A 56,680-nucleotide genomic window follows, 5' to 3' on the forward strand; every position below is an offset into this window, starting at 1 on the left:
AGCGGGCTTGCTCGCGAAGGCGGTGTGTCATTCAGCGATGATGTTGACTGTCACACCGCCTTCGCGAGCAAGCCCGCTCCCACATTTGATCAGTTTCATGGACTGAAAATGGGAGACAAAAAAAGGCCTCGCACATGCGAGGCCTTTTATTTTGGCTTCAATCTGGTCAACTTTGCGGCCTCATTCCCTGGGCAAGCCCGAACATGAGCAACAACAAATCATGGTCGGGTTGCGCAGCTACGGAGGCTTTGATTGCCCGTGGTAATGGACAGTGAGCATCGCTGCTCACTGAACTGAGGACCTGCGTGCGTGGCTGCTCCCAGGCAGCCACCGCCAATGAAGCAACTGCCAAGGCTCCTGCTAAAAACAAACCTCGAGCAATTTCTAGTTTCATCGCTATAAACCTTTGATAGCGCTGCCAAACGCCGTCTCATAAAAGTAGACGAGTTTTTTCCAGTCCGCATCGCTGAATGACGAATGGCGACGCAGTTGCTTCATGTCATGAGCGGCCGCTTGGGATGCAGTCATACGCTGTCGGCACTTCTCCAGGTCGATCAAGGCGATTTCGACCTTGGCCGATTCGCCTTCGCCCGTCACCCGCAGGAACACGTGCTTGATGTAGATGCAGCTGTGCTGCCAGCGGCCCTTGTGCATGCGGGCGAGGTTCTCGGCCAGATCCTTCAACACGCGATCATTCACCGCCTCGCCATGGCGCTCACGACCACCACCGGCGTACCAGTGTTCGATTTCCTCGAAGCCATCCAGCGACTTGGTCACCAGCAATGCGCGCCATTTGTGCACAGGGTCGCGCTGTGCGCCGCAGAAAACGATTTCAGGTACACGCACGCCAAGCTTGCGCAGGCCGATCAGCGCATCTTGCTCGCGCAATACGGTCGGGCGGCCAAACGGGTGCAACCAGCTGCGATAGATATGGCCGGTCTGACGCTTGGCATAGAGCAGTTGTCCATCGCTGCCCATGACACGCTGCACGCCACTTTCCCCGCCACGGCGAACGTTGGGTTCTTCTACCCATTCACCGCGCTGATTCCAGAAATAGTCGAAGCGGTCCGTTGGAGCGACGTCCGTTTCTGCTGCACTTTGCACTGCCATCCTGTTACCTCTTGCGTAATACGTAAACGCGCCACATGGCGTAGAGCGGTATGAAGTCCAGTTTTTCCTGGATGCGGAAACCCGCTTGCTCGAATTCTTTTTCTACCGTTGCAGCCGGTAACACAAAGCGGTTTTGGTAACCTTCCTGCCCACGCCGTGCTTCTGAACGCTTGCGTTTCCAGGCCTTGAAGTTGCCGTCCACCCACAACGAAAGGATCACGCTGTCACGGGTGACACGCTCGAATTCGCGCAGAATTGCCAGTCGATGCTCGGCTTCACCGATGTGGTGCAGCAAACGCATGCAGAAAATGCTGTCGACGGCGTTATCCGGCAAGGCGATGTCGAAGGCAGAAGTGTGCAAGGGTTGTACCCGTTTTACCACGTCAGCGGGTTGCGCCTGGCAAGCAATCTTGACCATCGATTCAGAGTTGTCGGCGCCGATGATTGCACGATTGGCTTTTTCCGCCAGCATTGGCCAGAAACGCCCTGCACCGCATGGCAGATCGAGTACCAATCCAGGGTCACCGGCCAGCGTCAGCGCCTTGCGCCCCAGCTGCACGTCGCGCCAGTGGGACAGTTTGCGGCCTAGGCCATCCTGATGCTTTTGCAGGTAGCGTTTAGCATGTTGATCGTCGTATTTTTCGGAAAAATCGAGTTTGATCGGGCCGTCCATCGTCAGGTCTCCTGAAATGCTGATGTCACCAACCTTAGGTAGTTTAGTGTCAGAGTCAGGTCATGCATTTGTGAAAATTTCGTTGAGGGAAACCTCGAACTATTTCAAGGTTTTACAGGATAACAACGATAGCTCAGGGCCATCGAACTGCAACCGTTCCCTCATCCAGCATCCGATGCATTTAACTCGACCTGAAAACGACAGCCATTGGGCTCCATGGTCGTCAGGCTGACGGTCCAGCCCTGGTTCTCACAAATCCGCTGCACCAGCGACAGCCCCAGGCCAAGGCCCTCGCCGCGTTTTTCAGAACCCCGCACGAAAGGTTCGAACATCGCCTCGCGTTTTTCTTCGGGAATGCCCACACCACTGTCCTCGACCATAAACCCCGTGGCGGTGAGGGTCAGGCGGATGAAACCGCGTTCGGTGTAGTGCAACGCATTACGTAGCAGGTTGCCCATCACCGCATGCAGAAGTGTTGCGTTGTAACTGGCGGTTGGAGGAGGACCCGGTTCGAATGTCAGCTTCAGTCCCTTGGTTTCGATGGGCTCTCGCCATAGCGTGAGCAACCCGTCGGCAACCTGTTTCAGGTTCTGCTGCGGCGACATGCTGGCGTCTTCACGTTGTGCGCGGGCCAGCATCAGGAAGGTTTGTACCAACTCACGCATTTCTTCGCAGGCCCGGGCAATGCGTTCGACCTGGGCGCGGCCGCGCTGATCGATTCCGGGGTTTTCCAGCAGCAACTCACAAGAACTCGCCAATACCATCAAGGGTGTACGCAGTTCGTGGCTGACATCGCTGGTAAACAAGCGCTCACGGGTCAATGCCTGGCGCAAGCGGCCAAGGGTGGCGTCGAAGGCAACAGCCAGCTCGCCCACTTCGTCAGCGGCATAATCCGGCGCCAGGGGCGGCGCCAGCCCCAACAGTTGATCGCGATGACGCACCTGGCGAGCCAGCCGCACCACCGGCGCCATGACTTTACGCGCCAGGACCCAGCCGAGAAAAACCGCCAGCGCCAGGCTCAGGACGAAGCCGACCAGCACCACGGCGAACAGCACCCGCTCACGCTCTTCGAAATCGCTCTGATCCTGAAGCAGCACGTAGCGCCGGCCGTCGACGATTTCGACCATGGCGTGATACGACAGCTGATCGCGGAAAACCTCATGAAAACCCGAGTCGAGGTTGCGCAGGTCCTTGGGCAATTCAAAATCCCCTGCCCCGCCGCTGAAGTAGAACAGTTGGTCCGGCTCGGGGCGGTGGCTCCAGTCGGACATGCTGTCCATCAGCAACAAACGCTGCAGATCGCCGCCCAGCCCGGACGAAATCAGCTTTTCTTCCACCACGTGCACGGTCGCCACAATGCCCATGGCAAAGGCACCGGCCACCAATGCGCTCATCAGCGCAAAGGCGATGATGATCCGTTGAGCAAGGCTCTGCTTAAACTCCATCACGGCCCTCGGCCAGGCGATAACCCACACCGTGAACGGTTTGCAGCAATGGCTTGGCGAACGGCTTGTCGATCACTTGACGCAGTTGATGGACGTGGCTGCGCAGGCTGTCACTGTCCGGGCAGTCATCGCCCCACAGCGCTTCTTCGAGAATTTCCCGGCGCAGCACGTGCGGGCTTTTCTGCATCAGCACGGCCAGCAACTTCAGGCCCACCGGGTTGAGTTTCAGCAGTCGCCCTTCGCGGGTCACTTCAAGGGTGTCGAGGTCATAGGCCAGATCGCCGACCTGCAACGTGCGACGACCGCCACCTTGGCTGCGACGCATCACCGCCTCGATCCGTGCGGCCAGTTCAGACAGGGCAAACGGTTTGATCAGGTAGTCGTCGGCACCGGACTTGAAGCCCTGCAGCCGGTCGTCGAGTTGATCGCGGGCGGTGAGCATGATCACCGGTGTGTCGCGGCGGGCGTCTTCGCGCAGGCGTTTGCACAGGGTATAGCCGTCGATGCCGGGAAGCATGATGTCGAGCACGATCAAGTCGTAATGCTCGGTGGCCGCCAGGTGCAGGCCGGACAGACCGTCTTGTGCGCAATCCACGGTGTAGCCTTTGAGGCCCAGGTAATCAGCCAGATTGGCGAGGATATCGCGGTTGTCTTCAACCAATAGAATTCGCATGGGCACTCCTCCGTACACAGTAACGGCCGTCTTGGCCCGCGCAGCTTAAGGCCAAGCGTGGCTGAGGACTAGGGTTTCGCTGCGCAGAATCAATTTGCGCCACCAAATGGTAGGGTTGACACCTTTTTCACTGTCGGTTCACACCCTGACGACAGCATTCAAGTGAAAATGCCGCGCAATTGATAATAAGGAATGTACACACAATGGACTTCTTCAAGACGGCGCCAATGCGCTTTCTCCTGCTGGTCACCGGCGCCTGGCTGGCGATTTTCTTCCTGACCCGAACGGTTCTGCTCCTCACTCACCTGGACGAGGCCGGCAGCGGTTTCCTGTCCGTGTTCGGCATCGGCTTGCTGTATGACCTGGGCTTTATTGCCTATGCGGCATTGCCCATGGGCCTCTACTTGTTGCTTTGCCCGCCGGCTGTGTGGCGTCGCCGCGGTCATCGCTGGTTGCTTCAGGGCCTGCTGACGGTCAGCCTGTTCGCCATGTTGTTCACCGCCGTGGCGGAATGGCTGTTCTGGGATGAATTTGGCGTGCGCTTCAATTTCATCGCCGTCGACTACCTGGTGTATTCCGATGAAGTACTGAACAACCTGCTCGAGTCCTATCCGATCGGCAAACTGCTGAGCCTGCTCGCGGTCCTGGCGCTGGTCTTGAGCGTCGTATTACGCAACCCCTTCAATGCCGCGATGAACGCCCCTTTGCCGCCATTGCGCGGGCGTCTGCTGAATGCGTTGGGCTTGTTGATCGTCGCCGGCTTGAGCCTGCAACTGCTCAGCCAGGATTCACCTCGCGCCCAGGGCGGTAACGCCTACCAGAACGAGCTGGCGAGCAATGGCCCGTACCAGTTTTTCGCCGCGTTTCGTAACAACGAACTGGATTACCCGCAGTTCTACAGCACCCTGCCGGCCGACGTTGTCGCGCAGCAGATTCGGGCCGAGCTTAGCGAACCGAATGCACGTTTTGTCGGCAACGACCCGCAAGACATCCGCCGGGACATCGATAACCCCGGCACCCTGCGCAAACCCAACATCGTGCTGGTGACCATCGAAAGCTTCAGTGCCAAGTACATGGGCAGCAATGGCGACCAGCGCAACCTGACGCCCAACCTTGATGCCCTGCGCCAACAGAGCCTGTATTTCAACAACTTCTACGCCACCGGCACCCGTACCGATCGCGGTTTGGAAGCCATCACGCTGGCCATTCCGCCAACGCCGGGGCGTTCAATCGTCAAGCGCGTGGGCCGTGAGAGTGGTTTTGCCAGCCTCGGCCAGCAGCTCAAGGCCGTGGGTTACGACAGCGTGTTCGTTTACGGTGGCCGCGGTTACTTCGACAACATGAACGCGTTCTTCAGCGGCAACGGTTACCGCGTGGTCGACCAGAGCAGCGTCGATGAAGCCGAGATTCACTTCAAGAATGCCTGGGGCATGGCTGACGAAGACCTGTACACGCAGACGCTGAAACTGGCGGACGCCGATTATGCGAAGCAACAGCCGTTCCTGCTGCAACTGATGACCACGTCCAACCATCGCCCTTATACCTACCCGGACAACCGGATCGACATCAAATCCGGCAATGGCCGTGACGGCGCAGTGAAATATACCGACTATGCCATTGGTCAGTTCCTCGATCAGGCGCGCAAAAAGCCGTGGTTTGACAATACAATCTTCGTCTTCGTCGCCGACCACACCGCGGGCAGCGCCGGTAAGGAAGATTTGCCGATCAGCAACTATCAGATTCCGCTGTTCATTTATGCACCGACGTTGATCCCGGCCCGTGAGACCGCACAACTGGCCAGCCAGATCGACCTCGCGCCCACCTTGCTGGGCTTGCTGAATCTGGATTACGAATCGACATTCTTTGGTCGCAACCTGTTGCAGGACAATCCGCTGCCGCCGCGAGTGGTGGTTGGCAATTATCAACACCTGGGCTTGTTTGACGGCAAGGATCTGGCGATCCTTAGCCCGCGCCAAGGGTTGCGCCGGCATGATGAAGCGCTGACAGAAAGTCGCGAGTCCCGTGCCACCGCCAATGATCCATTGATCACCCGGGCGATTACTTATTACCAAACGGCCAGTTATGGCTTCAAGCAACAGCTGCTTGGCTGGAAGGCGCCCAAGGAGGGTGCCGGCCAAGTCAGCGAACGTTAACCGAATAGCCCCGGGCTGATGCCCCGGGGGTTTTTCCTTTGTTCAGGATCCACCATGTCATCAACCGTTGTCCGTCCCGTCTCGCGCCCGCTCAATCTCTGGGTGTGCGTGGGCGTCCCCGCCGTCGCGGCAATCATTTTGGTGCTGCTCGAACTGACGTCCCTTGACATGGACCTTGCCAAGCTGTTCTACGATCCAGTGGCAGGGGATTTCATCGGACGCCACAGCTATTTCCTTGAAGACATCCTGCATGACCGCGCCAAGCAGGTAGTCATCGCCTTTTCCGTGTTTGCGATCATCGGCTTTATCGCCTCTTTCTTCGTGGACAAGCTCAAGCCGTTCAAGCGGGAACTGGGTTGCCTGGTGCTGTCGCTGGGTCTGGCAACTTCCTTTGTCACCCCCATGAAAGCAGTGACGGCGGTGCAATGCCCATGGAGCCTTGAGCAATTTGGCGGCCACGAGACCTACAGCGAACTGCTGAGCCCTCGCCCGCACACGAATAAACCTGGCCGCTGCTGGCCTGGTGGTCATGCCGCCACCGGTTTCACCCTGTTTGCCCTGTTCTTTGTGTTGCGTGACCGTCGTCCACGCATGGCGCGCGCGGCGTTTATCTTCGCCTTCGCCTTGGGCTCGGTGTTCTCGATTGGGCGGATGATGCAGGGGGCGCACTTCTTTTCGCACAACGTGTGGACCGCGATTTTCTGCTGGCTGATTTGCCTGGGGTCGTATTACTACGTGCTTTATCGACCGGCTTCCAAGGTTGAATCGATGGCCAAAGCGAAAACAGTCAACGCCTGAAACACAGATCAAAAACTGTAGGAGTGAGCCTGCTCGCGATGGCGGTGACGCGGTCTCCCGACTGGCCCGATATGAGGGCAATAAAAAACCCCGCCTGCTTTCGCAGGCGGGGTTTTTCAATACAGGGGTAAGGCTGGCTTACATCATGCCGCCCATGCCGCCCATACCGCCCATGTCTGGCATGCCGCCAGCTGGAGCGTCTTCCTTGATCTCGGCGATCATGGCTTCGGTGGTGATCATCAGGCTGGCAATCGACGAAGCCGCTTGCAGAGCCGAACGAGTCACTTTGGCCGGGTCCAGGATACCCATTTCGATCATGTCGCCGTATTCGCCGGTGGCAGCGTTGTAACCGTAGTTACCCGAACCCTGCTTGACCTTGTCGACGACTACGCTTGGCTCGTCGCCGGAGTTGGCAACGATCTGGCGCAGTGGCGCTTCAACAGCGCGACGCAGCAACTGGATGCCAACGTTCTGGTCATCGTTGTCGCCTTTCAGCTCGGAGATAGCCTGCAGAGCGCGAACCAGTGCCACGCCGCCGCCAGGTACCACGCCTTCTTCAACGGCTGCACGGGTAGCGTGCAGGGCGTCTTCAACGCGGGCTTTCTTCTCTTTCATTTCAACTTCGGAACCAGCGCCAACCTTGATCACTGCAACGCCGCCGGACAGCTTGGCCAGACGCTCTTGCAGTTTTTCACGGTCGTAGTCGGACGAAGTGTCAGCCACTTGCTGACGGATCTGCAGAACGCGAGCCTGGATGTCAGCCTCAACGCCGGCGCCGTCGATCACGGTGGTGTTTTCTTTGGACAGGATCACGCGCTTGGCATTACCCAGGTGTTCCAGGGTAGTGCTTTCCAGGCTCAGACCGATCTCTTCGGAGATAACGGTACCGCCAGTCAGGACAGCGATGTCCTGCAGCATGGCCTTGCGACGGTCGCCGAAGCCTGGAGCCTTGACGGCTGCGACTTTAACGATGCCACGCATGTTGTTCACAACCAGAGTCGCCAGGGCTTCGCCTTCAACGTCTTCGGCCACGATCAGCAGTGGACGGCCGGCTTTGGCAACGGCTTCCAGTACTGGCAGCATTTCGCGGATGTTCGAGATCTTTTTGTCGACCAGCAGGATCAGCGGACCGTCGAGCTCGGCAGTCATGGTCTCTGGCTTGTTGACGAAGTACGGGGACAGGTAGCCACGGTCGAACTGCATGCCTTCAACAACCGACAGTTCGTTTTCCAGGCCCGAGCCTTCTTCAACGGTGATCACGCCTTCTTTACCGACTTTTTCCATGGCTTCGGCAATGATGTCGCCGATGGAGCTGTCGGAGTTGGCCGAGATGGTGCCGACCTGAGCGATTGCCTTGGTGTCAGCGCAAGGCTTGGACAGGGCTTTGAGCTCTTTGACAATAGCGATGGTCGCTTTGTCGATGCCGCGCTTCAGGTCCATCGGGTTCATGCCGGCAGCGACGGCTTTCAGGCCTTCGTTGACGATCGATTGAGCCAGAACGGTAGCGGTGGTGGTGCCGTCGCCTGCGTCATCGTTGGCACGGGAGGCAACGTCTTTGACCAGCTGCGCGCCCATGTTTTCGAAGCGATCTTTCAGCTCGATTTCTTTGGCAACGGAAACGCCGTCCTTGGTGATGGTCGGAGCGCCGAAGCTCTTCTCGATGATCACGTTACGGCCTTTAGGGCCCAGGGTCGCTTTTACTGCGTCAGCCAGGACGTTCACACCGGCGAGCATTTTCTTGCGGGCGGAATCGCCGAATTTAACTTCTTTAGCAGCCATGATCGATATTCCTTAAATACTTTGTAGTAGCGGGAAAATGAGCGGGGTATCAGCCTTCGATAACAGCGAGAATCTCGTTCTCAGCCATTACCAGCAGGTCTTCGCCGTCAACTTTCACGGTGTTGCTGCCGGAGTACGGGCCGAACACAACCTTGTCACCCACTTTAACGGCCAGTGCACGCACTTCACCGTTGTCCAGCACGCGGCCGGTACCGACAGCGAGGATCTCGCCGCTGTTGGCTTTCTCGGCAGCCGAACCTGGCAGGACGATACCGCCAGCGGTTTTCTTTTCTTCTTCGCTGCGACGGATGACGACGCGGTCATGCAGAGGACGAAGCTTCATTGTCGATCTCTCCTAATTGTGGTTTTCATCGGCCGGTGTATTCCCGGCGGGTTTAACAAATCCGGCGGTGCCGGGTGCGGCTCGACAAGCGAGACGCGGAAGTCTGTCTGGCGTGATCGCCAGAAACCTTGCGGTGACCGTTACATAAGGGCGCATAAGCTTATTACAAGGGCGGGGATCGAAATTTTTTACATCGATGACCCGAAACAGACACGGCACCCGAAGGTGCCGCGCAGGTGAAACGTTTTACTTGGTGTCGCGGTGTTCGAACTCGCCTTCGATCACGTTGGGCTCACGGCCCAGCGGTTCGCGTGGAGCAGGACCGCCACGTGGCTGCAGGTCATCGGCGAATGCGCGCTGACGGATAGCGGCCTCTTCGGCGCGCTGGCGCATTTTGTTGGCCAGCAGTCGACGGGAGATCGGCAGCAGCATGATCAGGCCCAGCACGTCAGAGACGAAGCCCGGCAGGATCAACAGACCGCCCGCCAGGGCCAGCATCAAGCCTTCGAGCATGGTCTGGGCCGGCAGCTCGCCGCGATTCAGGCTTTCACGGGCACGCAACGCAGTGGCCAGACCGGCGATGCGCAACACGAACACGCCGAGCATCGAGCCGAGAATGATCAGCAGCAGGGCCGGGAAAAACCCGATTGCCCCACTGACTTTGACGAATACGAAGAGCTCCAACACCGGGAACAGTACAAAGAGCAATAAAAAAGGGCGCATCAAATGGTTCCTCAACGCAAGAATGCCTTGCCAGTAAGCCTTAGATGACGTCGCCCTTTCGTGAATTCAAGCGTCGGCGACTTCTTTTTTGGGCCAATGCTCGGCGTGAGCCAGGAAAACCAAGGCTTCCCGGACTTGTGTCGGCGTATTACAAGGTGCTTGAAACGGCAACCAGTACAGCGCCTGACCGATGCGCAAATGCATGCCTTCGGTGTCGATGCCGGCCAGTTGCGCCGGTTCGGTTTTCGGCAGGCCCGCCAGTTCGACGTAGTGCGCGATGGCTTTGGCGTGATCGGCATTCATGTGCTCGACCATGCTCACTTCGGCTTTGCCGGCAAACGGGTTGGCCAGGGTCAGGTGATCGACCCAGTGAATCGCGCCAAAGCCGCCGATGTAGCGGTGACGCACGGGTTTGAGCACCCAGAAATCGAAATCGTGGGCCTTGTGGTAGCTCTGCGAATCCGGGAAATAGCGGTAGTAACGCTCGGCGGCCGCTTCAATGGCCGCCTCGTCCTCGAGCTTTTCTGCTTCGGCAAGGTACGTCAGCCGACCAACGGCTTGCACGTCATCGGCCTCACGCTCGCCTACGAACAGTGAGCATTTCGGGTCTTTCTGCAGGTTGTGCGTGTGCTGGGCGATGCGGCTGATAAGGATCAGCGGCCGGCCCTGCTCGTCCAGGCAGTAAGGAACCACCGAGCCGAACGGGTACCCCGGCATCGACTTGGAGTGCGTCGAAAGCACTCCCCGGTATTCCTTGAGAAGCAATTCTCGGGCATTCTTGGCCGCTTCAACGCTCAATTTATGACTCCTTATATAGAATCCGTCGAAAAAACGGACAGGCGCCTGGGGATAAGTATCCAGAACGCCATCGGGGCAGTTCTCATGTGCAGCCAGGCCATATCAGGCGCAGATCGAGAGGCCCTCTACTAGGAAACCACTCTGACCTGCTATTGGGGCATGCGAATGCAACTCACTGACAAAGTAATCATTATCACTGGCGGTTGCCAGGGTTTAGGCCGTTCGATGGCCGAGTATTTCGCGGGTAAAGGCGCGAAGCTGGCGCTGGTGGACCTGAACCAGGAAAAACTCGACGACACCGTCGCCGCGTGCAAGGCCAAGGGCGTCGAGGCGCGCAGCTACCTGTGCAACGTCGCCAGTGAAGAGCAGGTGACCCACATGGTCGCCCAGGTCGCCGAAGATTTCGGCGCGATCCACGGCCTGATCAACAACGCCGGCATCCTGCGAGATGGCCTGCTGCTGAAGGTCAAGGACGGCGAGATGACCAAGATGAGCCTGGCCCAATGGCAGGCGGTCATCGACGTCAACCTGACCGGCGTGTTCCTGTGCACCCGTGAAGTCGCGGCAAAAATGGTCGAGCTGAACAACAGCGGCGCGATCATCAATATCTCCTCGATTTCCCGTGCCGGCAACGTTGGCCAGACCAACTACTCCGCAGCCAAGGCTGGCGTAGCGGCAGCGACCGTGACCTGGGCCAAGGAACTGGCGCGCTACGGCATTCGCGTGGCGGGCATTGCCCCGGGCTTCATCGAAACCGAGATGACGCTGGGCATGAAGCCGGAAGCGCTGGAGAAGATGACGGCCGGTATTCCGCTCAAACGCATGGGCAAACCGGAAGAGATCGCCCATTCGGCGGCGTACATTTTCGAGAACGACTACTACACCGGCCGGATCCTCGAAATGGATGGCGGGTTGCGCATCTAAGCAACACCGCAAAACAATGTGGGAGCGGGCTTGCTCGCGAATGCGGTATCTCATTCAACAGATTAGTTGGCTGATCTACCGCATTCGCGAGCAAGCCCGCTCCCACAGGGGACCGCATTTATTCAGCGAATCAATCGTCGCTGATGGTGATGTTCGGCATCGCCGGCGATGCCGCTTCCTGCAACACGATCCGCGCGCCGACGTGGCGAGCGAGTTCCTGATACACCAGCGCAATCGGGCTGTCCGGCTCGGCGATCACAGTCGGCTTGCCGCCATCGGCCTGTTCGCGAATGGCCATTGCCAGCGGCAACGAGGCCAGCAGTTCGACGCCATATTGGTTGGCCAGCTTCACACCCCCGCCTTCACCGAACAGATGCTCGGCATGCCCGCAGTTGGAGCAGATGTGCACGGCCATGTTTTCCACCACGCCCAGCACCGGGATGTTGACCTTGCGGAACATCTCCACGCCCTTGCGCGCGTCCAGCAAGGCCAGGTCTTGCGGGGTCGTGACGATCACGGCACCGGCCACCGGGACTTTCTGTGCCAGGGTCAGTTGAATGTCACCGGTGCCAGGTGGCATGTCGATGACCAGGTAATCGAGGTCGCCCCACGCGGTTTGGGTCACCAGTTGCAGCAGCGCACCGGAGACCATCGGCCCGCGCCAGACCATCGGCGTGTTGTCGTCGGTCAGGAACGCCATCGACATCACTTCAACGCCATGGGACTCGATCGGCACGAACCACTTCTGATCCTTGACCTTTGGTCGGGTGCCTTCGGGTATACCAAACATGATGCCCTGGCTCGGACCGTAGATGTCCGCGTCGAGAATCCCGACCTTGGCGCCTTCACGGGCCAGCGCCAGTGCCAGGTTCGCGGCGGTGGTGGACTTGCCCACGCCACCCTTGCCGGACGCCACGGCCACCACGTTTTTCACGTTGGCCAGCCCCGGGATCTGCGCCTGGGCCTTGTGCGCGGCAATCACGCTGGTGATGTCGACACGGGCCGTCGTCACGCCGTCCAGGCCTTCGATAGCCATTTGCAGCATCTGCGACCAGCCGCTCTTGAACAGGCCGGCGGCGTAGCCCAACTCCAGCTGGACGCTGACGCGATCGCCCTGGATGTCGATGTTGCGCACGCATCCGGCGCTGACCGGGTCCTGGTTCAGGTAAGGGTCGGTGTATTGGCGAAGGACGGCTTCCACCGCTGCGCGATTGACGGCGCTCATGGGCAACTCCGATAGCAAGACTGGAAAATCAGGCGGGTATCCTAACCGTTCTAGATCATGGACGGCATGCCCGCTGGTGATTTGTGGCAAACACATCCCTGTGGCCACAGGGGTGAAAAATATGCGCCGGCGCTTTATAGTGGCCGACCTCCGTTTCATCAAGTAGCCGAGCCCCATGTCCGAGCCACGCAAGATCCTCGTCACCAGCGCCCTGCCCTATGCCAATGGTTCGATCCATCTTGGCCACATGCTGGAATACATCCAGACCGATATGTGGGTGCGCTTCCAGAAGCACCGCGGCAATCAATGCATTTATGTCTGCGCCGACGACGCCCACGGTTCGGCGATCATGCTGCGCGCGGAAAAGGAAGGCATCACCCCGGAACAACTGATCGCCAACGTCCAGGCTGAACACAGCGCCGACTTTGCCGAGTTCCTGGTGGACTTCGACAACTTCCACTCCACTCACGCCGAAGAAAACCGTGAGCTGTCGAGCCAGATCTACCTGAAGCTGCGCGACGCCGGGCACATTGCCCAGCGCTCGATCACGCAATACTTCGACCCGGAAAAGAAAATGTTCCTGGCCGACCGCTTCATCAAGGGCACCTGCCCGAAATGCGGCACCGAAGACCAGTACGGCGACAACTGCGAAAAGTGCGGTGCGACCTACGCGCCGACTGACCTGAAGGATCCGAAGTCGGCAATCTCTGGCGCCACCCCGGTGCTCAAGGATTCCCAGCACTTCTTCTTCAAGCTGCCGGATTTCCAGGAGATGCTGCAAACCTGGACCCGCAGCGGCACCCTGCAAGACGCCGTGGCCAACAAGATCGCCGAATGGCTGGATGCCGGCCTGCAACAGTGGGACATCTCCCGCGATGCGCCGTACTTCGGTTTCGAGATTCCTGATGAGCCGGGCAAGTACTTCTACGTCTGGCTGGACGCGCCAATCGGCTACATGGCCAGCTTCAAGAACCTGTGCAGCCGCACGCCAGGGCTGGACTTCGACGCGTTCTGGGGCAAGGACTCCACCGCCGAGCTGTACCATTTCATCGGCAAGGACATCGTCAACTTCCACGCCCTGTTCTGGCCAGCCATGCTCGAAGGCGCCGGTTTCCGTAAACCGACCGGCATCAACGTGCACGGCTACCTGACCGTCAACGGTCAGAAAATGTCCAAGTCCCGGGGCACCTTCATCAAGGCCCGGACGTACCTGGATCACCTGTCGCCGGAATACCTGCGCTACTACTACGCGGCCAAGCTGAGCCGTGGCGTCGACGACCTCGACCTGAACCTCGAAGACTTCGTGCAGAAGGTCAACTCGGACCTGGTCGGCAAAGTCGTCAACATCGCCAGCCGTTGCGCCGGTTTCATCCATAAAGGCAACGCCGGTGTGCTGGTGGCCGGTAATGCCGCGCCTGAGCTGACCGACGCGTTCCTGGCCGCGGCGCCAAGCATCGCCGAGGCTTACGAGGCTCGCGACTTCGCCCGTGCCATGCGCGAAATCATGGGCCTGGCCGACCGCGCCAACGCCTGGATCGCCGACAAGGCCCCGTGGTCGCTGAACAAACAGGAAGGCAAGCAGGACGAAGTCCAGGCCATCTGCGCCTTGGGCGTCAACCTGTTCCGCCAGTTGGTGATCTTCCTCAAGCCGGTCCTGCCGTTGCTCGCCGCCGACGCAGAGGCGTTCCTGAACGTCGCGCCGCTGACCTGGAACGACCACGCGACCCTGCTCAGCAACCATCAGCTGAACGAGTTCAAGCCGTTGATGACCCGCATCGACCCGGTGAAAGTGCAAGCCATGAGCGATGCTTCGAAAGAAGACCTGACCGCCAGCGCAACCGATACCGGCGAAGCCGCACCGGCCGGCAACGGTGAACTGGCCAAGGATCCGCTGTCACCAGAGATCGAGTTCGACGCGTTCGCTGCGATCGACCTGCGCGTCGCGCTGATCGTCAAGGCTGAACACGTGGAAGGCGCCGACAAGCTGCTGCGCCTGACCCTGGATATCGGTGACGAGCAACGCAACGTGTTCTCCGGGATCAAGAGCGCTTACCCGGACCCGTCCAAGCTCGATGGTCGCCTGACCATGATGATCGCCAACCTCAAGCCGCGGAAAATGAAGTTCGGCATCTCCGAAGGCATGGTGATGGCGGCCGGTCCTGGCGGCGAAGAAATCTACCTGCTCAGCCCTGACAGCGGCGCCAAGCCGGGTCAGCGCATCAAGTAAGGTCTTGCTGTAAACCGATCCCACAGTCGTGCCTGACGCGACTGTGGGATTTTCATATCTGGCCCACCCTCCGTCCTTGCCGGATAATGCCTAAGCTTTTTAGACCGCTCCTTAAAAAGCCCCCGTTCTTGCCGGCACGATCATGACCGAGATACTTCTTACGCTTATCAGCGCTGCCCTGATCAACAATGTCGTGTTGCACTGGCCGCTGGGCGCCGATCCGCTGCTGGGTAACGAGCATCGGCAAGTCCATGCGCTGGGCATTGCGACCACCTGTTTAATGTTGCTGGTTGGCACATTGGGCTATAGCGCTGACCGTTGGCTGCTGGTGCCGCTGGAGCTGACGTCGCTGCGCCTGTTTGTGTTCTTGCCCTTAAGCGTGTTGTTGATCGCACCGTTGTTGAAAGCGCTGTCGCGGCTGTTGCCAAAATTGGCGTTCGACGGGCTCTGGCCGCTTCTTTTGGGCAACGCTGGCGTGCTCGGGTTGACGTTGCTCAACGCTCAGGACGACAAGGGTTTTTTTCACGCCGCCTTCCTGTGCCTCGGCGCCGGGTTGGGGTTTTGGCTGGTGCTGAGCCTGTTCAGCGATTTGCGCCAGCGCACACTCGATAACGATGTTCCCCTGCCCTTTCGTGGCCTGCCGATCGAGTTGATCGGCGCCGGACTGATCGCAGTGGCATTTCTCGGATTTAGCGGACTGATCAAAACATGAGTCTGATTCAACGCATCGACGCCCTCCTGCCGCAGACTCAATGCGGCAAGTGTGGCCACCCCGGATGCAAGCCCTACGCCGAAGGCATCGCCAGCGGCGAGCCGATCAACAAGTGCCCGCCCGGCGGCAGCGAAACTATCGCGGCGCTGGCCGAACTGCTGAAAGTACCGGTACTGGAACTGGACACCAGTCGCGGTTCTGCCCCGGCGCAGATTGCCTATATTCGCGAAGCCGAATGCATCGGTTGCACCAAATGCATCCAGGCCTGCCCGGTGGATGCCATTGTCGGCGCGGCGAAGTTGATGCACACGGTGATCGTGGACGAATGCACCGGTTGCGACCTCTGCGTGGCGCCCTGCCCGGTGGACTGCATCGAGATGCGCCCGTTGCCCCTGGCCACCGTGCTGCCGATTGTCGGGGGCCTGGCCTTCAGCCTTGAAGAGCAACGGGCTCGCGCCGCCAAGCGCAACCATGCACGGCGCCGCTTTGAACAACGCAATGCCCGCTTGCAACGCGAGGAACAGCAGAAAATCGCAGAACGTCAGGCCCGCGCCCAACGCGCCGTTGCGCACAGTGAAGTGACGACGACTGACCCGGTGCAAGCGGCGCTTGAACGCGTGCGCGCACAAAAAGCGGCGAACGCTGATGCGGCGCTGAAAAAGGCCAAGATCGATGTGGCGATGAGTCGGGCGCAACTGAACAAGTCGCTCAAGGCCTTCGGGCATCCACCGACCTTCGAACAGCAATCGCAATTGATCGTGCTGCAACAACAGTTCGAGGTCGCCGAACAGGCTTTGGCGCAACTGGAAAGCACTTCAGCACCGCCCTCGACACCGGCTGCCCCGGCGAAAGACACCGAGTTGAAACGGGCGAAGATCCAATTGGCCATGCGCCGCGCCGAACTCAAGAAAGCCCAGACCAACGAAGCACCGGCCGAACAGATCGAAGCCCTGCAACGTGCGCTCAACGAGGCGGAACAAGCCTTGCACGCCGCTGAAGCGGCGAGTGAGCAACCGTTGCCAGACCTGACACGCGTCGAAAAGCGCCCCATCGACAGCCAGCTTCGACAGTTGAAAACCGAATTGGCCTACGCCCGTGCCGACGTCAGCAAACTCGAACGAGGTGCGGACACCCCGAGCGAGTTGATCGACAAGGCCCGCGCGCGGCTGCTGGAAGCCCAGCGCCAGGTGGATGCCTATGTCGCCCCTTGAATCGGTGGACGAACGCCTCCAGCAGGCCATGAAGCTGGTGTTGCTGGCCACCGTGCCGGGGATGCTGATGCTGTTTTGGCTGTATGGCTGGGGGGTCTTGATCAATCTGATGCTGGCGGCCGCCACCGCGCTGGCGGTTGAAGGCGCGGTGTTGCAACTGCGCCAGCGTCCGCTGAAAGCAACGTTGAGCGACGGCAGCGCGCTGGTCAGTGCGACGCTGCTGGCGCTGGCATTGCCTGCGTATTGCCCGTGGTGGTTGACGGTCTGTGCGGCGGCGTTCGCGATACTGGGCAAACAGTTGTATGGCGGCGTGGGCAAGAATCCGTTCAACCCGGCGATGCTCGGTTTCGCCCTGGTGCTGGTGGCCTTTCCTCAGCAAATGACGCACTGGCCGTTCTCCCACGGCATGGACTTGCTCGGCGGCCTGCAACAGATATTCGGCTTCAACCTCAGCGCCACACCAGACGCCTGGGCTCAGGCCACCGCGCTGGACAGCCTGCGCATCAACAAAAGCCTGACCATGGACGAGCTCTTCGCCGGCAACCCGGCGTTCGGCCATTTCGGCGGACGCGGCGTGGAATGGGTCAACCTGGCCTTTCTGGCCGGTGGTGCGTTTCTTCTGCAACGGCGGGTGTTCAGTTGGCATGCGCCGGTCGGCATGCTCACCAGCCTGTTTGTCATCAGCCTGCTGTGTTGGAACGGTTCGGGCTCCGACTCCCATGGCTCAGCGCTGTTTCATCTGCTCACCGGCGCGACCATGCTGGGGGCTTTTTTCATTGTCACAGAACCGGTGTCCGGGGCAAAAAGCGCGGGTGCCCGGTTGCTCTTTGGTATCGGTGTGGGCTTGCTGACTTACCTGATAAGGACCTGGGGCGGTTATCCGGACGGTGTGGCATTTGCCGTGCTGCTGATGAATCTGTGTGTACCGGCGCTGGAGCGTTTTATCGCGTCCAGGCAGGAGCCAGTGAGCCCATGAGCCGAGCGTCCAGTGCAGTGATTGTGGTGCTGCTGGCCGGGCTGGGAATCGGCGCGACCTACCTCGCGCATTACACCAGCGCCCCGCGCATTGCCGCAGAACAACGGCTGATCGACAGTCGCAACCTGCTGGACCTGCTACCGACGCAAAGCTACGACAATCAGCCGCTGGAACAACCGCTCGATCTCGCCAACATCCAATTGGCCAATAGCACACTGCTGAGTGGCTACCTGGCGACCAAGGCCGGTCAGCCCAGCGCGGTGTTGCTGCGCAGCCAGACACTGGGCTATGAAGGAAAAATCGAGTTGATGATTGCCATCGACGCCAACGGCAAGTTGTTGGGGGTCAAAACCCTCAAGCAATCGGAAACCCCGGGGTTGGGTGGCAAGATCGCCGATTGGCCGAACGCATGGCTTCAGGCGTTTACCGGCAAGTCCCGCAACGAACCTGGCGACACAGGCTGGGCCTTGAAAAAGGACCAGGGACAATTCGATCAGGTGGCGGGGGCGACCATCACGTCAAGAGCGGTGATCAGCGCCATTCATGACGCCTTGCGTTACTTCGATGAACACCGGCAACCCTTGATCGGGAGTAGCGCCCATGACTAAGTCGTCGACCCTGCAAAACTCACTGATGCTGGCGCTCCTGATCGGCGCCACGACTTCATGGGCGGCGGCACTGGGACTGTGGCTGATGTTCATGGTGGTCATCTGTGCTTATGGCGTTGGCATGTGGGCCTTGCGATCGCGGCTGGTTCCGTCCGCCCGCTTGCTTGCCAGTGTCCTGCTGGCCGCCACGCTCACCAGTTGCGCGCAAATGGCCGCACAAGTCTTGTCACTTCAATGGCATCAACCGATAGCGCTTTACGCTGGATTGATCGCCCTGCAATGCGTTGTGCTGGAATACAACGGTTTCTTCCAGAACCCACGCCTTGATCGCATGCGTCTGTGCGCCGTGTTTGGCGCATTGATGCTGGGCCTGGGCCTGCTGCGCGAACTCCTTGGCAACGGGGGCCTGCACCTCGCCACGCTCGTCCCCGGCGGGTTCATCCTGCTGGGAGTGTTGATCGCCGCACGTCAGGCCTGGGCTCGCTCGACGCCCTCACATTGATTGACTGTTTTTAGGGAAACGCATCGTCCATGAATGCCGCAAAACGTTTGGAAATTTTCCGCCGGTTTCACGAAGACAACCCGGAACCCAAGACTGAACTGGCCTATTCGTCGCCCTTCGAATTGCTGATTGCCGTCATTCTTTCCGCTCAGTCGACCGATGTCGGCGTCAACAAGGCCACCGCCAAACTCTATCCCGTGGCCAACACCCCGGCGGCGATCCACGCACTGGGCGTCGAAGGGCTGTCGGAATACATCAAGACGATCGGCCTGTTTAACAGCAAAGCGAAAAACGTGATCGAAACCTGTCGCTTGCTGGTGGAGCGCCACGGCGGCGAAGTCCCGCAAACCCGCGAGGAACTGGAAGCGCTCCCTGGCGTCGGCCGCAAGACGGCGAACGTAGTGCTCAACACCGCTTTTCGCCAACTGACCATGGCCGTGGACACCCATATCTTCCGGGTCAGCAACCGCACCGGCATTGCTCCCGGCAAGAATGTCGTCGAGGTTGAACAGAAACTGATGAAGTTTGTACCCAAGCAATACCTGCTCGACTCCCATCACTGGCTGATCCTTCACGGGCGCTACGTTTGCCTGGCCCGCAAGCCCCGCTGCGGCAGCTGCCGGATCGAGGACTTATGCGAATACAAGCAAAAGACCTCGGACGATTGAGGCGCTATTAAAATTATTGATGCATCGATTGAAAAAATCTTTTTTACCCGCCGGACGATTGTCGATATAAGGGGCGCCAAAGGCAGTCTTAGCCTGGAGTTGACCTATGAGCACTGGCAAAGAGCAATTGGACGTAGAAGACGACTTCACACCCGTTGAGGCCGATGACGCGGAACCGGTGGTAGAAGTGGCAAAGACCAACCTGAGCAAACGTCGCACCATCGACAATCTGCTGGAGGAGCGCCGACTGCAAAAGCAATTGGCCGATTACGATTTTGACCTGTAACACCTAAAAGCCTCCCGAAACGGAGGCTTTTTACTAAGCGCCAATCGCTGATGAGGATGGCTTCATCAGACGTGGGTGGTACTTATACCAGGCCATTGCGTTGAGCCAGTTCGATCAGATCGACCAGGGAGCGCGCATTGAGCTTCAACAACAGGCGGGTTTTGTAGGTACTGACGGTTTTATTGCTGAGAAACATTCCATCGGCAATCTCCTTATTGGTCTTTCCTCTGGCCAACTGTTGTAAAACCATCATTTCGCGTCCGGACAATCGATCCACCATGTCGACTTCACTGGCATTACCAAGACTTGAGCGCACTGTATGCAACGCTTGATTGGGAAAGTAACTGTAGCCTGACAGCACGGCTTTTATTGCACTGAGCAACTCAGTCAGGTCCTGTTGTTTACACACATAGCCTGCAGCCCCCGACTGCATGCAACGCATGGAAAAATGCCCCGGCGCCTGTGAAGTCAATATCAGCACTTTAAGTGGCATCGCCGTCGATGTCAGTCGCGCAATGACCTCCAGCCCATCCAGCTTGGGTATTCCAATATCCAGAATGACAATGTCCGGCATAAGTTCGCGGGCAAGTTGCAATGCGTCCACGCCGTTATCTGTTTCTGCAATGACTTCGTAGCCATGGCGCTCCATTAGCATACGTACCGCAAGACGAATGACGGGGTGATCATCCACGATCAGCACTTTATTCATGGGCAAGTCCAATTTCGCTGTTCGAATTTTTAGAGCCCGCACAATAGCCTAGTCACTTCATCCATGGCATGCCGCCTCCCTCGGCCACCTACAGCCAGAGACATTTCTTACAAATTTAAAAGATTAGTCCTACAAATTTCTTAAAACAAATTGCATCCTGCGTGGTATCAAACTTCGCAAACGCCGCTTCCACGCAATTTTTCTGTATCGAATTACGGCAATAAAAAATAGCATTCCACCACGCGGGCGCCTCTGACAAGAGGCCAGTACTCAGCTACGCTTAAAAGCAGGATATCCCCTAAGATAAAAAACCTTACACAAAGAAATATCGCCCATAAAACTACTAACCGCTTATTTAAGGACACATTTAAAAATCAGAAAACCCCACAATATCCTCCAGCAAAACACCCCTACTCAACCCACACCCAAACAATAACGCTACTCTATCAAGCTTAAAAACATAAAACCCACAAACGGAGACTTTCCCAATTACATCATTGGCGACTTTCACACAACACAAACTAAAAACCCTACAAACAACCTTTCAACCCATCGAGCAAAAGTTAATATCACAATGAGCAAAGAACATGAAAAAACTCAAAGGAAAAATTACGAACCCCATGACTATCATTGCAATATTCGCAACACTGTCTGAAGCATCGGCGGCCGTCTCACTGCCCTTTCTGGGCGATGAAGAACGAGCGCTTTACATTTGGTTTCTGATCAGCTTTCCGTTTTATTTGCTTTTACTATTCTTCGCGACCCTTAACTTCAACTATCGGTCGCTTTACGCGCCTTCTGATTTTGAAAAGGGAGAGCACTTTTTAACCGTCATGAAAAGCGCTGATCGCAACGACAATACTCCTTCCACGCCTGACTTTCCGGCCCAGCATTACGTCTGCCTGCCTGAAAGGCTGAAGGACCTGCATATCGTCGATGCGCGCGTAACGGGTCAGCCATTAGAGTTCAGCTCGCTGCTGGAGAGCATTCGGCTACCACAGAAAAACCTCGCGCAAGTGATCGTATTTCTCACATGCGGCGACTCGGAGACATCACTGAGAGCAAGCGTGCTCAAGCATTCGAAACTGACAAAGAAGCGCAGTGGCTCCATCTTCTGCGTTGCTTATAATTCGAGCTCTCAAGCGCTGACAATCATTGGGCAAACGTTTTATCCGGCAGGGACCGGTAGGTAGCTCTTGAAGAACAAAAGGAGAGAAAACGGCAGGAAGGTGTAACGCGTATCAAGAAAAAGCTGAATGCTCAATGAATGCCTGGCAGAACATCCCCCTTGCGAGGTGTGGCCTTGTCACTGACAAGGCCACACTTCTATTACCAGCTCAAAGGTCTCAGAACAGCTTGCGACCTTTGTTCGCGGCAATGCGCATACGCAGGGCGTTGAGCTTGATGAAGCCCGCCGCATCGGCCTGGTTGTAAGCGCCGCCGTCTTCTTCGAAGGTCGCGATATTGGCATCGAACAACGATTCGTCAGACTTGCGACCGGTCACGATCACGTTGCCCTTGTACAGTTTCAGGCGAACAACGCCGTTCACGTGGGCCTGGGACGCATCGATCATCTGTTGCAGCATCAGACGCTCAGGGCTCCACCAGTAACCGGTGTAGATCAGGCTGGCGTACTTGGGCATCAACTCGTCTTTGAGGTGAGCCACTTCGCGGTCCAGGGTGATCGATTCGATCGCACGGTGAGCGCGCAGCATGATGGTGCCGCCTGGGGTTTCGTAGCAGCCACGGGACTTCATGCCCACGTAACGGTTCTCGACGATGTCGAGACGGCCGATTCCGTGTTCACCACCGATACGGTTCAGGGTCGCCAGCACGGTGGCCGGGGTCATTTCGACGCCGTCCAGTGCAACGATGTCGCCGTTACGGTAGGTCAGTTCCAGGTACTGCGGTTTGTCTGGAGCGTTCTCCGGGGAGACGGTCCATTTCCACATGTCTTCTTCGTGCTCGGTCCAGGTGTCTTCCAGCACGCCGCCTTCATAGGAGATGTGCAGCAGGTTGGCATCCATCGAGTACGGAGATTTTTTCTTGCCGTGACGCTCGATCGGGATGTTGTGCTTTTCAGCGTAATCCATCAGCTTTTCACGGGACAGCAGGTCCCATTCGCGCCACGGAGCGATCACTTTCACACCTGGCTTCAAGGCGTATGCGCCCAGTTCGAAACGAACCTGGTCGTTGCCCTTGCCGGTGGCGCCGTGGGAAATGGCGTCAGCGCCGGTTTCATTGGCGATTTCGATCAGGCGTTTGGCGATCAACGGACGAGCGATGGAAGTACCCAGCAGGTACTCGCCTTCGTAAACGGTGTTGGCGCGGAACATCGGGAAAACGAAATCACGCACGAATTCTTCGCGCAAATCGTCGATGTAAATCTCTTTGACGCCCATGGCCTGTGCCTTGGCGCGCGCAGGTTCAACCTCTTCGCCCTGACCCAGGTCAGCGGTGAAGGTCACCACTTCACAGTTATAAGTATCCTGCAGCCACTTGAGGATCACCGAAGTGTCCAGGCCGCCGGAATACGCCAGAACGACCTTGTTTACGTCCGCCATGCCATCACTCCACGGGGTTCTACGGAAAGCCGTGAAGTCTACCGGTCATACGAAATAATTTACAGTGGCGCGACAGCTTATGACGACGAAGCGACAGATTCTGTCGATCGAGCGACGAGTTCAGCAGGTTCAGGAAGTGGTCGCAGCGCTTCCCGGCGTCGCCCCTTGAGGCGCGACTTTCTCGGTCGGCGCGACGCGCTCCAGACGCACGGCAACCCGGCGATTCTTCGCACGGTTGGCAGCATTGGTGTTTGGCGCCACAGGGTAACGCTCGCCGTGGAAACGCATGGTGATCTGCGATTCTTGTATGCCGTTGGCCTTGAAGAAATCCATCACTGCCAATGCGCGGCGGCGCGACAGTTCACGGTTGGCCAGACGATTGCCACTGTTGTCGGAGTGCCCGTCGAGTTCAATGTGATTGACTGACGGATCAGCCTTCATGAACTCCAGCATCACTTGCAGCTGCACCTTGGCGTGCGCATCAAGATCGATGCCTTCAGCACCCGTGAAGGTGATTTCGGACTGTTTGACCTGTTCGAAATTCTTCGGCAACAGTTTCGCCACGCAGCTTTGGTAATCGTTGAATGCCTTGCTGAACTTGACCGGCAACAGCCGCACTTCCGACACCCGGCCATCGCCGGAGGCATGCCGGATCACCGGGCTGCGACCATCGATCAAGCCACTGATCAGACGCCCGGCCTGAGCTTGCGAGCTGTTGAACAGCACATTACCGCTGCCCAGGCGTACCGAGCCCAGATTGATATCGCCACGCCCCGGCTGCCACGGCGCGGCGGCTGCCAGCAAGGTTGCCGAACCGCCACCGATCATCGCGTTGTAGGTATTCAGACGAAATATCGCCTGCTCACCGGCACGGCGTACGAATTCACCCGACCCGAAATCGGTGATCGGCTGAGTCAGGCGGCATTCGAACTTGTCACCTTCGACCGTCCACTCGATGCTCTCCAGACGCGTCTGGAAAGTGAGCGCCATCGCAGGAAGGCTGGCAAACACACTGAGCAAGGCTAAATAACGCTGGCGCACGGGAGGCTCCACTGGCTTCTACAACAAAAAGACCGACACACGCATGTTTCCGGCATACCTGATTCATATCGGTAGGTTCCTGCAAAACTTGATAGCGAGTGCCTGCAAGAGTCTTTTCCGGTAGCATTCCCCTGAGTTTGACCCGCCTGGAATCCCCTCATGTCCGACCGCCTGACCCTGCTGCGTCCCGACGACTGGCACATTCATCTTCGCGATGGTGCCGTGTTGACCAATACCGTTGCGGATGTTGCGCGCACCTTTGGTCGCGCCATCATCATGCCCAACCTGGTACCTCCGGTGCGTAACGCCGCTGAAGCCGACGGCTATCGCCAGCGAATCCTCGCTGCACGCCCGGCCGGCAGTCGCTTCGAACCGTTGATGGTGCTTTACCTGACCGACCGCACCCAGCCCGAAGAAATTCGCGAGGCCAAGGCCAGCGGTTTCGTTTACGCCGCCAAGCTGTACCCGGCTGGCGCGACCACCAACTCGGATTCTGGCGTTACCAGCATCGACAAGATCTTCCCCGCGCTTGAGGCCATGGCCGACGTCGGGATGCCCTTGTTGATTCATGGTGAAGTCACCCGTGGTGATGTCGACGTGTTCGACCGCGAAAAACTCTTCATCGATGAGCACATGCGCCGTGTGGTCGAGCGTTTCCCGACGCTCAAAGTGGTGTTCGAACACATCACCACCGCTGATGCCGTGCAGTTCGTCAACGAGGCTTCGGCCAACGTCGGCGCCACCATCACCGCGCATCACCTGCTGTACAACCGCAACCACATGCTGGTGGGCGGAATTCGGCCGCATTTCTATTGCCTGCCGATTCTCAAGCGCAATACGCACCAGGAAGCCCTGCTCGACGCCGCCACCAGCGGCAGCGAAAAGTTCTTCCTGGGCACTGACTCGGCCCCCCACGCCCAGCACGCCAAAGAAGCCGCGTGTGGCTGTGCCGGTTGCTACACCGCGTATGCGGCCATCGAGATGTACGCCGAAGCGTTCGAACAGCGCAACGCGCTGGACAAACTCGAAGCCTTCGCCAGCCTCAACGGCCCGCGTTTCTATGGCCTGCCAGCGAACACCGACCGCATTACCCTGGTTCGCGATGAGTGGACCGCCCCGACCAGCCTGCCATTTGGTGAGTTGACCGTTATCCCGCTGCGCGCCGGTGAAAAACTGCGCTGGCGCCTGCTGGAGGAACACGCGTGAGTGAAGACCATTTCGACGACGAACAGGACGGTCAAGGCGGTGGAGGCGGCCCTCGTCATCCAATGGCAGCCAGATTCCGTGGCTACCTGCCGGTCGTCGTCGACGTAGAAACCGGTGGTTTCAACTCAGCCACCGACGCCCTGCTGGAAATTGCTGCAACCACCATCGCCATGGACGAGAAAGGGTTTGTGTACCCCGATCACACCTATTTCTTCCGTGTAGAGCCTTTTGAAGGCGCAAACATCGAAGCAGCGGCGCTGGAGTTCACCGGGATCAAACTCGATCACCCGTTGCGCATGGCCGTGAGTGAAGAAGCAGCGCTGACCGATATTTTCCGCGGCATCCGCAAGGCCCTGAAAGCCAACGGCTGCAAACGGGCGATTCTGGTCGGCCACAACAGCAGCTTCGACCTGGGCTTCCTCAACGCAGCGGTCGCACGCCTGGACATGAAACGTAACCCGTTTCATCCATTCTCCAGCTTCGACACCGCGACCCTTGCCGGCCTGGCTTACGGTCAGACCGTACTGGCCAAAGCCTGCCAAGCGGCGGATATCGACTTCGACGGTCGCGAGGCTCACTCGGCTCGTTATGACACAGAGAAGACGGCAGAGCTGTTCTGCGGCATCGTCAATCGCTGGAAACAAATGGGCGGCTGGGAAGATTTCAACGACTGATCTGTCGTTGATGAATCCTGCGCATAAAAAAACCGGCCACTGAGGCCGGTTTTTTTATGCCTGACGCTTGGGCTTACAGTGCCGCAGCGTGCTCGGTCAGGTAAGCAGCAACGCCTTCTGGCGAAGCGTTCATGCCCTTGTCGCCTTTTTTCCAGTTGGCAGGGCAAACTTCGCCGTGCTCTTCGTGGAATTGCAGAGCGTCGACCAGACGGATCAGCTCTTCCATGTTACGGCCCAGCGGCAGGTCGTTGATGATCTGCGAGCGGACAACGCCTTTGTCGTCGATCAGGAACGCGCCACGGAAAGCCACGCCGTCAGCGGACTGAACGTCGTAGGCCTTCATGATTTCCTGCTTGATGTCGGCAGCCATGGTGTAGCGAACCTGGCCGATACCGCCATTGTTCACAGGGGTGTTGCGCCAGGCGTTGTGGGTGAAGTGCGAGTCGATCGACACGGCAACCACTTCAACGTTGCGGGACTTGAAGTCAGCCATGCGGTTGTCCAGAGCAATCAGCTCGGACGGGCAAACGAAGGTGAAGTCCAGTGGGTAGAAGAACACCAGGCCGTATTTGCCTTTGATGGCCGACGACAGGGTGAAGCTGTCTACGATTTCGCCATTGCCGAGGACGGCTGGAACGGTGAAGTCCGGGGCTTGTTTACCTACGAGTACGCTCATTGGATATCTCCTGGTCTATTAACGTGAAGAACTGGATTCGCATCAGCCTGCCACCCTCAGGCGACAGCCCTGTGACACGATCCCCTTCAAAGGACCGACCATTCTACACGGCGTTTTTAGGCTGTCCTCAACGGTTTTTGCTGGAAGGTTAAAATTGCCGTCGTGACCGTTACTGGCAGATTGCCTGAATGAAAACCGTTCGTCGGTGACGCCCGCTTATAACGCAAAGCTTTCAGAAACCACTTTGACAATCATTCTCGTTAACATTAAGATCCATCGCAATTGAGTCACAACCAGCGACGGTTTTTTCTTATGTATGTCTGCCTCTGCACTGGCGTCACCGACGGTCAAATCCGCGATGCAATCTATGAAGGTTGCTGCAGCTACAAGGAAGTCCGTCAGGCCACCGGCGTTGCCAGCCAATGCGGCAAATGCGCCTGCCTTGCAAAGGAAGTGGTTCGCGAAACCCTGACCAAATTGCAATCGGCCCAGGCAGCCATTCCTTTCCCGGTAGAATTTACTGCCGCGTAAAGACCTTGTTTCAAAGAACCGGACTCGATGTCCGGTTTTTTTATGCCTGAAAATCAACTGCTTACGTTCGAGACGCGGAACACAAACATTCTTATTCCGATTAATTTTCATATAAGTTTCAATAACTTAGGTTTGACACGCTTACATACGCGGCTCAAACTCAGCCTTATTGACAGCTACTCAGGGCAGGACCCCATCATGAAAGGCGACGTAACAGTCATCCAGCATCTCAACAAGATCCTTGCCAATGAGCTGGTCGCGATCAATCAATACTTTTTGCATGCGCGCATGTATGAAGATTGGGGCCTGAACAAGCTGGGCAAGCACGAGTACCACGAATCCATCGATGAGATGAAGCACGCGGACAAGCTGATCAAGCGCATCCTGTTCCTGGAAGGCCTGCCAAACGTCCAGGACCTGGGCAAGCTGCACATCGGCGAGCACACCAAGGAAATGCTTGAGTGCGACCTGCGTATCGAACGCATCGGCCATGCCGATCTGAAAGTCGCCATCGCTCATTGCGAAACGGTCGGCGACTTCGGTAGCCGTGAACTGCTCGAAGACATTCTCGAATCCGAAGAAGAACATATCGACTGGCTGGAAACGCAACTGGGCCTGATCGATAAAGTCGGTCTTGAGAACTACCTGCAATCGCAGATGGGCGAAGACGAGTAAGTTAGCGCCCGCTAAACTCGAGACATTAAAAAGCCCCGCACTCTTTTAAAGAGGCGGGGCTTTTTTATTGCCTACAAGGATCGAATCAAGCTTCGGTCTTGTTGGCAGCGGCCGCTTCAACAGCGGCTTTGATCGTGGTCTGCAACGAACCGTCAGCAGCCATTTCAGTCATGATGTCGCTACCGCCGACCAGCTCACCACCGACCCACAGTTGCGGGAAGGTTGGCCAGTTGGCGTATTTTGGCAGGTTGGCGCGGATTTCCGGGTTCTGCAGGATGTCCACGTACGCAAACTTTTCGCCACATGCCATCACGGCCTGCGCGGCTTTCGCGGAGAAGCCACACTGCGGGGCATTCGGCGAACCTTTCATGTAAAGCAGAATGGTGTTGTTAGCAATCTGCTCTTTAATCGTTTCGATGATATCCATGGAGCACCTCGGCTGAACTTTCCGACTCAGAGGTCGGCACGGTGGCGCATTGTAACGGAAACCCGAGCGCCATGCTCGGTCTCCCCGACAGACACGATCACGCCGCCGCCACGGTGACCGGCACGCCGTTCAATGCCGCATTCCCCGACAACTCGTCGAGCTGACATTCGTCAGTCAGGTCATTGGCACTGGATCCCGGCTGGCCACTGGCAATCGTCATCTGCACACCCGGCCGCGCATGCCCCCAGCCGTGCGGCAGGCTGACGACGCCTTTCATCATGTCCAGGCTGGCGACTACTTCCACTTCAATCATGCCTACGCGTGAACTCACCCGCACACGCTGCCCGTCGCTGAGCCCGCGACTGGACAGGTCTTCCGGGTGCATCAGCAGTTGATGGCGTGGTTTGCCCTTCACCAGACGGTGATAGTTGTGCATCCACGAATTGTTGCTGCGCACATGGCGGCGGCCAATCATCAGCAATTGATCGGCGGCCGGTGCTTGTAGCGCAGCGAAACGCGCAAGATCGGCAAGGATCGCCGGCGGCGCTGCCTGCACGCGCTGATTGGCGGATTTCAGGCGTGGCGCCAGGTTGGATTTCAACGCGCCCAGATCAACGCCATGCGGATGATCAAACAGCGTGGCGAGCGACAGCTTGTGTTCCGACGCATCGCCATACAACCCCATCCGCAAACCAAGGTCGATCATTTGCGCGGGCGCAATCGTCGGCTTCAGTTCCTTGCCGGTCTTCGCCGCAAACGCCTTGGCCAGGCCGACAAAGATCTCCCAGTCATGCAGCGCCCCTTCCGGCTTGGCCAGAATTGCCCGGTTGAAACGCGTCACGTTGCGCACCGCAAACATGTTGAACGTCGTGTCGTAGTGATCGTTTTCCAGCGCCGAGGTCGACGGCAGAATCAGGTCGGCATAGCGCGTGGTTTCATTGATGTACAGGTCGACGCTGACCATGAATTCCAGGCCATCCAGCGCCTGTTCCAGTTGCCGGCCATTGGGTGTCGACAGCACAGGATTGCCGGCGACGGTGATCAGCGCGCGGACCTGCCCTTCCCCTTCGGTGAGCATTTCTTCAGCCAGCGCCGATACCGGCAACTCGCCGGCGTATTCCGGACGCCCGGACACACGGCTTTGCCACCGATTGAAATGCCCGCCCGAGGTCGACGCTACCAGGTCCACCGCCGGCTCGGTGCACAGCGCGCCACCCACACGATCGAGGTTGCCGGTGACCAGATTGATCAGTTGCACCAGCCAATGGCACAGCGTACCGAACGCTTGGGTGGAGACGCCCATGCGGCCGTAACACACCGCTGTCGGCGCGGCCGCAAAATCCCGGGCCAGTTGGCGGATCTGTTCGGCCGGCACCGCGCACAACGGGCTCATGGCTTCGGCGGTGAACGTGGCGATGGCCTGGCGCACGTCGTCCAGACCGTCGACCGGCAAATGACTCTCACGCGTCAGATTTTCAGCGAACAAGGTATTGAGCAGCCCGAACAACAACGCCGCATCGCCACCGGGACGCACGAACAGATGCTGATCGGCGATTGCGGCGGTTTCACTGCGACGCGGATCGACCACCACCACTTTGCCGCCCCGGGCCTGAATCGCCTTCAAGCGTTTTTCCACATCCGGCACGGTCATGATGCTGCCGTTGGACGCCAGCGGGTTACCGCCCAGGATCAGCATGAAATCAGTGTGATCGATGTCCGGAATCGGCAACAGCAAGCCGTGGCCGTACATCAGATGACTGGTCAGGTGATGCGGCAACTGGTCGACCGACGTCGCGGAAAAACGGTTACGGGTTTTCAGCAGGCCGAGGAAATAATTGCTGTGGGTCATCAAGCCGTAGTTGTGCACGCTGGGGTTGCCTTGGTACACCGCCACCGCGTTCTGCCCATGGCGTTCCTGAATCGCCGCGAGGCGTTCGGCTACCAGACTGAAGGCGTCTTCCCAAGCGATCGGCTGCCATTCGCTGCCCACCCGCAACATCGGCTGACGCAGACGATCCGGATCGTTCTGAATATCTTGCAGGGCCACCGCCTTGGGGCAGATGTGGCCACGGCTGAACGTATCCAGCGAATCGCCCTTGATCGAGGTGATCTGCACCGCGCCGTCGGCTTCGGTGGTTTCGATGGTCAGGCCGCAAATGGCTTCACACAAGTGGCAGGCACGGTGATGGAGAGTCTTGGTCATGGCCAGTCTCTGTCTTGTTCTGGGCGGGCAATATCGGCCGCGGGATCAAAACTATGGCGCCAGACACGCTCCTGCGCCAGCGACGTTCGTCTTGTGAATCGGCGCCCATCAGGCCAGCCGATGGACGTGTGCACTCAGTTGGGCGGCAACCGGGGTGGCGCCTGCAACTGGATTTCCTGAAGGGTTTCGACCTGCTCCTGGGGAACATGCACCCCGGTGAGCTCGCCAATCAGTCGCCAATGCTCGTCGAGCCCGGTGCTAATGGTTGCCATGCGATCAATCATCCGCCGACCGGCGGCTTTGGTCACTTCGTCTTCACTGCGCATCAGCTCGAAGCACATCGAGGTCATGGAGGCGGTGAGGTGGGTCAGGGAGCGGGCCGTAAGGCCGAGTAAATCCATTAACAGCTGTTCTTTCGATTCCATTTCGAAGGCTTCCTGCGTCACTCGTCAGGTAGTTATAACCCAGCACTTTGCATTAGCAAATGTTTCAGTAAAGGCACATTGCCAGCGAAGTCCTCGAATCTCGTGCCAGAAACCGACCGCCATTGAACCATCGCCGCCCCGCCGGATTGCAAAGCCCCGCAACCCCAGTGTACAAATGCGCGGCTGCCCTCAGGAAAAAGGCTTCAAAAGTGCTATGGCGATCAGACCGTAGCCCCTCTGAAACTCCCTAAAAAACGTAGCCCTATTGGTAAGACGCGACATTTAATTATAAGATCGCGCCTTCCCCTAATTCGTCGCCCCGTGCGGCTTACGCCGCAGGTCTCGCCCGTTGTTCCGTTAAACAAGGCTTTGAGCATCTGCGGTTTGTAGCAAAAAGGTAGTCAATGATGAGCGCAAGGCACTTTCTCTCCCTGATGGATTGCACGCCCGAAGAGCTGGTCAGCGTGATCCGTCGAGGCGTTGAGCTCAAGGACCTGCGTAACCGCGGCGTACTGTTCGAGCCTCTGAAAAACCGCGTCCTGGGGATGATTTTCGAGAAGTCCTCCACCCGTACCCGGATCTCGTTCGAAGCCGGCATGATCCAGCTCGGCGGCCAGGCGATTTTCCTGTCGCCGCGCGACACGCAACTGGGCCGTGGCGAGCCGATCGGCGACTGCGCGATCGTCATGTCGAGCATGCTCGACGCCGTGATGATCCGAACCTTTGCCCACAGCACCCTGACCGAATTCGCCGCCAACTCGCGCGTGCCGGTGATCAACGGCCTGTCCGACGACCTGCACCCGTGCCAGTTGCTGGCCGACATGCAGACCTTCCTCGAACATCGTGGTTCGATCCAGGGCAAGACCGTGGCCTGGATCGGCGATGGCAACAACATGTGCAACAGCTATATAGAAGCGGCGATCCAGTTCGACTTCCAGCTGCGCATTGCCTGCCCTGAAGGTTATGAACCCAACCCTGATTTCGTGGCCAAGGCCGGCGATCGCGTGACCATCGTCCGCGATCCAAAGGAAGCCGTGCGCGGCGCCCACCTGGTGAGCACCGACGTCTGGACCTCCATGGGCCAGGAAGAAGAAACCGCCAAGCGCCTGAAGCTGTTCGCGCCCTACCAGGTCAATCGCGCGCTGCTCGACCTGGCCGCAGAAGACGTGCTGTTCATGCACTGCCTGCCGGCTCACCGCGGCGAAGAGATCAGTGTCGACCTGCTCGACGACAATCGCTCGGTCGCCTGGGATCAAGCCGAAAACCGTCTTCACGCACAGAAGGCCCTGCTCGAATTTCTCGTCCCGCCTTCGTATCACCACGCATGAGCCAGCCATTACTGCTTAACCTGCGCAACCTCGCCTGCGGCTATCAAGACCAGCGTGTCGTGCAGAACCTCAACCTGCATTTGAATGCCGGCGACATCGGTTGCCTGCTCGGCTCTTCGGGCTGCGGCAAAACCACCACGTTGCGGGCAATTGCCGGTTTCGAACCGGTGCACGAAGGTGAAATCACCTTGGCCGGAGAGACCATCTCCCGCGCCGGTTTCACCCTCGCCCCGGAGAAACGCCGGATCGGCATGGTGTTCCAGGATTACGCGCTGTTTCCGCATTTGAGCGTGGCCGAGAACATTGCCTTCGGGATTCGCAAGCATCCGCAAAAGGATCGCGTGATCGAGGAGCTGCTGGAACTGGTCAACCTGAAGAACCTCGGCAAGCGCTTCCCGCATGAACTGTCCGGCGGCCAGCAACAGCGTGTTGCCTTGGCCCGCGCCTTGGCACCGGAACCGCAACTGCTGTTGCTCGACGAACCCTTCTCAAACCTTGATGGCGAACTGCGACGCAAGCTCAGCCATGAAGTGCGCGACATTCTCAAGGCCCGAGGCACCAGCGCGATTCTGGTGACCCACGACCAGGAAGAAGCATTCGCGGTCAGCGATCATGTCGGCGTGTTCAAGGAAGGTCGACTGGAGCAGTGGGACACGCCTTACAACCTGTATCACGAACCGCAGACACCGTTTGTGGCCAGCTTCATTGGCCAGGGTTACTTCATTCGCGGCCAGTTAAGCAGCCCGGAATCGGTGCTGACCGAGCTGGGTGAATTGCGCGGCAACCGGGCCTACACCTGGCCGATGGGCGGCGCGGTGGACGTGTTGCTGCGTCCGGACGATATCGTCTACGCACCGGACAGCTCGTTGAAAGCACGAATTGTCGGCAAGTCGTTCCAGGGCGCATCGACGTTATATCGGTTGCAGATGCCGACCGGGGCGCAGCTGGAATCGATTTTCCCGAGCCATGCTGATCATCAGGTCGGCGCTGACGTCGGCATTCGTGTGGCGGCTGATCACCTGGTGCTGTTTCAGGCGTCCGGCAGCATTGCTGCGCAGATTCCCGCCGTCGAATCGGGCGTGCGCCGCTACAGCAACACCAACTGAGATTCACGCGGAGCAAATGTGGGAGCGGGCTTGCTCGCGAAAGCGGTGTGTCAGTCAACGAAAATGTCGACTGATAGTCCGCCTTCGCGAGCAAGCCCGCTCCCACATTCGATTTGCGTCAGGCCAGCATCAACGTACCGCTCGCAACGAGCGTCGCATTCCCGCCGATCTTCACCCGATCACCTTCCAATCGACAGAACAACTCCCCACCGCGCTTCGAACACTGATACGCGGTCAGGCTCGTTTTACCCAGCCGTTTCGACCAATACGGAATCAGGCTGCAATGGGTCGAGCCGGTCACCGGGTCTTCGTTGATACCAATCGCTGGCGCGAAATAGCGGGAGACAAAATCATGCTTGCTGCCTTTGGCGGTCACGATCGCCCCGGGCCACGGCAGCTTGGCCAATGCGGCCATGTCTGGCTGGCAATCCAGCACTGCCTGTTCGGACTCCAACACCACAAACAACTCGTTTGAACCCAGCACATCGACCACTTCGACACCCAGGGCGCGCTCAACGTCCAGGGTGACACCCACTTCCGAAGGCGTGATCGCTGGGAAGTCCAACCACAAACGCTCACCTTCGCGACTCACACTCAACGGGCCGGACTTGCAAATGAAGTCCAGGCGCTCAGCGGGCTCTTTATAGATTTCAAATAACACATAAGCGCTGGCCAGCGTCGCATGACCACACAATGGCACCTCGGTGCTCGGGGTAAACCAGCGGATGTGCCACCCCTGCCCTTCGCGCACCACAAAGGCAGTTTCGGCGAGATTGTGTTCAGCGGCGATTTTCTGCATCAGCTCATCGGCGAGCCAGGCATCGAGCCGATAGACCATCGCCGGGTTGCCACTGAACGGCCGATCACTGAACGCGTCGACCTGGTGAAATTCAAGCTGCATGACTATCTCCCTGATTCAAGCGCGGCCGATATCGGCGAATTTCGCTTGGGTATGCTCAGCCAGCACCGCCGGCGCCAACTCCACTTCCAGACCACGTCGACCGGCACTGACAAAAATGCTGGCGAAAGGCTGAGCCGAGTTATCGATGAATGTACGCAAACGCTTCTTCTGCCCCAAAGGACTGATTCCGCCCAACAGATAACCCGTCGCTCGCTGTGCAGCCGCCGGATCGGCCATTTCGACTTTTTTCACACCCGCCGCATGCGCCAGATGCTTCAAGTCCAGACTCCCGACGACCGGTACCACCGCCACCAGCAATTCACCTTTTTCACTGGCCGCCAACAAGGTCTTGAACACCTGCGCCGGGTCGAGCCCGAGCTTTTCTGCTGCCTCCAACCCATAGGAAGCGGCCTTTGGATCATGTTCGTAACTGTGCACGCGATGTTCGGCTCGAACTTTTTTCAACAAATCCAATGCGGGGGTCATGACAGCTCCAGACTGGGCGGCAGTAGAAAAATCCTGCGCTGAATTCTAGGACATTACCTCGCAAAAGGCTCTATTTCGGCCCTGTTTTAAAGGGCTGGCGGTGGATTTTACCGTTCGTCCGCGCATGAACCGCTGCGTGAACAATACGATCATTCACCTGACTAATAGTTGGATTGTGACCGACAGTTCACTTTCGACCTTTGACAGCAGTGTTTCTTGTCTATATTTTTTCGAATCTGAATACAGCACGAAAAGTGCTACAGCAGCACCCGGCAGTAAACCAAGACCAGGATGGGGATCCTGCCTTGGTGAAAATCGCGCTTGGACCATGAAGAAAAAAGCGCCAGACAACAAAAACAATTGAGGTTTTCAATGACAACTGCTTTACAACAACCGTCGCTCTCGAGCCAATGCATGGCCGAGTTCCTGGGCACTGCCCTGCTTATCTTTTTCGGGACCGGTTGTGTTGCCGCGCTCAAGGTCGCGGGTGCCAGCTTTGGCTTATGGGAAATCAGCATCATCTGGGGCGTCGGCGTCAGCATGGCGATCTACCTCACCGCCGGGGTTTCCGGGGCGCACCTCAATCCTGCAGTGAGCATTGCACTGAGTATTTTCGCTGACTTCGAAAAGCGTAAATTGCCGTTCTATATCCTCGCCCAAGTGGCGGGCGCCTTTTGCGGCGCGCTGCTGGTCTACACGCTGTACAGCAATCTCTTCTTCGATTTCGAACAAACCCACCACATGGTCCGCGGCACTCAAGCCAGCCTGGAATTGGCGTCGGTGTTCTCGACCTTCCCCAATCCAGCCCTGACCACGGCCCAGGCGTTCCTGGTGGAAGTGATCATTACCGCGATCCTGATGGGCGTGATCATGTCCCTGACCGATGACAACAACGGCCTGCCCAACGGGCCGATGGCGCCGCTGCTGATCGGCCTGCTGATTGCGGTGATTGGCAGCTCGATGGGCCCGCTGACCGGTTTCGCGATGAACCCGGCGCGCGATTTCGGACCAAAGCTGATGACTTTCTTCGCGGGCTGGGGTGAAATTTCCTTCACCGGCGGACGTGATATCCCGTACTTCCTGATTCCTGTTTTTGCACCGATTGTCGGTGCCTGCCTCGGTGCTGCCGCCTATCGCGGGTTGATTGCCCGTCATCTGCCCAGCGCCACACCTGCTACAAAGGAAGCAACACCGGCCATTGACGGCAAACCAAGAACTTCTTGATACCGTAGGCGCGTGACCCTGCCCCCTGTGGCGCGCGCCTGACCTCACTCCCTTTTTTCGTCCAAGGCAATCGACATGACCGACACTCAGAATAAGAACTACATCATTGCCCTCGATCAGGGTACGACCAGCTCGCGCGCGATCATTTTCGACCGCGATGCGAACGTGGTCTGCACCGCCCAGCGCGAATTCGCCCAGCATTACCCGCAAGCCGGTTGGGTCGAACATGATCCGATGGAAATCTTCGCCACCCAAAGCGCCGTGATGGTCGAGGCCCTGGCACAAGCCGGCCTGCATCACGACCAGGTCGCGGCCATCGGCATCACCAACCAGCGCGAAACCACCGTGGTCTGGGACAAGACCACCGGCCGCCCGATCTACAACGCGATCGTCTGGCAGTGCCGCCGCAGCACCGAGATCTGCCAGCAACTCAAGCGCGACGGTCACGAGCAATACATCAGCGACACCACGGGCCTGGTCACTGACCCGTACTTCTCCGGCACCAAGCTCAAGTGGATCCTCGACAACGTCGAAGGCAGCCGCGAGCGTGCGCGCAACGGCGAACTGCTGTTCGGCACCGTCGACAGCTGGCTGATCTGGAAATTTACCGGCGGTAAAGTCCACGTCACCGACTACACCAACGCCTCGCGCACCATGCTCTTCAACATCCACACACTGGAGTGGGACGCGAAGATGCTGGAGGTGCTGGACATTCCGCGCGAGATGCTACCGGAAGTTAAATCCTCGTCCGAAATCTACGGCCACACCAAAAGCGGCATTGCCATCGGCGGTATTGCCGGTGACCAGCAAGCCGCGCTGTTCGGCCAGATGTGCGTCGAGCCTGGCCAGGCGAAAAACACCTACGGCACCGGCTGCTTCCTGCTGATGAACACTGGCGACAAAGCGGTGAAGTCCAAGCACGGCATGCTCACCACCATCGCTTGCGGCCCAAAAGGCGAAGTGGCCTACGCACTGGAAGGCGCGGTATTCAACGGCGGCTCCACGGTTCAGTGGCTGCGTGATGAACTGAAAATCATCAATGACGCCCATGACACCGAATACTTCGCCAACAAGGTCAAGGACAGCAACGGCGTGTACCTGGTGCCGGCATTCACCGGCCTGGGTGCGCCGTACTGGGACCCGTATGCCCGCGGCGCACTGTTCGGCCTGACCCGCGGCGTGCGCGTGGATCACATCATTCGTGCCGCGCTGGAGTCGATTGCCTACCAGACCCGCGACGTGCTCGACGCCATGCAACAGGATTCCGGCGAACGCCTCAAAGCCCTGCGCGTGGACGGCGGTGCGGTAGCGAACAACTTCCTGATGCAATTCCAGGCCGACATCCTCGGCACTCAGGTCGAACGCCCGCAAATGCGTGAAACCACTGCACTCGGCGCTGCTTACCTGGCCGGCCTGGCGTGTGGCTTCTGGGGCAGCCTGGAGGAACTGCGCGGCAAGGCCGTGATCGAGCGCGAATTCGAACCGACCCTGGACGAAGCCGCGAAGGAAAAACTCTACGCCGGCTGGAAAAAAGCCGTCAGCCGCACCCGCGATTGGGAACCGCATGAAGGCGCTGAATAAGCCAACAACGGGTTCGGATTAGGTTGTAACTGGTCGGGAGCGGATTCCTGCGGCATCATGGGCAAATTTTGCACGGCAGCCCAAAGGAAGCCCCATGAATCTGCCTCCCCGTCAGCAGCAAATCCTCGAACTGGTTCGCGAACGCGGCTACGTCAGCATCGAGGAAATGGCCACGCTGTTCGTCGTCACACCGCAAACCATCCGCCGCGATATCAATCAGCTCGCGGAAGCCAATCTGTTACGTCGCTACCATGGCGGCGCGGCCTACGACTCCAGTGTGGAAAACACCGCGTATGCCATGCGCGCCGATCAGATGCGCGATGAAAAACAGCGCATCGGCGAAGCCATTGCAGCCCAGATCCCCGATCACGCCTCGTTGTTCATCAATATCGGTACCACCACCGAATCGATTGCCCGGGCGCTGCTCAACCACAATCACCTGAAAATCATCACCAACAACCTGCACGTGGCCTCGATGCTCAGCGCCAAGGACGACTTCGACGTTCTGCTGACCGGTGGCAACGTGCGGCGCGATGGCGGTGTGGTCGGTCAGGCGAGCGTCGACTTTATCAACCAGTTCAAAGTCGACTTCGCGTTGGTGGGCATCAGCGGTATCGACGAAGACGGCAGCCTGCTGGACTTCGATTATCAGGAAGTGCGGGTGTCGCAGGCGATCATCGCTAATGCGCGTCAGGTGATTCTGGCGGCGGACTCCAGCAAATTCGGGCGCAACGCCATGATTCGCCTGGGACCAATCAGCCTGATCGATTGCCTGGTCACCGATCAGCCGCCGGTGCCGGCGCTGGCGCAGTTGTTGAGTCAGCACAAAATTCGACTCGAAGTCGTTTAATCCCCCAAAAGCAGCTCCCCTGTGGCGAGGGAGCTTGCTCCCGCTGGGTGGCGAAGCCGCCCCAATCCAGACAATGCGGTCCATCAGTAAATCGCATCCCACCTTTTGGGAGTGCTACGCACTCAACGGGAGCAAGCTCCCTCGTCACAAAAGCTCTTTCCCTCTCGTGCAATGTTCGAAAATTTTCCTTTAACCGCCCTTCGATCAGTTTTTTCAATCGAAGTTAGCTGGCTGTGGGCGTCTTTATGGGCTACCATTTTCGCAAATGAACATTGATGTTCGAATTCAAATACATAAAACAAGCACCGAGGCCTGCCGATGCCCACTTCCACCTTGCCTACGCCCCCTCTCGCTGAGGTCTACGACATCGCCGTCATCGGTGGCGGGATCAATGGCGTTGGGATTGCAGCGGATGCCGCCGGCCGCGGTCTTTCGGTGTTCCTTTGTGAAAAGGATGACCTGGCCAGCCACACGTCCTCGGCCAGCAGCAAGCTGATCCACGGCGGCCTGCGCTACCTCGAACATTACGAATTCCGCCTGGTGCGCGAAGCCCTCGCCGAGCGCGAAGTGCTGTTGGCCAAGGCGCCGCACATCGTCAAGCAGATGCGCTTCGTGTTGCCGCATCGCCCGCACCTGCGTCCGGCGTGGATGATTCGTGCCGGCCTGTTCCTGTATGACCACCTCGGCAAACGGGAAAAACTGGCCGGTTCGAAAAGCCTCAAGTTCGGTGCGGACAGCGCGCTGAAAAGCGAAATCACCAAAGGCTTCGAATACTCCGATTGCTGGGTCGATGACGCGCGCCTCGTTGTGCTGAACGCCATGGCCGCCCGCGAAAAAGGTGCCCACGTTCACACCCAGACCCGTTGCGTCAGTGCTCGCCGCACCAAAGGCTTGTGGCACCTGCACCTGGAGCGCGCCGATGGCAGCCTGTTTTCGATCCGCGCCAAGGCCCTGGTGAACGCGGCCGGCCCGTGGGTCGCCAAGTTCATTCGTGACGACCTGAAGATGGAATCGCCGTACGGCATTCGCCTGATCCAGGGCAGCCACCTGATCGTGCCGAAGCTGTACGAAGGCGAACATGCGCACATTCTGCAAAACGAAGATCAGCGCATCGTCTTCACCATTCCGTACCTGAACCACTTCACCCTGATCGGCACCACCGACCGTGAATACACCGGCGATCCCGCCAAAGTGGCAATCACCGAAGGCGAAACCGACTACCTGCTGAAAGTGGTCAACGCCCACTTCAAGAAGCAGATCAGCCGGGACGACATCCTGCACAGCTATTCAGGCGTTCGCCCGCTGTGCAACGACGAGTCCGACAACCCGTCGGCTGTCACCCGCGACTACACCCTGGCGCTGTCGGGCACCGGTGAAGAAGCGCCATTGCTGTCGGTGTTCGGTGGCAAGCTGACCACCTACCGCAAACTGGCCGAGTCGGCGCTGGCACAACTGGCCCCGTATTTCACGCACATCAAGCCAAGCTGGACCGCCAGCGCCACGCTGCCGGGCGGTGAAGACATGACCACCCCGCAAGCCTTGTGCGCCTTGATTCGCGACAAGTACGACTGGGTGCCGACCGAAATCGCCCGCCGCTGGGCCACCACTTACGGCAGCCGCACCTGGCGCATGCTCGAAGGCGTACAGAACCTCGGCGACATGGGTGAACACATCGGCGGCGGGCTCTATACCCGTGAAGTCGATTACCTGTGCAGCGATGAGTGGGCGACCACCGCGCATGACATTCTGTGGCGTCGCAGCAAGCTCGGGCTGTTCACCACCCCGGCAGAACAGCAGAAGCTCGCGGATTACCTGAGCAAGGTTGAACAGAACCGCAGCAAGATCGAAGCGGCCTGATCGGCAATCGCTCAAAACCAAGCCCCTGAATCTCACGATTCAGGGGCTTTTTGCTTTCTGAAGAACAACATCGATCAAATGTGGGAGCGGGCTTGCTCGCGAAGGCGTCGTGTCACTCGACAACTGCTTTGACTGATACACCGCTTTCGCAAGCAAGCCCGCTCCCACAATGGATATGTGCTCGGCAGGATATTCGGTTTTCCGAACGCGACCCGTCAGTCGATTCGGTTAACCGGATTATTCCTCGCGAAAAATAACGCCATAAATATTTAATCTCCTTATAAATCAATAAGTTGATCTGTCACACCTGGCCTGGCACGAGTCATGCTCTACACTTCTTCGACGAATGCCTGTTGCGCCTCTCCAGGAACCCACCGGCATTCGAAGCACAAAAGGGCCGACGAACTGGCTCCATAAAAAAAACAATGTCGAGGAAAATTTGATGCGCATCGTTCCCCATATCCTGGGCGCAGCCATTGCTGCCGCTCTGATCAGCACTCCGGTTTTCGCCGCCGAACTCACCGGCACCCTGAAAAAGATCAAAGAGTCCGGTGTCATCACCCTCGGGCATCGTGACGCCTCCATCCCGTTTTCCTACATCGCGGATGCTTCCGGCAAACCGGTGGGCTACTCCCACGATCTGCAACTGAAAATCGTTGAAGCCATCAAGAAAGACCTGGACATGCCGAACCTCCAGGTCAAATACAACCTGGTGACCTCGCAAACCCGTATCCCGCTGGTGCAGAACGGCACCGTGGACGTCGAGTGCGGCTCCACCACCAACAACGTCGAGCGTCAGCAGCAAGTTGACTTCTCCGTCGGCATCTTCGAGATCGGCACCCGTCTGCTGTCCAAGAAAGATTCGCCGTACAAAGACTTCACCGACCTGAAAGGCAAGAACGTCGTGACCACCGCGGGCACCACGTCCGAGCGCCTGCTCAAGTCGATGAACGCCGACAAGCAAATGGGCATGAACGTCATCTCCGCCAAAGACCACGGCGAGTCCTTCCAGATGCTGGAATCGGGCCGCGCTGTTGCCTTCATGATGGACGACGCCCTGCTGGCCGGCGAAGCCGCCAAAGCCAAGAAAGCCGATGACTGGGCCGTAACCGGCACTCCACAGTCCTACGAAATCTACGGCTGCATGGTCCGCAAGGGCGACGAGCCGTTCAAAAAGGCTGTGGATGACGCCATCGTCGCCACCTACAAGTCGGGCGAGATCAACAAGATCTACGAAAAATGGTTCATGCAGCCAATCCCGCCAAAAGGCCTGAACCTGAACTTCCCGATGAGCGACGAGCTCAAGAAATTGATCGCCAGCCCGACCGATAAAGCGGCTGACGACAAGAAGTCCTGATTTTCTGACTACCCTTATCTCCTGAGAGGGCCGCTGCCCTCCCAGGAGTTTGTCACTCCCTGCTGGCATTTTTGGAAACACTCGAACCGGTGGCTGTCGAGCCGCTCGTGTGTGCCTGATCTTTACGATCAGGGCGGGAACGGAGCTTCCCCAGGCGGGCACTTGTACATCGATCGATCTGAGGGGAGACCCTAATGAATTACAACTGGGACTGGGGCGTGTTCTTCAAGTCCACCGGCGTTGGCAGCGAGACCTATCTCGACTGGTACATCACCGGCCTGGGCTGGACCATTGCCATCGCCATCGTGGCCTGGATCATTGCCCTGACACTGGGCTCGATTCTGGGCGTCATGCGCACCGTGCCGAATCGCATCGTATCGGGCATCGCGACCTGCTACGTCGAACTTTTCCGTAACGTGCCGCTGCTGGTTCAGCTGTTCATCTGGTACTTCCTGGTGCCCGATCTGCTGCCGCAAAACCTGCAGGACTGGTACAAACAGGACCTCAACCCGACCACTTCGGCTTTCCTCAGCGTCGTCGTCTGCCTGGGCCTGTTCACCACCGCTCGCGTTTGCGAACAAGTGCGCACCGGTATCCAGGCCCTGCCCAAAGGTCAGGAAGCTGCGGCCCGCGCCATGGGCTTCAAGCTGCCGCAGATCTACTGGAACGTGCTGCTGCCCCAGGCCTACCGGATCATCATTCCGCCGCTCACCTCGGAATTCCTCAACGTGTTCAAGAACACGTCCGTGGCCTCGCTGATCGGCTTGATGGAGTTGCTCGCGCAAACCAAACAGACCGCCGAGTTCTCTGCCAACCTGTTCGAGGCGTTCACCCTGGCGACCCTGATCTACTTCACCCTGAACATGAGCCTGATGCTGCTGATGCGTCTGGTCGAGAAGAAAGTCGCCGTACCGGGCCTGATCTCCGTAGGGGGTAAATGATGGAATTCGACTTCTCGGGCATCATCCCGTCCTTGCCGGGCTTGTGGAACGGCATGGTCATGACCCTGCAACTGATGGCGCTGGGCGTGATCGGCGGGATCATCCTCGGCACCATCCTGGCGCTGTGCCGTCTGTCCCACAGCAAACTGCTGTCGAACCTGGCCGGCGCGTACGTTAACTACTTCCGCTCGATCCCGCTGCTGCTGGTGATCACCTGGTTCTACCTGGCGGTGCCGTTCGTGCTGCGCTGGATCACCGGCGAAGACACCCCGATCGGCGCGTTCGCTTCGTGCATCGTGGCCTTCATGATGTTTGAAGCGGCGTACTTCTGCGAAATCGTCCGGGCCGGTGTGCAGTCGATTCCCAAAGGCCAGATGGGCGCAGCCCAGGCACTGGGCATGACGTACGGCCAGATGATGCGTCTGATCATCCTGCCGCAAGCGTTCCGCAAGATGACCCCGCTGTTGCTGCAACAGAGCATCATCCTGTTCCAGGACACCTCGCTGGTCTACGCGGTCGGCCTGGTGGATTTCCTCAACGCCTCGCGTGCCAGCGGCGACATCATTGGTCGCTCCAATGAGTTCCTGGTCTTCGCAGGTCTCGTGTACTTCACAATCAGCTTTGCCGCCTCGCTGCTGGTCAAGCGTCTGCAAAAAAGGTTTGCCGTATGATCTCTATCAAGAACATCAACAAGTGGTATGGCGACTTCCAGGTACTGACTGATTGCAGCACCGAGGTCAAAAAAGGCGAAGTGATCGTGGTGTGCGGGCCGTCCGGTTCCGGCAAATCCACGCTGATCAAATGCGTCAACGCCCTGGAACCGTTCCAGAAAGGCGACATCGTGGTCGATGGCACGTCCATCGCCGACCCGAAGACCAACCTGCCGAAACTGCGTTCGCGCGTGGGCATGGTGTTCCAGCATTTCGAACTGTTCCCGCACCTGACCATCACCGAAAACCTGACCATCGCGCAGATCAAGGTGTTGGGCCGCAGCAAGGAAGAAGCCACCAAGAAAGGCCTGCAACTGCTTGAGCGCGTCGGGCTGTCGGCCCATGCGCACAAGCATCCGGGCCAGCTGTCCGGTGGTCAGCAACAGCGTGTGGCGATTGCCCGTGCGCTGGCGATGGACCCGATCGTCATGCTGTTCGACGAACCGACCTCGGCGCTCGACCCGGAAATGGTCAACGAAGTGCTCGACGTCATGGTGCAACTGGCCCACGAAGGCATGACCATGATGTGCGTGACCCACGAAATGGGCTTCGCCCGTAAAGTGGCGGACCGGGTGATCTTCATGGACGCGGGCAAAATCATCGAGGACTGCCAGAAAGAAGAGTTCTTCGGCGACATCAGCCACCGTGCCGAGCGGACACAGCACTTCCTCAACAAGATTTTGCAGCACTAAGCAACACCGCTCCCACACTGGTCCAGTGGTGGCTTATAGATTTGTGTTGTGGTTGACCCAAGGCATCTGTGATGAAATGCGACCCCTCTCTCCATCGCGCAGCGCTGCCATCACTTGCCGTGAAACCCCGTCTGATTCGCCATTTGTTCCTGCCACCGCTGATCGTCGCCCTGATGATCGGACTGGGTTATGCCGGCTTCTGGATCAGTGAACACTACGGTATTCGCAGCCTCAGCGAGAATGGCCAGCGTCAGCTCGAACTGCACGCCCGCGCCGTCGAGAGCGAGATCAGCAAGTACACCTACCTCCCCAGCCTGCTGGAACTCGAATCCAGTGTGTCGAAACTGCTGGACGACCCATCGCCGGAACACCGGCAAACGGTCAATGATTACCTTGAAGGCCTGAACCGGCGCAGCCGCAGTCGGGCTATCTATGTGATGGACACCACCGGTCGCGTCATGGCCACCAGCAACTGGCGCGATGTCGACAGTTACCTCGGTGAAGACCTGTCCTTCCGCGCCTATTTCCAGAACGCCATTCGTGGCCAGCCGGGTCGTTTCTACGGCATCGGCAGCACCAACGGCGAACCCGGTTATTACCTGGCCCACGGCCTGGAAGAGCACGGCAAGATCATCGGCGTCGCGGTGGTCAAAGTGCGCCTCGAAGCCATGGAAGAACGCTGGCAACGGGCGCGCCTCGAAGCGTTCGTCAGCGATGAAAACGGCATCATCATCCTCTCCAGCGATCCGGCGCGACGCCTGAAGTCAGTCGTGCCGTTGAGCGATGAAACCAAAGAAAAACTCGCCCGCAGCCTCCAGTACTACTGGTTCCCGCTGAACGAACTGCAACCGCTGGCCCGTGAAACCCTGGCCGAGGGTGTGGAGAAACTGACCTTCCCCGCCAACAGCGAAGTGGAATCCGACGAAGAGGACATCAGCTACCTGGCCCAGACCCGGCCCCTGAGCGACACGCCGTGGAATTTCACCCTGCTCACGCCGCTTCAGGATTTGCGTCGAGAGGCGATCAACCAAGGGATTCTGGTGGCGGTGGCCTTCGCTCTGGTGGCGTTCCTGCTGATTGCCTGGAACGAGCGGCGCAAGGTCATCGCCACCCGCCTCGCCGCCCGGGAAGCCTTGCAAGAAGCCAACAATCAACTGGAGCGTCGGATTACCGAACGCACCACCGACCTGCGCGCCAGCAACGAACGGCTCAAGGGTCAGATCCGCGAACGCCGGCTGGCTGAAGAGACGCTGCGCCGTGCCCAGGATGAACTGGTGCAGGCCGGCAAACTCGCGGCCATCGGCCAGATGTCGACCAGCATTGCCCATGAATTGAACCAGCCACTGGCGGCGCTGCGCACCTTGTCCGGCAACACCGTGCGCTTTCTGGAACGCGGTCAGCTGGATGTCGCCAGCACCAACCTCAAGACCATTAATGAACTGATCGACCGCATGGGCCGGATCACTGCCAGCCTGCGCTCCTTCGCCCGTCGTGGCGACGACAAAGGCCAGGCCTGCCTCGGCAAAGCCGTGGACGCGGCCCTGCAACTGCTCGGCGGTCGGGTGGAAAGTGTTCATCTGCAATTGCATCGCGAGTTCGCCGATGTGCAGGTGCAGATCGACCAGACCCGCCTCGAACAGATTCTGGTCAACCTGATCGGCAATGCCCTCGACGCCATGCAGGCCCAGCCGTTGCCGGAACTGTGGCTGGAAGGCGACGAATTTGACGGCAAATATCGCCTGCGCGTGCGCGACAACGGCCACGGCATTGACGCCGAAGCGCGCAAGCATCTGTTCGAACCGTTCTTCACCACCAAACCCGGCGAACAGGGGCTGGGCCTCGGCCTGACCCTGTCCGCCAGCCTGGCCGCCGCCACGGGCGGACATTTGGGTGTCGAACACCCGGCCAGCGGTGGTACCACCTTCGTCCTCAGTTTACCGTTGGTAAGCCCCACTCTCGCCGAGCCAATATGAACAACGACCTTAGTGTGCTGATCGTCGAAGACGACCCTCATGTGCTGCTCGGCTGCCAACAGGCGCTGACCCTGGAAGACATTCCCTGCGTCGGCGTCGGCAGTGCCGAAGAAGCGCTGGAACGGGTCGGCGACAACTTCGCCGGCATCGTCATCAGCGACATTCGCCTGCCCGGCATCGATGGCCTGGAACTGCTGAACCGGCTCAAGGCCCGTGATCGCAGCCTGCCGGTGGTACTGATTACCGGTCACGGCGACATCTCCATGGCGGTCGGCGCGATGCAAAAAGGCGCCTATGACTTCATGGAGAAACCCTTCTCCCCGGAACGCCTGGTGGACGTTGCACGCCGTGCGCTGGAACAACGCAGCCTCGCCCGCGAAGTCTCTTCGTTGCGCCGGCAACTGGCGGAACGCGACTCGCTGGAAGGCCGGATCATCGGCCGTTCGCCGGCCATGCAGAACTTGCGCGAGTTGATTGCCAACGTTGCCGATACCTCGGCCAACGTATTGATCGAAGGCGAGACCGGCACCGGTAAAGAACTGGTCGCGCGTTGCCTGCATGACTTCAGTCGCCGTCACACCAAACAATTCGTCGCGCTGAACTGCGGCGGCTTGCCGGAGAACCTGTTCGAAAGCGAAATCTTCGGTCACGAGGCCAACGCGTTCACCGGCGCCGGCAAGCGGCGAATCGGCAAGATCGAACACGCCGACGGCGGCACGCTGTTCCTCGACGAAGTCGAAAGCATGCCCCTGCCGCTGCAAATCAAATTGTTGCGGGTGTTGCAGGAACGCACCCTCGAACGCCTCGGCTCGAACCAGAGCGTGGCGGTGGATTGCCGAGTGATCGCGGCCACCAAATCCGACCTCGCCGAAACCAGCAAGGCCGGCGAATTCCGCAGCGACCTGTATTACCGCTTGAACGTGGTGACCCTGGAACTGCCACCGTTGCGCGAACGTCGCGAGGACATCCTGCAATTGTTCGAGCACTTTTTGCAGCAATCGTCACTGCGCTTTGACCGCGCCGTGCCGGAGCTGGACAACCAGACCCTGTCGAACCTGATGAGCCACGACTGGCCGGGTAACGTGCGGGAATTGCGCAACGTCGCCGAACGCTTTGCCCTCGGTTTGCCGGCCTTCAAGAAAACCGGCGCCAGTGGCAGCAATCAGGGCCTGGCGTTCGCCGAAGCGGTGGAAGCCTTCGAACGCACCTTGCTCGGCGACGCCTTGCAACGCAGCGGCGGCAACTTGACCCAGGCCAGCCTGGAACTGGGCATGGCCAAGACCACGCTGTTCGACAAAGTCAAAAAGTACGGGCTGAGCCACTGATGGATCTGATGCTGAAAGCGGCGCTGGGCGCGGCGGTGGTGCTGATTCTGGCGGCACTGGCCAAGACCAAGAATTACTACATCGCCGGGCTGGTACCGTTGTTTCCGACCTTTGCGCTGATTGCGCATTTCATCGTCGGCAAAGGACGCTCGGTGGAGGATTTGAAGACCACCATCGTGTTTGGCATGTGGTCGATCATTCCGTACTTCGTTTACCTGGCGACGTTGTACGTGATGGTGGACCGGATGCGGTTGGAGGCTTCGTTGGCCGTGGCGGCCGTGGGTTGGCTGATCGCGGCGACAGTCCTCGTCTCGGTCTGGGTTCGCCTCCACTCCTGACACCCCACAATTCCCTTGTAGGAGTGAGCCTGCTCGCGATAGCGGACTGTCATTCACCATTGATGTTGACTAACAGTCCGCTATCGCGGGCAGGCTCGCTCCCACAGGGATCTCCATCAGCCTCACTGGCCCGTCCCTTGCATTTACCCCGCAAAGCCCTCCCGGCCGGCCTTCATGTTCGATGACGCCGGTGTCCGGGAGGATCCGCCAAGGGTGAATCCTGACTGTGCCTATCCTAGATCCCGACCTGACCTTCACCGTCATCCTGCTGGTCGCCTTTTCCATCGTGCTGGACGTCATCGGCCAGCTCTGTTTCAAGCTCGGCCTGGACCGTTTGCCGGAACTCGAAGGCGGTTTCCGGCTGAATGCCTTCTGGGGCCAGGTGTTCAACGCGCCGCTGCTGTGGGCCGGGATCGGCGCCTACGCGCTGGAGTTTTTCGTCTGGCTTGAAGCCTTGTCCCGCGCCCCGCTGAGCCTGTTGTTTCCGGCCGGAGCGCTGGCTTATTGCGGCGTGGTGCTGGCGGGCAACGTGGTGCTGGGCGAAACCGTCAGCCGCCGACGCTGGTTGGCAACGCTGGTGATTACGGTGGGCGTGATGCTCGTGTGTGCCGGCCATGCTTGAGCCAAAACCGATGGATTGGCTGCACGGGCGGCTCGGTACCGTGGTGCTGTGGGTGCTGCTGATTGTTCTGGAAAGTGCCGGGCAGATCGCGACCAAGGTCGGCGGCGATCAGTTGGGGCAGATGACGTTCACCCTGCAATGGCTGCAAGCCGTAGTGGTCGACCCCGGCGTACTGAGTGCCGTGGGCTGCGGTATCGGTGCGTTTTTTGTGTGGATGTTGATCTTGCGGCGCAGCAGTTTGTCGCTGGCGTTTCCGTTGAGTTCATTGGTGTTTGTCGGGGTTTTGCTCGGGTCGTGGCTAGGGCTGGGGGAGCAGATCAGCGGACTGCACTGGGTGGGGGTGGCGGTGATTATTGGCGGGATTGCGTTGTTGGCTGAGGGCGAAGAAACCTAGATCTCCATCGAATTCGAAGACGCCTTCGCGAGCAAGCCCGCTCCCACATTTTGATCGCATTTATTCAGGAAAAACTCGGTCGAATGTGGGAGCGGGCTTGCTCGCGAAGGCGTCAGTCAACTCAATACAAATCCTTCAGTTGAACTTGTAGGCAATGGCCGCCTGCACTTCGCCCTGATTGCTCTCCCCAACCTGTTTGACAAGGCTGCTATCCGCCGCCGAACCCGTCAGGTGAATCCAGCTCGCACTGGTCAGCAGCGACCAATGCGGTGCCAGTGGAAACTCAAAACTCTGGGTCAGCGCCACATTCTGCAAACCGCCCCCAGCGTTATAAGGCCGAATCCCGGAGGCCAACGACTCATCCCCATTCACACCAAAAAACGCCTGATTCTGCCGGGCATTGGCAAAGTGCGCCGTCACATTGGAACTGCCAATCACCCCGCCACCCACGGGATAACCCACCTCCCCGCCGACCCGGCCCAACACCCCGCCACGCGCGCCTACCGCTTGTCCGACCGAGGCAAACACCCGCCAGAAATCGGCCGGCGCGTACTGCACAAACCCGCCCACTTCGCCCATGTCCGGCACGTCGTGCAAGCCTTGCAGCTCACCATTGGCAGTCCGTCCCGGCAGGTAATTCACGAACGGTCCGGCGCTGAAACCGTTGGCCTTCAGCGCGTTCCAGGTCAGGCCATCATCCGTGCCGAGGCTGACATCGCCCCAGTCCAGATCGAGGTACGGCACCGGTCGGACTTCGTAGCGACTGCCGCTCGGGTCGTGTGGCTGATAGCTCAGACCCGCCCCGGCCTCCCCGGCAATGCCAGCCGCTGACACACTGGCCGACAGGCACATCAGCGCGGCGAATAGAACAACAGTGATCCTCGACATGAGGCCATTCCTTGTACGGGACAGGCGCGCATCAATCCCCTTTTCACCTCCCCCGCGCAAGCACTCATGTTGTTTGTAGCAACCTACAAAAATTGTAGCTTCGCAGCACTCCAATCCCGCCAAAACCCCAGCCCTGCTGGGCCAAACCCGGTTGGCACAGTCCCTGCTCTATCCCCTTGGCAAGCGCAGACAGCGCGCAACGCCCAATAGGTACTGCAGATGATTGACTGGCATATCGTGTGTGATTTCGACGGGACCATCACCCGCACCGACGTGATCGACAGCATCCTCCAACGCTTCGCCGCCCCGAGTTGGGAAGCGATCGAAAACGAGTGGCTGGCCGGCAATATCGGTTCCCGTGAATGCCTCAGCCGCCAGCTCGCGCTGGTCAAGGCCACACCCAGTGAACTGCTCGGGTTCTTCGACTCCATCGAGATCGACCCGGACTTCCCCGACTTCGTCGACCACGCCATCGGCCTCGGCGCTTCGTTTGAAGTGGTCAGCGACGGCATCGAGCAAGGCATCGCCCGGATCCTGGCGCGCCACTATGTGAGCCTGTTGCCGATCCTCGCCAACCGCTTGCGACAGCTTGACCACGACAGCTGGCGCATCGACTTCCCGCATGCCAGCGACGCCTGCCGCGCCGCTTCCGGTAACTGCAAATGCAAATCCACCCCCAGCACTAAACGCGTGCTGGTGATCGGCGATGGCCAGTCCGATATGTGCGTGGCCGCCACCGCCGATTTCGTATTCGCCAAGGATCGCCTGGCCGAACACTGCGAGCGCAACGGCATCGCCCATGCGCGCTTCGACAGCTTCGCCGAACTCCCGGCCCTGCTGGCTCTGCTGCCAAACGCCAGCGCTGCCAACGCCACCACTTTCAACGTTGAAACACAGGAAATCTTCCACCATGTCTGATAGTCGAATCGCCACCCCTGAAGACCAGATCCTCCTGGATAAAGAAGCCAAATACTGCTCCTACGGCGACACCGTTCACTACATCGACCCACCGCGTATTTTCAGCCGTTGCAAAGGCTCCTACGTCTGGGACACCGAAGACCAGGCCTACCTCGACCTGCAAATGTGGTACTCGGCCGTCAACTTCGGTTACGCCAACCCACGCCTGAACAACGCGCTGAAACAACAGATCGACACCCTGCCGCAGATCGCCAGCCAATACCTGCACAAAGGCAAGATCGAGCTCTCGGAAATGATCGCGGTCGACGCCAAGAAGAAGTTCGGCCTCGACGGTCGCGTGCACTTCAACGTCGGTGGTTCGCAGTCCATCGAGGACTCGCTGAAAGTCGTGCGCAACGCCACCAACGGCAAAAGCCTGATGTTCGCCTTCGAGGGCGGTTATCACGGCCGGACGCTGGGCGCCTCGTCGATCACCTCCAGCTACCGCTATCGCCGCCGCTACGGCCACTTTGGCGAGCGCGCCAATTTCATCCCGTTCCCGTACCACTTCCGTGGCCCGAAAGGCATGACCAAGGAAGAGTACGGCAGCCAGTGCGTGCAGCAATTCGCCCGTCTGTTCGAGACCGAATACAACGGCGTCTGGGACCCGAAAGTCGGCCAGAGTGAATACGCCGCGTTCTACGTCGAGCCGATCCAGGGCACCGGCGGCTACGTGATTCCGCCGATGAACTTCTACAGCGAACTCAAGCATGTGCTGGATCAGCACGGCATCCTGATGGTGGTCGACGAAATCCAGATGGGTTTCTACCGCACCGGCAAGCTGTGGTCGATCGAACATTTCGACGTCAAACCGGACGTCATCGTCTTCGGCAAAGCCTTGACCAACGGCCTCAATCCGCTGGGCGGCATCTGGGCCAAGGAAGAGTTGATCAACCCGAAAATCTTCCCGCCAGGTTCGACCCACTCGACCTTCGCCTCCAACCCGTTGGGCACGGCGGTGGGCCTGGAAATGTTCAAGATGACCAGCGAGTTCGACTACGGCGCCATGGTGATGAACAAGGGCAAATACTTCCTCGAAGGCCTGAAAGACTTGCAGAAACGCTACCCGATCATCGGCGACGTCGACGGTCTGGGCCTGGCCCTGCGCTGCGAAATCTGCGGCCCGGACGGCTTCACGCCGGACAAGGCGACCCTGGATTTCATGGTCGATGAAGGCATGAAGGGCGACATCGAAATCAACGGCAAACGCCTCGGCCTGATCCTCGATGTGGGCGGTTACTACAAAAACGTGATCACCCTCGCGCCTTCGCTGGAAATCAGCTACCAGGAAATCGACCTCGGCATCGCCCTGCTCGACCGCTTGCTGCATCGAGCCATGAAACGATGAACGCGGTTTTTGAAGACGAAGTGCAGATCGACATGGGCGAAGGCAGCGCCGGTTTCGTTCTCGGCTCAGGGGAGGTCGCGGTGTTGTTGATCCACGGCCTCACCGGCACCCCGACCGAGTTGCGTCGGGTGGCCATGGGCCTGGCCAAGGCCGGGTGCACGGTGTATGTGCCAACCCTGGCCGGCCATTGCGGGAACAACGCCGACCTGCAAGCCACCGGTTGGCGCGACTGGTACGAAAGCGCGCGCAACACCTTCGTCGGTGTGCGACGCAAACATGAGCATGTGTTCGTCGGCGGTTTGTCCATGGGCGCGGTGTTGTCGATGTACCTGGCGGCCGAACATCCGGGGCAGATCGAAGGGTTGTTGCTGTATTCGACAACCCTGCGCTACGACGGCTGGAACATGCCCTGGGTGGCGAAATTGAGCAGCCTGGTGATGTCGCTTCCGTATGGTGTGCACCTGTGCCGCTTCAACGAAAAATCACCGTTCGGTATCAAGGACGAACGCCTGCGAGCCATCGTTGAACGGCAGATGAAGGCCGGTGAAAGCAGCAATGCCGGGCTGCTGACCATGTCCGGGGTCAGCGTGCGTGAACTGCATCGGTTGGTGGCGGCGGTGAAAAAACGCATGCCGCAAATCACCACCCAGGCGCTGGTGCTGCACTCGAAGGAAGACGACATCACCAGCGCGTGGAATGCCGATTACGTGGAGCGAAAACTCGGTGGTCCGGTGGTGAAGGTGCTGCTCGACGATTGCTATCACATGATTACCGTGGACCTGCAATACCGCCGCGTGGTGGAGCTGAGCGCGGATTTCATCCAGCACCGTTTCATGCAACAGGGCTACACCCCGCAACCCGTGCGCCAGGATTACCGCCAACTGGCCTGAACACGCCCGGCCCCTGTAGCAGCTGGCGAAGCCTGCGTTCGGCTGCGAAGCGGTCGTGAAATCAGGCGCCTCGGTGTTTCAGGCAGACCGCGTTGCCTGGGTTTACGACTGCTGCGCAGCCGAACGCAGGCTTCGCCAGCTGCTACAGGGGCCAGTAAACCCTGACGACTCGGTCTGCCTGATACACCGAGGCGTCTTTTCCGGGGCGAAGTCGGCTACTGTATTGAAACGGTTTATCCAATCGGACCTGCTGCGATAAGCGAAACCCAATGACCCAAGAATCACCCGTCACCGCCCGACCGTTCGCCCTCTCCGGCTGGAGCCTGCAACGCAAACTGGTGCTCGCCTTCTGGTTGGTCAGCGTGATCCCGACCATGATCGCCGCTGAACTGGCGGCCACCACGCTGTCGCAGATTTTCGACAGCAACGTGCGCATCTGGCTGCAGGAATCGACCAAGATTGTCGAAGACGAAATCAGCGAGATCCTGCGGGACAATGCCCGGGCTGCGCAGTTGTTCCTGCGCTACACCCGCCCGCCTACGGATCGACTGTCGACCAGGCACGACAAACTCACCACCGACATTGCCGACTCCATGGGCATCGACGTGGTGGCGCTGGTGCGCAACAGCGATCACAAAGTGGTGTTCAGCACCGTTGCCGATGACATCGTCCGACAAATCAGCATCGAGCCCAAAGCCGTGTTGCAGACCCTGCAAGTGGGCGGCGTGGCGACTGGCACGGTGGTCTCGACCTTCGAGACCGATCAGGACAATGTTGACTACAAACTGGTGGTCGCGACGTACCTCGACAGCAGTTTCCTCACCAGCGTGGCCGATGTGCATTCCCTTGATCTGCGCCTGTACCTGGCCAAGGCCGACGACTTCTCGGAGATCTTCTCCACCCAGCGCTTCGAAGATCACCCGGCGACCGTGCCGGAGAAGATCGAACAGATCCTGCGCACCACCAAGCAACCGATCGAACAATTCACCAACCGCTACAGCGGCATCTATCAGCCGATTCTCAATGAAAACGGCGAGCTGCAAGGCGTGATTTTCAGTGGCCTGCTGCGCCACACCAGCCTGGTCGGGCTGGTGAACCAGAGCAACCTGTTCATCCTGATTTTCCTGCTCAGCTCGGCGGCGTCCCTGGCCGTCGGCTGGCTGGTGTCGCAGCGACTGACCAAGCCGTTGCGCGGCCTGGCCAAAGGCGTACAAGCGGTGATTGCCGGCGATTACCGCCAACGCCTGGAAGTCACCGGCGGTGACGAACTGGCGGAACTGAGCAGCACGTTCAACCACATGAGCGAACGCCTCGGCGAGTTGCAACACCTGGAATCGCAACTGCGCCGGCGCGACCGTCTGCATGCACTGGGCGAAGTGGCGATGGGCCTGGCCCATGAAATCCGCAACCCGCTGGGCATCATCAAGACCGCCACGCAATTGTTGCACCGGCGCGCCGATTTGCCCGAGACCGACAAGCGTCACCTCGAATACGTGGTCAGCGAAGTCAGCCGCATCAACGACCTGATCACCGACTTCCTCGACTTCGCCAAACCCAGCGCACCGATGCGCTCGACACAACTGGCGCGTCCGCTGATAGATGAACTGATCGGCTTCTGCGCGCCAGAACTGGCCAGCCACAACATCGAAGTGGTCATCGAGGACCGGGCGCCGGCCGCGACCCTGTATGCCGACGCGCGGCAACTCAAGCAGGCCGGGCTGAACCTGATCGTCAACGCCATCGACGCCATGCCCGAGGGCGGTCGCCTGACGGTCGGGATCAGCAGCGAACAGCACTACACCGTTATCCGCATCACAGACACCGGCCAAGGCATCGCCGCGGACATGCTCGAACGGATCTTCACGCCGTTCGTCACCACCAAGGCGTCCGGCACCGGGCTGGGTCTGGCCAAGGTCTTCTCGATCATGGAAAGTCACGACGGACGCATTGAATGCGTCAGTGAAAAAGAGGCCGGGGCGACCTTTACCTTGTACATTCCGGCCAACGGCGAACCGTTCGACAGGGGCAGTGATGACACATAACGTACTGGTGGTCGACGACGAACCCAAGCTGTGCGACCTGCTGGCATCGGCGTTGAGTCAGAGCGGCATTCAGGTGTTCACCGCCGGCAATGGCCTGCACGCGCTCAAGGTGCTGGAGGCCGAGGACATCGACCTGGTGATCAGCGACTGGCGCATGCCCGGCATGGACGGGCCGCAGTTGCTCGCGGAAATCAAAAGCCGTTATCCGCACTTGCCGGTGATCGTCATGACTGCCTACAGCACGGTGAAAAACGCCGTGCAGTCGATGCGCAACGGCGCCTTCGACTACATCGCCAAGCCATTCGATATCGACGAGCTGGACATCACCGTCCACAAAGCCCTGCAGTTTCGCGACATCCTCAAAGACAACCAGCGCATGCGCGCCGAACTCGACGAACACCAGCAGATCGACAGCCTGATCGGCGACAGCCCGAGCTTCCGCCGGGTGCTGCACGCCATCGACTCGGTGCGTGATAGCAACGCGACCATCCTGCTGACCGGCGAAAGCGGCACCGGCAAGGAAATGGTCGCCCGCGCCATCCACAAACACGGCAATCGCGCGGACAAACCGTTCGTTGCGGTGAACTGCGCGGCGATCCCGGAAGGTCTGCTGGAAAGCGAAATGTTCGGCCACCGCAAAGGCGCGTTTACCGGCGCCGTGGCGGATCGGGTCGGGCGCTTCATGCAAGCGGACAAGGGCACGTTGTTTCTCGATGAGATCGGTGAAATGCCCTTGCCCTTGCAGGCGAAAATCCTGCGGGCGTTGCAGGAGCGAGTGATCGAACCGGTGGGCGATCCGCGCGAGCGCAAGGTGGATGTGCGGGTGATCGCGGCGACCAACAAAAACTTGCTGGACGCGGTGGCGAACAAGGAGTTTCGCGAAGACCTTTACTACCGCCTCAATGTGTTCCCGATCCCGTTGCCGGCGCTGCGCGAGCGGGTCGAAGACATCGCGCCACTGGCCCGGCATTTCGCCCATACGCTGGGGGCCACGGCGGGCAAACGCATCACCGGTTTCAGCGCCGAGGCGTTGCAGGCGATGACCCGTTATTCGTGGCCGGGGAATATTCGAGAACTGCAAAACTGCGTGGAGCGCGCAACCATCGTCGCGTCGACGGCGTTGATTGAAGAGGATGATTTGCCGGCGTATCTGTTTGCGTCACGAACCGCTGACAGCGGTGTGGTGGTCGCGGAAGGCAGCGTGCCGGCGGACCTGGAAGCGGCGCTGGCCCAAGTGGAGAAATCCTACATTCTGGCGGCGTTGGCGCAGAGCAATGGCGTGCAGGCTGCGGCGGCGCAGTTGATCGGAATCTCCGAGCGCAGCTTTTGGTATCGGTTGAAAAAGCTTGGCATCCATGTCGACAAGATTGTGCGGTGATCCCGGCAACGCCCGCCCCCCCTGTGGGAGCGAGCCTGCTCGCGAAGAGGCAGTCAGCTTCAACGTCATGGTTGAATGACCCACCGCCTTCGCGAGCAGGCTCGCTCCCACAGTGACCCGCGCTCGCCGCACGATCAGATAACCGTACCGCCCTTCGCCTCACTCATGATCTGCCGGATCGCCCCGACAAACGTCTCCACCGGTTGCCCGCCAGTGACGGCGTACTGCCCGTTGAACACCACCGTCGGCACTGAACTCACGCCACGGGTCAGCCACAATTGCTCTTCCTCAACCACCTCTTTGGCGTATTCATCCGACGCCAGAATCGCCTCGGCCCGCTGCCGATTGAGCCCTACGCTTTCAGCAATCTGTGCCAACTGCCCGTGATCGGACGGGTTGCCGCCGTCGGTGAAATACGCCTTGAACAGTGCTTCTTTCAGGTTGAACTGCAAGCCTTCCAGCCCCGCCCAGTACAGCAACCGATGAGCATCAAAGGTGTTGTAGATGCGGCTGTTGCCGTCGGTGCG

Annotated in this window: 58 protein-coding genes and 1 pseudogene (1 of these 59 cut by a window edge); 38 read left to right on the forward strand and 21 right to left on the reverse strand. The window is 58.9% G+C overall.

Features of this window, described 5'->3' with window-relative positions:
* Positions 1-207: pseudogene (locus tag BK660_RS32790) on the forward strand (hypothetical protein); the annotation flags it as partial.
* Here BK660_RS32790 and BK660_RS21005 read toward each other — a convergent pair.
* The 5 genes from BK660_RS21005 to colR form a co-directional block, all read right to left on the reverse strand.
* Positions 167-394 (reverse strand): hypothetical protein, encoded by a 228-nt coding sequence (locus tag BK660_RS21005; RefSeq protein ID WP_123434922.1) that lies wholly within the window; start codon positions 392-394, stop codon positions 167-169. The pseudogene BK660_RS32790 and the gene BK660_RS21005 overlap by 41 nt on opposite strands.
* Positions 395-396: 2 nt before the next feature.
* Positions 397-1,110, reverse strand: coding sequence for a lipopolysaccharide kinase InaA family protein (locus BK660_RS21010; RefSeq protein WP_123434923.1), 714 nt, complete (start codon positions 1,108-1,110; stop codon positions 397-399).
* Between the two features lie 4 nt (positions 1,111-1,114).
* Complete coding sequence (locus BK660_RS21015; RefSeq protein WP_123434924.1) at positions 1,115-1,783, reverse strand: class I SAM-dependent methyltransferase; 669 nt, start codon at positions 1,781-1,783, stop codon at positions 1,115-1,117.
* A gap of 161 nt (positions 1,784-1,944) precedes the next feature.
* Complete coding sequence (locus BK660_RS21020) at positions 1,945-3,228, reverse strand: sensor histidine kinase (protein WP_123434925.1); 1,284 nt, start codon at positions 3,226-3,228, stop codon at positions 1,945-1,947.
* Positions 3,218-3,901, reverse strand: a complete 684-nt coding sequence (gene colR, locus BK660_RS21025) for a two-component system response regulator ColR (protein ID WP_123434926.1) — start codon at positions 3,899-3,901, stop codon at positions 3,218-3,220. The genes BK660_RS21020 and colR overlap by 11 nt, the downstream gene beginning before the upstream one ends.
* Positions 3,902-4,104: 203 nt before the next feature.
* On the opposite strand from colR, the gene BK660_RS21030 reads away from it, so the two are divergent.
* Both BK660_RS21030 and BK660_RS21035 read left to right on the forward strand, forming a co-directional pair.
* Entirely contained in the window at positions 4,105-6,054 is a 1,950-nt protein-coding gene (locus BK660_RS21030; protein ID WP_123434927.1) for an LTA synthase family protein, read from the forward strand.
* A 54-nt stretch (positions 6,055-6,108) separates the two neighbouring features.
* A complete protein-coding gene (locus BK660_RS21035) occupies positions 6,109-6,852 on the forward strand; it encodes a phosphatase PAP2 family protein (protein ID WP_123434928.1) in 744 nt (247 codons plus the stop codon).
* A 138-nt stretch (positions 6,853-6,990) separates the two neighbouring features.
* On the opposite strand, the gene groL is transcribed toward BK660_RS21035, so the two are convergent.
* The 4 genes from groL to BK660_RS21055 all read right to left on the reverse strand — a co-directional run bounded on the left by groL (position 6,991) and on the right by BK660_RS21055 (position 10,495).
* Complete coding sequence (gene groL / locus BK660_RS21040; protein WP_123434929.1) at positions 6,991-8,631, reverse strand: chaperonin GroEL; 1,641 nt, start codon at positions 8,629-8,631, stop codon at positions 6,991-6,993.
* A gap of 49 nt (positions 8,632-8,680) precedes the next feature.
* On the reverse strand, positions 8,681-8,974 hold the full coding sequence (locus BK660_RS21045; protein ID WP_019827816.1) for a co-chaperone GroES: 294 nt from the start codon (positions 8,972-8,974) through the stop codon (positions 8,681-8,683).
* A 246-nt stretch (positions 8,975-9,220) separates the two neighbouring features.
* Entirely contained in the window at positions 9,221-9,697 is a 477-nt protein-coding gene (locus BK660_RS21050; RefSeq protein ID WP_123434930.1) for an FxsA family protein, read from the reverse strand.
* 66 nt (positions 9,698-9,763) lie between these two features.
* Positions 9,764-10,495, reverse strand: a complete 732-nt coding sequence (locus BK660_RS21055; protein ID WP_123434931.1) for a HugZ family pyridoxamine 5'-phosphate oxidase — start codon at positions 10,493-10,495, stop codon at positions 9,764-9,766.
* Between the two features lie 165 nt (positions 10,496-10,660).
* Here BK660_RS21055 and BK660_RS21060 point away from each other — a divergent pair, with 165 nt between their 5' ends.
* Positions 10,661-11,419 (forward strand): SDR family oxidoreductase, encoded by a 759-nt coding sequence (locus tag BK660_RS21060; RefSeq protein ID WP_123434932.1) that lies wholly within the window; start codon positions 10,661-10,663, stop codon positions 11,417-11,419.
* A gap of 130 nt (positions 11,420-11,549) precedes the next feature.
* On the opposite strand, the gene apbC is transcribed toward BK660_RS21060, so the two are convergent.
* Complete coding sequence (apbC, locus tag BK660_RS21070) at positions 11,550-12,644, reverse strand: iron-sulfur cluster carrier protein ApbC (protein WP_027922857.1); 1,095 nt, start codon at positions 12,642-12,644, stop codon at positions 11,550-11,552.
* 175 nt (positions 12,645-12,819) lie between these two features.
* Here apbC and metG point away from each other — a divergent pair, with 175 nt between their 5' ends.
* From metG to BK660_RS21110, 8 genes are all read left to right on the forward strand, one after another.
* A complete protein-coding gene (metG, locus tag BK660_RS21075; RefSeq protein ID WP_123434933.1) occupies positions 12,820-14,871 on the forward strand; it encodes a methionine--tRNA ligase in 2,052 nt (683 codons plus the stop codon).
* Between the two features lie 142 nt (positions 14,872-15,013).
* Entirely contained in the window at positions 15,014-15,583 is a 570-nt protein-coding gene (locus tag BK660_RS21080; protein ID WP_123434934.1) for an electron transport complex protein RnfA, read from the forward strand.
* A complete protein-coding gene (rsxB, locus tag BK660_RS21085) occupies positions 15,580-16,794 on the forward strand; it encodes an electron transport complex subunit RsxB (protein WP_123434935.1) in 1,215 nt (404 codons plus the stop codon). The genes BK660_RS21080 and rsxB overlap by 4 nt, the downstream gene beginning before the upstream one ends.
* Complete coding sequence (locus BK660_RS21090) at positions 16,781-17,770, forward strand: RnfABCDGE type electron transport complex subunit D (RefSeq protein WP_123434936.1); 990 nt, start codon at positions 16,781-16,783, stop codon at positions 17,768-17,770. Before rsxB ends, BK660_RS21090 begins: the two co-directional genes overlap by 14 nt.
* Positions 17,767-18,378 (forward strand): RnfABCDGE type electron transport complex subunit G, encoded by a 612-nt coding sequence (locus tag BK660_RS21095; protein ID WP_123434937.1) that lies wholly within the window; start codon positions 17,767-17,769, stop codon positions 18,376-18,378. The genes BK660_RS21090 and BK660_RS21095 overlap by 4 nt, the downstream gene beginning before the upstream one ends.
* The gene (locus tag BK660_RS21100) at positions 18,371-18,880 is read left to right on the forward strand and encodes an Rnf-Nqr domain containing protein (RefSeq protein ID WP_123434938.1); all 510 of its coding nucleotides are present in this window, start codon (positions 18,371-18,373) and stop codon (positions 18,878-18,880) included. The genes BK660_RS21095 and BK660_RS21100 overlap by 8 nt, the downstream gene beginning before the upstream one ends.
* 29 nt (positions 18,881-18,909) lie before the next feature.
* The gene (gene nth, locus BK660_RS21105; RefSeq protein ID WP_007943576.1) at positions 18,910-19,548 is read left to right on the forward strand and encodes an endonuclease III; all 639 of its coding nucleotides are present in this window, start codon (positions 18,910-18,912) and stop codon (positions 19,546-19,548) included.
* A gap of 106 nt (positions 19,549-19,654) precedes the next feature.
* Positions 19,655-19,834 carry a PA3496 family putative envelope integrity protein gene (locus BK660_RS21110; protein ID WP_007898493.1) on the forward strand — a complete coding sequence of 60 codons (180 nt, stop codon included), beginning with the start codon at positions 19,655-19,657 and terminating at the stop codon, positions 19,832-19,834.
* A gap of 82 nt (positions 19,835-19,916) precedes the next feature.
* Here the strand turns inward: BK660_RS21110 and BK660_RS21115 are convergent, their stop codons facing one another.
* Positions 19,917-20,543, reverse strand: a complete 627-nt coding sequence (locus tag BK660_RS21115; protein ID WP_123434939.1) for a response regulator transcription factor — start codon at positions 20,541-20,543, stop codon at positions 19,917-19,919.
* Positions 20,544-21,130: 587 nt separating this feature from the next.
* Here BK660_RS21115 and BK660_RS21120 point away from each other — a divergent pair.
* Positions 21,131-21,736, forward strand: coding sequence for a hypothetical protein (locus BK660_RS21120; protein WP_123434940.1), 606 nt, complete (start codon positions 21,131-21,133; stop codon positions 21,734-21,736).
* A gap of 153 nt (positions 21,737-21,889) precedes the next feature.
* Here the strand turns inward: BK660_RS21120 and BK660_RS21125 are convergent, their stop codons facing one another.
* Together BK660_RS21125 and BK660_RS21130 are read right to left on the reverse strand one after the other, a co-directional pair.
* Complete coding sequence (locus BK660_RS21125; protein WP_027922848.1) at positions 21,890-23,107, reverse strand: argininosuccinate synthase; 1,218 nt, start codon at positions 23,105-23,107, stop codon at positions 21,890-21,892.
* Positions 23,108-23,236: 129 nt separating this feature from the next.
* Positions 23,237-24,148: a flagellar protein MotY gene (locus tag BK660_RS21130; RefSeq protein WP_123434941.1), complete on the reverse strand. Its 912-nt coding sequence runs from the start codon at positions 24,146-24,148 to the stop codon at positions 23,237-23,239.
* Between the two features lie 159 nt (positions 24,149-24,307).
* On the opposite strand from BK660_RS21130, the gene pyrC reads away from it, so the two are divergent.
* Complete coding sequence (gene pyrC, locus BK660_RS21135; protein WP_123434942.1) at positions 24,308-25,354, forward strand: dihydroorotase; 1,047 nt, start codon at positions 24,308-24,310, stop codon at positions 25,352-25,354.
* Positions 25,351-26,028, forward strand: a complete 678-nt coding sequence (rnt, locus tag BK660_RS21140) for a ribonuclease T (RefSeq protein ID WP_027922845.1) — start codon at positions 25,351-25,353, stop codon at positions 26,026-26,028. The genes pyrC and rnt overlap by 4 nt, the downstream gene beginning before the upstream one ends.
* A 73-nt stretch (positions 26,029-26,101) precedes the next feature.
* Here the strand turns inward: rnt and BK660_RS21145 are convergent, their stop codons facing one another.
* The gene (locus BK660_RS21145; protein WP_027922844.1) at positions 26,102-26,704 is read right to left on the reverse strand and encodes a peroxiredoxin; all 603 of its coding nucleotides are present in this window, start codon (positions 26,702-26,704) and stop codon (positions 26,102-26,104) included.
* A gap of 312 nt (positions 26,705-27,016) precedes the next feature.
* Here BK660_RS21145 and BK660_RS21150 point away from each other — a divergent pair, with 312 nt between their 5' ends.
* Together BK660_RS21150 and bfr are read left to right on the forward strand one after the other, a co-directional pair.
* Positions 27,017-27,235: a bacterioferritin-associated ferredoxin gene (locus tag BK660_RS21150; RefSeq protein WP_007943567.1), complete on the forward strand. Its 219-nt coding sequence runs from the start codon at positions 27,017-27,019 to the stop codon at positions 27,233-27,235.
* Between the two features lie 198 nt (positions 27,236-27,433).
* Positions 27,434-27,910, forward strand: coding sequence for a bacterioferritin (bfr, locus tag BK660_RS21155; RefSeq protein WP_046026484.1), 477 nt, complete (start codon positions 27,434-27,436; stop codon positions 27,908-27,910).
* 85 nt (positions 27,911-27,995) lie between these two features.
* Here the strand turns inward: bfr and grxD are convergent, their stop codons facing one another.
* From grxD to BK660_RS21170, 3 genes are all read right to left on the reverse strand, one after another.
* Positions 27,996-28,337, reverse strand: coding sequence for a Grx4 family monothiol glutaredoxin (gene grxD / locus BK660_RS21160; RefSeq protein ID WP_007943565.1), 342 nt, complete (start codon positions 28,335-28,337; stop codon positions 27,996-27,998).
* Between the two features lie 97 nt (positions 28,338-28,434).
* Positions 28,435-30,540 (reverse strand): molybdopterin oxidoreductase family protein, encoded by a 2,106-nt coding sequence (locus BK660_RS21165; RefSeq protein ID WP_123434943.1) that lies wholly within the window; start codon positions 30,538-30,540, stop codon positions 28,435-28,437.
* A gap of 134 nt (positions 30,541-30,674) precedes the next feature.
* A complete protein-coding gene (locus BK660_RS21170; RefSeq protein WP_123434944.1) occupies positions 30,675-30,965 on the reverse strand; it encodes a hypothetical protein in 291 nt (96 codons plus the stop codon).
* Between the two features lie 407 nt (positions 30,966-31,372).
* Here BK660_RS21170 and argF point away from each other — a divergent pair, with 407 nt between their 5' ends.
* Together argF and BK660_RS21180 are read left to right on the forward strand one after the other, a co-directional pair.
* Complete coding sequence (gene argF, locus BK660_RS21175) at positions 31,373-32,293, forward strand: ornithine carbamoyltransferase (protein ID WP_123434945.1); 921 nt, start codon at positions 31,373-31,375, stop codon at positions 32,291-32,293.
* On the forward strand, positions 32,290-33,399 hold the full coding sequence (locus BK660_RS21180) for an ABC transporter ATP-binding protein (protein WP_123434946.1): 1,110 nt from the start codon (positions 32,290-32,292) through the stop codon (positions 33,397-33,399). Before argF ends, BK660_RS21180 begins: the two co-directional genes overlap by 4 nt.
* 118 nt (positions 33,400-33,517) lie before the next feature.
* Here BK660_RS21180 and BK660_RS21190 read toward each other — a convergent pair whose 3' ends face one another.
* Together BK660_RS21190 and ybaK are read right to left on the reverse strand one after the other, a co-directional pair.
* Entirely contained in the window at positions 33,518-34,300 is a 783-nt protein-coding gene (locus BK660_RS21190; RefSeq protein WP_123434947.1) for a PhzF family phenazine biosynthesis protein, read from the reverse strand.
* 15 nt (positions 34,301-34,315) lie between these two features.
* Positions 34,316-34,786 carry a Cys-tRNA(Pro) deacylase gene (ybaK, locus tag BK660_RS21195; protein WP_123434948.1) on the reverse strand — a complete coding sequence of 157 codons (471 nt, stop codon included), beginning with the start codon at positions 34,784-34,786 and terminating at the stop codon, positions 34,316-34,318.
* Positions 34,787-34,922: 136 nt separating this feature from the next.
* Between ybaK and BK660_RS32475 the strand changes: the two genes are divergently transcribed.
* The 14 genes from BK660_RS32475 (at position 34,923) to BK660_RS21270 (ending at position 48,650) form a co-directional block, all read left to right on the forward strand.
* Complete coding sequence (locus BK660_RS32475) at positions 34,923-35,150, forward strand: hypothetical protein (RefSeq protein ID WP_221178653.1); 228 nt, start codon at positions 34,923-34,925, stop codon at positions 35,148-35,150.
* Positions 35,151-35,158: 8 nt separating this feature from the next.
* Positions 35,159-36,010, forward strand: coding sequence for an MIP/aquaporin family protein (locus BK660_RS21200; RefSeq protein WP_027922835.1), 852 nt, complete (start codon positions 35,159-35,161; stop codon positions 36,008-36,010).
* A gap of 75 nt (positions 36,011-36,085) precedes the next feature.
* Complete coding sequence (gene glpK, locus BK660_RS21205; RefSeq protein WP_123434949.1) at positions 36,086-37,591, forward strand: glycerol kinase GlpK; 1,506 nt, start codon at positions 36,086-36,088, stop codon at positions 37,589-37,591.
* A gap of 94 nt (positions 37,592-37,685) precedes the next feature.
* Entirely contained in the window at positions 37,686-38,441 is a 756-nt protein-coding gene (locus tag BK660_RS21210; RefSeq protein WP_007943555.1) for a DeoR family transcriptional regulator, read from the forward strand.
* Between the two features lie 318 nt (positions 38,442-38,759).
* Positions 38,760-40,298 carry a glycerol-3-phosphate dehydrogenase gene (gene glpD / locus BK660_RS21215; protein ID WP_123434950.1) on the forward strand — a complete coding sequence of 513 codons (1,539 nt, stop codon included), beginning with the start codon at positions 38,760-38,762 and terminating at the stop codon, positions 40,296-40,298.
* A gap of 442 nt (positions 40,299-40,740) precedes the next feature.
* Positions 40,741-41,655, forward strand: a complete 915-nt coding sequence (locus BK660_RS21225) for a glutamate/aspartate ABC transporter substrate-binding protein (protein ID WP_123434951.1) — start codon at positions 40,741-40,743, stop codon at positions 41,653-41,655.
* Positions 41,656-41,849: 194 nt separating this feature from the next.
* On the forward strand, positions 41,850-42,596 hold the full coding sequence (locus BK660_RS21230) for an amino acid ABC transporter permease (RefSeq protein ID WP_123434952.1): 747 nt from the start codon (positions 41,850-41,852) through the stop codon (positions 42,594-42,596).
* Positions 42,596-43,267: an amino acid ABC transporter permease gene (locus tag BK660_RS21235; RefSeq protein ID WP_123434953.1), complete on the forward strand. Its 672-nt coding sequence runs from the start codon at positions 42,596-42,598 to the stop codon at positions 43,265-43,267. Before BK660_RS21230 ends, BK660_RS21235 begins: the two co-directional genes overlap by 1 nt.
* Entirely contained in the window at positions 43,264-43,998 is a 735-nt protein-coding gene (locus tag BK660_RS21240; RefSeq protein ID WP_123434954.1) for an amino acid ABC transporter ATP-binding protein, read from the forward strand. Before BK660_RS21235 ends, BK660_RS21240 begins: the two co-directional genes overlap by 4 nt.
* Positions 43,999-44,069: 71 nt before the next feature.
* The gene (gene aauS / locus BK660_RS21245) at positions 44,070-45,971 is read left to right on the forward strand and encodes a two-component sensor histidine kinase AauS (RefSeq protein ID WP_123434955.1); all 1,902 of its coding nucleotides are present in this window, start codon (positions 44,070-44,072) and stop codon (positions 45,969-45,971) included.
* Positions 45,968-47,296 (forward strand): two-component response regulator AauR, encoded by a 1,329-nt coding sequence (gene aauR, locus BK660_RS21250; RefSeq protein WP_027922823.1) that lies wholly within the window; start codon positions 45,968-45,970, stop codon positions 47,294-47,296. The genes aauS and aauR overlap by 4 nt, the downstream gene beginning before the upstream one ends.
* Positions 47,297-47,304: 8 nt before the next feature.
* Positions 47,305-47,634 carry a GlpM family protein gene (locus BK660_RS21255; RefSeq protein WP_185045173.1) on the forward strand — a complete coding sequence of 110 codons (330 nt, stop codon included), beginning with the start codon at positions 47,305-47,307 and terminating at the stop codon, positions 47,632-47,634.
* A gap of 247 nt (positions 47,635-47,881) precedes the next feature.
* Positions 47,882-48,256 (forward strand): DMT family transporter, encoded by a 375-nt coding sequence (locus tag BK660_RS21265; protein WP_123435155.1) that lies wholly within the window; start codon positions 47,882-47,884, stop codon positions 48,254-48,256.
* The gene (locus tag BK660_RS21270) at positions 48,249-48,650 is read left to right on the forward strand and encodes a DMT family transporter (protein ID WP_123434957.1); all 402 of its coding nucleotides are present in this window, start codon (positions 48,249-48,251) and stop codon (positions 48,648-48,650) included. Before BK660_RS21265 ends, BK660_RS21270 begins: the two co-directional genes overlap by 8 nt.
* 135 nt (positions 48,651-48,785) lie before the next feature.
* Here the strand turns inward: BK660_RS21270 and BK660_RS21275 are convergent, their stop codons facing one another.
* Positions 48,786-49,538, reverse strand: coding sequence for a MipA/OmpV family protein (locus tag BK660_RS21275; RefSeq protein WP_123434958.1), 753 nt, complete (start codon positions 49,536-49,538; stop codon positions 48,786-48,788).
* A 219-nt stretch (positions 49,539-49,757) separates the two neighbouring features.
* Between BK660_RS21275 and BK660_RS21280 the strand changes: the two genes are divergently transcribed.
* From BK660_RS21280 to BK660_RS21300, 5 genes are all read left to right on the forward strand, one after another.
* A complete protein-coding gene (locus BK660_RS21280; protein WP_123434959.1) occupies positions 49,758-50,456 on the forward strand; it encodes an MtnX-like HAD-IB family phosphatase in 699 nt (232 codons plus the stop codon).
* The gene (locus BK660_RS21285; protein ID WP_123434960.1) at positions 50,449-51,843 is read left to right on the forward strand and encodes an aspartate aminotransferase family protein; all 1,395 of its coding nucleotides are present in this window, start codon (positions 50,449-50,451) and stop codon (positions 51,841-51,843) included. The genes BK660_RS21280 and BK660_RS21285 overlap by 8 nt, the downstream gene beginning before the upstream one ends.
* Entirely contained in the window at positions 51,840-52,733 is an 894-nt protein-coding gene (locus BK660_RS21290; RefSeq protein ID WP_123434961.1) for an alpha/beta hydrolase, read from the forward strand. The genes BK660_RS21285 and BK660_RS21290 overlap by 4 nt, the downstream gene beginning before the upstream one ends.
* Before the next feature lie 269 nt (positions 52,734-53,002).
* Entirely contained in the window at positions 53,003-54,775 is a 1,773-nt protein-coding gene (locus BK660_RS21295) for a sensor histidine kinase (protein ID WP_123434962.1), read from the forward strand.
* Complete coding sequence (locus tag BK660_RS21300) at positions 54,765-56,153, forward strand: sigma-54-dependent transcriptional regulator (RefSeq protein ID WP_123434963.1); 1,389 nt, start codon at positions 54,765-54,767, stop codon at positions 56,151-56,153. Before BK660_RS21295 ends, BK660_RS21300 begins: the two co-directional genes overlap by 11 nt.
* A gap of 134 nt (positions 56,154-56,287) precedes the next feature.
* Here BK660_RS21300 and BK660_RS21310 read toward each other — a convergent pair whose 3' ends face one another.
* Positions 56,288-56,680 carry the 3' portion of a DsbA family oxidoreductase gene (locus BK660_RS21310; protein WP_123434964.1) on the reverse strand. Its footprint extends 273 nt past the window's final position, so 393 of the gene's 666 nt are visible here — the last part of the coding sequence; its start codon lies beyond the right edge, outside the window — the gene reads right to left on this strand; its stop codon occupies positions 56,288-56,290.

It is taken from the genome of Pseudomonas brassicacearum (assembly GCF_003732265.1).
In the GTDB taxonomy this organism is placed as follows: Bacteria; Pseudomonadota; Gammaproteobacteria; order Pseudomonadales; family Pseudomonadaceae; genus Aquipseudomonas; species Aquipseudomonas brassicacearum_D.

Coding starts and splice junctions, on each gene's coding strand:
- BK660_RS21005 (WP_123434922.1), bottom strand. CDS start 394: ATGAAACTAGAAATTGCTCGAGGTTTGTTTTTAGCAGGAGCCTTGGCA.
- BK660_RS21010 (WP_123434923.1), bottom strand. CDS start 1,110: ATGGCAGTGCAAAGTGCAGCAGAAACGGACGTCGCTCCAACGGACCGC.
- BK660_RS21015 (WP_123434924.1), bottom strand. CDS start 1,783: ATGGACGGCCCGATCAAACTCGATTTTTCCGAAAAATACGACGATCAA.
- BK660_RS21020 (WP_123434925.1), bottom strand. CDS start 3,228: ATGGAGTTTAAGCAGAGCCTTGCTCAACGGATCATCATCGCCTTTGCG.
- colR (WP_123434926.1), bottom strand. CDS start 3,901: ATGCGAATTCTATTGGTTGAAGACAACCGCGATATCCTCGCCAATCTG.
- BK660_RS21030 (WP_123434927.1), top strand. CDS start 4,105: ATGGACTTCTTCAAGACGGCGCCAATGCGCTTTCTCCTGCTGGTCACC.
- BK660_RS21035 (WP_123434928.1), top strand. CDS start 6,109: ATGTCATCAACCGTTGTCCGTCCCGTCTCGCGCCCGCTCAATCTCTGG.
- groL (WP_123434929.1), bottom strand. CDS start 8,631: ATGGCTGCTAAAGAAGTTAAATTCGGCGATTCCGCCCGCAAGAAAATG.
- BK660_RS21045 (WP_019827816.1), bottom strand. CDS start 8,974: ATGAAGCTTCGTCCTCTGCATGACCGCGTCGTCATCCGTCGCAGCGAA.
- BK660_RS21050 (WP_123434930.1), bottom strand. CDS start 9,697: ATGCGCCCTTTTTTATTGCTCTTTGTACTGTTCCCGGTGTTGGAGCTC.
- BK660_RS21060 (WP_123434932.1), top strand. CDS start 10,661: ATGCAACTCACTGACAAAGTAATCATTATCACTGGCGGTTGCCAGGGT.
- apbC (WP_027922857.1), bottom strand. CDS start 12,644: ATGAGCGCCGTCAATCGCGCAGCGGTGGAAGCCGTCCTTCGCCAATAC.
- metG (WP_123434933.1), top strand. CDS start 12,820: ATGTCCGAGCCACGCAAGATCCTCGTCACCAGCGCCCTGCCCTATGCC.
- BK660_RS21080 (WP_123434934.1), top strand. CDS start 15,014: ATGACCGAGATACTTCTTACGCTTATCAGCGCTGCCCTGATCAACAAT.
- rsxB (WP_123434935.1), top strand. CDS start 15,580: ATGAGTCTGATTCAACGCATCGACGCCCTCCTGCCGCAGACTCAATGC.
- BK660_RS21090 (WP_123434936.1), top strand. CDS start 16,781: ATGTCGCCCCTTGAATCGGTGGACGAACGCCTCCAGCAGGCCATGAAG.
- BK660_RS21095 (WP_123434937.1), top strand. CDS start 17,767: ATGAGCCGAGCGTCCAGTGCAGTGATTGTGGTGCTGCTGGCCGGGCTG.
- BK660_RS21100 (WP_123434938.1), top strand. CDS start 18,371: ATGACTAAGTCGTCGACCCTGCAAAACTCACTGATGCTGGCGCTCCTG.
- nth (WP_007943576.1), top strand. CDS start 18,910: ATGAATGCCGCAAAACGTTTGGAAATTTTCCGCCGGTTTCACGAAGAC.
- BK660_RS21110 (WP_007898493.1), top strand. CDS start 19,655: ATGAGCACTGGCAAAGAGCAATTGGACGTAGAAGACGACTTCACACCC.
- BK660_RS21115 (WP_123434939.1), bottom strand. CDS start 20,543: ATGAATAAAGTGCTGATCGTGGATGATCACCCCGTCATTCGTCTTGCG.
- BK660_RS21120 (WP_123434940.1), top strand. CDS start 21,131: ATGAAAAAACTCAAAGGAAAAATTACGAACCCCATGACTATCATTGCA.
- BK660_RS21125 (WP_027922848.1), bottom strand. CDS start 23,107: ATGGCGGACGTAAACAAGGTCGTTCTGGCGTATTCCGGCGGCCTGGAC.
- pyrC (WP_123434942.1), top strand. CDS start 24,308: ATGTCCGACCGCCTGACCCTGCTGCGTCCCGACGACTGGCACATTCAT.
- BK660_RS21145 (WP_027922844.1), bottom strand. CDS start 26,704: ATGAGCGTACTCGTAGGTAAACAAGCCCCGGACTTCACCGTTCCAGCC.
- BK660_RS21150 (WP_007943567.1), top strand. CDS start 27,017: ATGTATGTCTGCCTCTGCACTGGCGTCACCGACGGTCAAATCCGCGAT.
- bfr (WP_046026484.1), top strand. CDS start 27,434: ATGAAAGGCGACGTAACAGTCATCCAGCATCTCAACAAGATCCTTGCC.
- grxD (WP_007943565.1), bottom strand. CDS start 28,337: ATGGATATCATCGAAACGATTAAAGAGCAGATTGCTAACAACACCATT.
- BK660_RS21165 (WP_123434943.1), bottom strand. CDS start 30,540: ATGACCAAGACTCTCCATCACCGTGCCTGCCACTTGTGTGAAGCCATT.
- BK660_RS21170 (WP_123434944.1), bottom strand. CDS start 30,965: ATGGAATCGAAAGAACAGCTGTTAATGGATTTACTCGGCCTTACGGCC.
- argF (WP_123434945.1), top strand. CDS start 31,373: ATGAGCGCAAGGCACTTTCTCTCCCTGATGGATTGCACGCCCGAAGAG.
- BK660_RS21180 (WP_123434946.1), top strand. CDS start 32,290: ATGAGCCAGCCATTACTGCTTAACCTGCGCAACCTCGCCTGCGGCTAT.
- BK660_RS21190 (WP_123434947.1), bottom strand. CDS start 34,300: ATGCAGCTTGAATTTCACCAGGTCGACGCGTTCAGTGATCGGCCGTTC.
- ybaK (WP_123434948.1), bottom strand. CDS start 34,786: ATGACCCCCGCATTGGATTTGTTGAAAAAAGTTCGAGCCGAACATCGC.
- BK660_RS21200 (WP_027922835.1), top strand. CDS start 35,159: ATGACAACTGCTTTACAACAACCGTCGCTCTCGAGCCAATGCATGGCC.
- glpK (WP_123434949.1), top strand. CDS start 36,086: ATGACCGACACTCAGAATAAGAACTACATCATTGCCCTCGATCAGGGT.
- BK660_RS21210 (WP_007943555.1), top strand. CDS start 37,686: ATGAATCTGCCTCCCCGTCAGCAGCAAATCCTCGAACTGGTTCGCGAA.
- glpD (WP_123434950.1), top strand. CDS start 38,760: ATGCCCACTTCCACCTTGCCTACGCCCCCTCTCGCTGAGGTCTACGAC.
- BK660_RS21225 (WP_123434951.1), top strand. CDS start 40,741: ATGCGCATCGTTCCCCATATCCTGGGCGCAGCCATTGCTGCCGCTCTG.
- BK660_RS21230 (WP_123434952.1), top strand. CDS start 41,850: ATGAATTACAACTGGGACTGGGGCGTGTTCTTCAAGTCCACCGGCGTT.
- BK660_RS21235 (WP_123434953.1), top strand. CDS start 42,596: ATGGAATTCGACTTCTCGGGCATCATCCCGTCCTTGCCGGGCTTGTGG.
- BK660_RS21240 (WP_123434954.1), top strand. CDS start 43,264: ATGATCTCTATCAAGAACATCAACAAGTGGTATGGCGACTTCCAGGTA.
- aauS (WP_123434955.1), top strand. CDS start 44,070: ATGAAATGCGACCCCTCTCTCCATCGCGCAGCGCTGCCATCACTTGCC.
- aauR (WP_027922823.1), top strand. CDS start 45,968: ATGAACAACGACCTTAGTGTGCTGATCGTCGAAGACGACCCTCATGTG.
- BK660_RS21255 (WP_185045173.1), top strand. CDS start 47,305: ATGCTGAAAGCGGCGCTGGGCGCGGCGGTGGTGCTGATTCTGGCGGCA.
- BK660_RS21270 (WP_123434957.1), top strand. CDS start 48,249: ATGCTTGAGCCAAAACCGATGGATTGGCTGCACGGGCGGCTCGGTACC.
- BK660_RS21275 (WP_123434958.1), bottom strand. CDS start 49,538: ATGTCGAGGATCACTGTTGTTCTATTCGCCGCGCTGATGTGCCTGTCG.
- BK660_RS21280 (WP_123434959.1), top strand. CDS start 49,758: ATGATTGACTGGCATATCGTGTGTGATTTCGACGGGACCATCACCCGC.
- BK660_RS21285 (WP_123434960.1), top strand. CDS start 50,449: ATGTCTGATAGTCGAATCGCCACCCCTGAAGACCAGATCCTCCTGGAT.
- BK660_RS21290 (WP_123434961.1), top strand. CDS start 51,840: ATGAACGCGGTTTTTGAAGACGAAGTGCAGATCGACATGGGCGAAGGC.
- BK660_RS21295 (WP_123434962.1), top strand. CDS start 53,003: ATGACCCAAGAATCACCCGTCACCGCCCGACCGTTCGCCCTCTCCGGC.
- BK660_RS21300 (WP_123434963.1), top strand. CDS start 54,765: ATGACACATAACGTACTGGTGGTCGACGACGAACCCAAGCTGTGCGAC.